Here is a 57,671-nt window from a genome sequence, read left to right as displayed (position 1 = left end):
TGGGGCGTCGAAGCACCAGGCGGCTTCCTCACCGTCGTCTTCGCCGCCCACGAATGGACCGGCGAACCTGAAAACCGCGAACCGCGCAAACACACTCAGGTCCGCTGGGTCGAGACCGACTCCATCCCGGAGGAATTCGTAGACACCACCTCTAGCGCTCTTCGGCGATACCTTGCGGGCGGACCGCAGGTGTCCCTGGCCGGTTGGCAGTAAGGGATCGTCTTCCCCGGTTCCTCGGCGGTGGTGGGGGCGGCGATCTCATGTGGGTGCGGATCCTCTGACGTGGTGGTCGGGATCACGCGATGAGGCTGTACTTCTGCTGGTCGGGGCCGAGGCAGAGGTGTTGATGCTCACGGGCACGCTGGTGGTCCGCTGCAGCCAGGCAGTGGACTGGTGGCTCGCAGGGGGGCGCTGGGCCGACGCGGTCGGGGCTTGTACCACTCGGACGGGCGGTTGCTGCGCCTGCGCGCTCCCATTATAGACTTCAGGAAGTCTATAATGGTGTCATGCCTCGACGGATCGAACCGTTCGCTGCGGGTTCGCTCGTACTGTTGAGAAGGAAGGCTGGCCTGACGCAAGCTCAGCTGGGCGCGGCGATCGGGGTGTCGGCCCGGCAGATCGCTTCGTACGAACAGGGTGCTCACGCCCCTTCACCGCGTCGGCTGCGGCTGATGGCCCGGGCGCTGAGGACGTCTGCGCACGAGCTGGCGGGGGTTCCTGCAGGTGAGGAGTCGCTGGCCGACCTGCGGCGGTTTGCGGGACTGGACCGGGTGGATGTGGTTGCCCTGCTGGACGCGGCGCTGTCCGACGAACTGGGCAGGGTGACGGAGTGGAAGCTGCAGGCGATGGAGAACGGCCGTGCGGTGACGGCCTGGTTGTCGCGGGAGGCGCTGCAGGAGATCATCCCGGCTCTGGCGAAGATCTACCGTGTGCCGGTGCGGACGGTACGCCGCAGTTGGTTCAGGTCGTTTCCGGAGCAGGGGTACCTGCTGCGGGCACCGCGGACGGCGGGCCGTGAGCAGGGACAGCGGCGTGCTGGCTCCCGCACGTGGGAAGAGCTCACGCGACGTCAGCGCGCCTATCTGGTCGCGTGCTTCCGGGAGGATCAGCAGGCTGAGAAGCGAGCCGCGGGGAGCCGGGCAGCTGGGCATGCCCCGGGACGGGCGGCGCAGTGGCGTCGGATCCCCTTCACGGTGAGGGCCGATCCGGCGTTCACCGGCTACACCCGCATCCAGGAGCGGCTGCGGGCGGAGGGCTGGCACGATGCCGGCGCCGGCGCGACGCTGCACGCGCTGGCGCGGCGAGATCTGCTGCGGGTGAGCGAGGACGAGGTGGAGGTGTTTCCGCTCGGGTTCGTGCCACGCGTCGTGGTCGAGATGACCCGTGCGGGGCGAGCCTGCGTGCGGGCAGGCCTGAAGGAACGCCCCGCCGGCCACGCCCCGGGGGATCTGCTGTCGCAGTGGCTGTGGACTGTTCTGGTCAAAGTGGCCGAGGCAGGCGAGGCGGGGCTGGCGGAGGACGCCCTGTGGGGGCGGGCCAAGTTCTATCTCGGTACCGGCTACCGTCCCGGCGGCGCACTGAGCCGCGGATTCATCGACTGCCTGCCCGACGAAGGCGACGGGCACCAGGAGCGGGTGTATCGGTGGGTGGTCACCGCAGCCGGCTGGGATCACATCCGTCACCATGCGGCCGGTTACCGGGAGTTGTACCCGGGGATTGCCGCCGATACGGCCGTGGAGCGTGTTTCGGAAAACTGAATTCGCACCATTGTGCGAATTTATGTGCGGGGGCGGCCGATTGTCAGTGCCGCCCTTTATGGTGCGTGCCGTGGATTTAGCGAACTCTCCGGCGGAGGCCGGACTTTCCGATGCGGCCGTGCGTCACATGGTGATGGCGGCGGCCGCGATGGCCGCCAAGGCGCTCACCGACACCGAACAGCCTGCCGAGGGACGGCTGGGCACGCTGCTGGACGCCTACGGGCGCGTCCAGGCGGCCCGGGGCCCGGCAGCACCCTTGCCCTTCAGCCGGTTCCGCAGACTGCTGCAGGGAGACCTGGCCCGGCTGCTGCCTGCTTCTGTGCCGGCGGAGGAGATGGACGGAGTCCGCCTGATCGACCCGGACGGCGACTTCGACGAGGACTTCTTCGACCTGGAGATCGAGCAGCGGGTGGTCCTGCGCGCGCTGGCGAAGACCACGCACGGCGGGCGGCCGGCCAGCACCCGGAACCTGGAGGCCGAGATGGACCAGGACCGGGTCTTCACCGCGCTGCGCAAGCGCATGGACCAGGACGCCTACGTGCACGGGCGCTCCAGCCTGATCCGCATGCCGGCGGGCTCCGATGCGCAGCTGCGGCGGCTGAATCTGCCCAGCAGCGTCGCGGAGTTCTATCGGCCCGTCTCCTTCGATGCAACGTGGGACCGGTGGTGGTTCGCCTGCCCGGTCTGCCACTGGCCGATGAAGGTCACTGTGCACGGCACCCGGGCCGGGACCAGGACGGGCAGTGTGCGCTGCTTCCATCGCCCGCATGCGGCCTGGGGAGCCGCGTACTCCTTCAGGCTCCCGGATGCGGGGCGGGCTCCCCTGCTGCATCCGCTGTCCCGGCCGGCTGCGCCGTCGGGTGCGCAGGCGGTGCTGTTCCCGGACCTGACCGGGCAGGTACCCGAGCCGGTGCCCGTGGAGGGGCACAAGGCGCTGGCTCGGGGGGTGTGGCGCTGGACGACCGTGCCCGGCCTCGTCGAGGTCGCCCTCTTCGACGCACTCAGCGAACGGGGCCTGTCGGTGGCGTTGTGGCCGGAGCTGGATGCCTACGACCTGCAGGTCGCCGCCGGGCAGGGTGCGGGGCGGACGGAGTTCCGCATCGACGTCAAGGACTACACCTCCGCCCTGTTGCTGGCGAAGAAGATCCAGGCGGACGGCGGGGACCGGGGCGGCGCCGAGTGGCTGGTGGTGCCCGACTACCGCGAATCCAGCCTGGACCTGGTGGGGACCGTGGCGGGCGAGTTCGGGCTGAAGACCGCGACGGCGAGCGGCATCGGTGAACTGATCTGCAAGAAGGCGGGGGCGGCATGGCAGTGACCAAGGCCAGGCGCCTGTCCAAGACGGCCGGGGCGGTCGGGGCCGCGCTGGCCCTGGCAGCCCACTACTTCCCGCGCCAAGAGGAGGCAGGCGGCACGGCCATCGCTTCGTTCCGGGACGCGGCGTTCCTGCTCAGCGGCCAGCTCGACAAGTGGGCGCGGTGGCGGGACTTGCCGCACGACGAGAAGCAGCGCATCGGCGCGGTGGTGGCGCTCGCTCCGCAGGAACTGGCCTCTGTCACCGTGTTCGCCGCCCGCGCGCGGGAGTTGCTGGACTTCGCGCACGGCGAGCCGGCCGCGTTGCCCTTCAGGTCCGCGGATCCCGCCGTGGGGCGGGCCGAGGCGGCTGTTCCGCTGGTGGGCGGGGGTTTGCTGGAGTATGTCGACCGGATTCTTCAGCGGCTGCGCCGCGATCACCCCCGCAGCCGCCCGGACGAGCCGGCCGGGCCGGGTATCTGGCTGCCGCGCACGCAGTACGCGGCCGGCTCCGGGCTCATCCAGGGGCGCACCGTCATCCCTGTCTTCGCCGACGGCGGCGAAGAGGAGGCGGCGGCCCGGGCGGAGCTGCCCGAGGTGCGCACGGTGCCCTACCAGGAGGAGATTGCCCTGCCGGCCGGGGAGCTGCTCGAGCTGGCCCGTCTGATCGACGGGCGCTACCCGGCCGCGGACCGGTACGTGCACGCGGTCCTGGAGAACCTTTTTGCGCAGTTGCAGACCACGGATGCGGTGCCTGCGCAGGAGCTGATCCGGCTGGGGGCGGGGCCGATGGGCATCCTCAACGCGCCCACCGGGACCGGCAAGAGTGTCCTGGTGCGCGTGGCCGCCTCCTGGTATGCAGTCAACGGGCTGACCGTCACCCTCGTGCTGCCGACGGTCGAGGCCACGCTGTCCGCGGCCTGGGACATCAGCCAGGATCTTGAGCAGCTGGGCCGTACGGAGACCTGCACGCCGCTGATGTCGCCCTCGCGGTTGCACGAGCGGGCGATGAAGGCCGCCGCCCGCATCGAGGGCAGTCTGCTGGAGCAGTCGGACAAGACCCTGTGGAAGCTGGACCAGCTGTCCTACGGCTGCGCGCTCAGCCATCACACCCAGTCCAGCCATCCGTACCCGCCCGGCCAGGAGCCGTGCCGCGGGCTGTTGCCGCTGCCGCCGGCGACCGACCGGGCCGCGTGCCCGTGGACGGCCACCTGCGGCAAGTACGCCCAGCACCGGCAGGCGTGCACCGCCTCGGTTGTGGTGACCAATCACCACAACTTCATGACCGGTCGCTTTCCGCTGGGCATCCGGCTGGACGGGCGAGCGGTCGCGGATGTGTCGGTGGCGGAGTTCGTGCTACGCCGTTCGCACACCGTCATGATCGATGAGGTCGACCAGTTCCAGTCGACCGCCCTGGACTTGTGCTCCAGCGAGCTCGTCCTGGATTCGCGGCGCCAGCCGACCGTGCCCTTGCGGGAGTTGGACGAGGACAAGGCGAAACTGCCGCCCGATGCGGTCAAGGCCTTGTGCCCGACCATCAGCCACGCCCGCTATCTGTCGGAATTCCTGCTGGCCAGCGTCTGCGAAGACCTGCTGCACCTGCGCCACTACGAAGGCCACGGACCCTCCCGTGAGCGGCCAGGCGTCAACAGCACCGGCTGGCACCTGGCCGGCAGCCGGGACCGGCGTCTGATCACGTTGCTCTTTCCCGACGAGGGCATCCCCAGCGAGCAGGAGATCCCCGACCACCTCTTCGACCAGCTCAAAGCCCTGCGCCCGGCTCCGCCCACATCCGACGACACCGACGAGCCGGCCGGGGATGCCGGTCTGCCGCCGCATCTGAAAGCGGTGCGGCGGCTGCTGGGCGACCTGCTGGCGCCGCGCGGGGAGGACCTGCTGGCCTCCATCCAGCTGGAACTGAACGAAGTACTGCTTGACGTCGTCAAGGATCCGCACGACCGCGGCGAGGCCGTCGAGCTGCTGATCGTGCGGATGTGGCTGGCCGAGCTCGACGACACCCTTGGCCTGCTGCGCAACAAGACCGGTCAGCTGCGCTCGCTGGGGATGCGCTCGGCCCGCATACTCGCCCAGCGTCTGGAGACCGGGGTGGCCGCCCACATCCTGCCCTACGGCATGCTCGGCAAGGCAATCACCGGCTACCGGGTCACCGGCCTGGACAATCCCCACAAGAACGCTGAGCTGACCGCGCAGAGCATCAGCGGCGACCCCCACACCTACACCGCCCAGCTGGGCAGCATCGTCTCCCTCGCCCTGGCCGGTGTGGAACGGCCGGTGCTGGGCCTGTCGGCCACCGCCTACTTCCCTCAAGCCGTGCGCGAGCACGTCCACGCGGACGTGAAGTGGTGGATGACCGATGCCGCGCCCGACAGCATCCGCGCCAAGCGCCGCATGATCACCGACTCGGTCACCCAGCGGGCCATCCAGATCTCTGGCATCCCCCAGCAGCACAAACGCGAAGCACTGATCAAACTCGGTGACCGTCTCTACGACACGGTGATTCACGACGAGCTCGCCCGCATCGCGCGCACCGACCCCGACCGCGCGCACGCGGCAGTGGTCGTCAACTCCTACGAGCACTGCCGCCACCTCGCGCTCGGCATCCACTCCGCGGGCCAGTACACCAGCGGCCTGTGTGTCGCCGTGCCAGCCGACCGGCACTGGCGGGCCAAGCTGCCGCCTCTGCCACCCGGCATCACCGAGCTGACCCCGGACGAATTTGAGGACTTCCCCCGCCGGGGAAAGATCCTCGTCGTGCCGATGGCGCGGATCGCCCGCGGCCTGAACATCGTCATCGGCACCAAGTCGGCCATCACGCCGGTCTACCTGTGCACCCGGCCGCTGGCCCTGCTGACCGATCCAGCGGAGATGTACGCCAGCGTCAACGCCGCCGGAATCAGCTCCCTGCCCTCCGCACCCACCGCCTTGCCCGTCAGGAACCTCAGGGAAGCCAGGGCCGCCGCCTGGGCCCGCATGGGCATGATCATGCGGTCCGCGCCCGGGTTCATCAGCACCGCTCACGCCCTGCAGGAAGAGATCGTCGCCGGCATGGTCGTCGACATGATCCAGCTCGCCGGGCGCGCCCGCCGCGGCGGCACCGACATGACGCTTCACCTCGTCGACTACGCCTTCCACGAGGACTCCTGGCAGTCCGACCTCGCCGGCATCCTGCGCCGCATGCACCACCGCTGGTCCCCCGATGTGCGCCGGCAGATGAACGCCATCTACCGCGAGGCCCTCGCCGCGTTCCTCGCCTACGCCGGTATCGACCCGGATGACACCTGACCCCTCCCGCCCGTCCGCAACCATCCCAGATTTGGAGGCCTTCCTCGCTCATGCCTGCACCCATCACCCGTGCCTGCCTGGACGTGCTCGCCTACCGCTGCACCCCCACGCTGCTGGACGGGGCCACCGTCCACCTGCGCCAGTTCCCCACCAGCGTCACCTCCCTGTGGACCCTGCTGGACCGCCAGTACAAGGACATCGTCAAACGGGAGGAGGCCCAGGCCCCGCACTCCGTGCTCACCGGCGCCCTGCGCTGCTTAACCGGCGGTTACGTCTTCTTCGACCCCAAACAGGGGCTGCTGGCAACCCGCCGCCCGCTCGACGACGACACCCTGCGCGACGCGTTCACCCTCCTGCACGGCCTCATCCTGGGCCACCACCCCGACGACATCGACCTCAACCGGCCCACCCCACTGGCCGAACGCGTCGCCGAGACCACGCAGCAGGAGCGGCTGCTGGCCGACTACCTCATCACCCCGGACGGCTCGCACACGCCGCTCTCCCCCACCCCTGGTCGGCAACCGGACGCGGCCAACTGGGTCTACAACACTGCGGCCTGGGACCTGGCCCACCGCCTCGCCCAGCACACCTGGAGGGTGGACGATCAGGACATCATTCTGAGGCCGGACAGCAGCGGCGGCCTGATCGCCTGGCAGCAGCCCTGGTCCAACAAGGCCGGCACCGCACACGCGCTGGCCCGGGTGCGGCTGGCCCTGAAAACCCTGCCCAATGTCGCCGACCCGATCCTCGTGGTCTCCTCCCAGGCCACCCGCATCAGCCGCACCATGGCCTACGCACGCACCGTGCTGGCCGAACAGGCCGAGACCGACCTGCCGATCGTCGAGGTCGAAATGGCCGGACGCGGCCGCGTCCGCCGCATCCACCGCATGTCCCTGCAGACCCTGGCCCGCCTCGGCATGGACCACTCCGTCCTGCACAACATCCAGCAGCGTGTCGAGGCCGAACACAGCGCCGATACCCGGGAAGAGGACCAGCCCGAGACCGAGGCCGAGACGGCGGGGCTCGGCCCCATCCGCCCTATCCAGGGCAAGACCTTCTCCTTTCCCGTGGGCCGCGGCGTCGGCATGCACCACCTGCGCGAGCTCGACCGCCACATCGGGCAGGTCCTCGCCCCCACCGGCCTGAACATCGTCCAGGACTCCCGCGCCCGCGGCTTCAAGCAGCTGCCCCAGGCCGAACTGTCCGTGCAGCCGGGCGACATCATCCGCTCTTTGGACGCCATGCATTACCAGCACCTGCGCCTGGTGTGCCTGTGGTACCGGGACGAGATGCGTCAGCGCATGATCCACGGCCTCGCCAGCATCTTCGACCTCGACCCGCAGACACTCGATCCCGCCGAGGGCATCCCCGTGCCCCTGGACGGCGGCCGCATCAGCGCGGTCTTCCACTGTGTCCCCGAGTTCCTCGTCCATGGCCCCGCGGCTGGGCAGGAGGCCGCCGTCGCGCACATTCCCTCGCTCAAGAAGGAGCCATCCACCCTCGTCGGTGTCTGGGCGGAGACCGAATTCGACGCCGCAGCGGAGGAAGCAGACGCCATGTCTCCGGCCGATGGTGCGGGCACGGCGGCCGGTCCCGGCCCGGACGAGGACGCCAAGCACCAGGCCCGGCGCACCCTGGCGCGGCTCGGATTCGTCTCCCAGTTCACCGCTGAGCGCAAGGAAGCCAAGCGCAAGAAGCTCAACGGGAAACAGACCGACCATCAGGTGGTCCTGTCACTGCTGGACCTGTGCCGGAGCCTGGGCATCATCGACCGCCGCATCGACCAGGTCATGGTCGATGCCATCGGCCCCCACGCGGCCGATCAGGTCGCGCACTGCGGCATCCACGTGCGCCGCCAGAGCCGCCAGGGCAAGGACCGCACCGCCAAGATCTGCGTGACCGCCAGCGTCCTGAAGCCTCCCGCCCACCCTGGCGGGGCCTGGACCCTGCACGGCTGGAGCTACACCCACCGCCGCTGGGAGCCCTACCACCAGGCGCAGGCCGCCTTCCACGCGGACGCCTACCCCACCGGCAAGATGACCGACTTCGATGACGACAACCGCGGCCTCAAGACAGTGGCCCGGCACATCGACCAGGCTCTGGCCGACCTCTACGACTATCTCGACGGCGCCCCCTACACCGTCACCGTCGACGGCGTGGCCACCCGCCGCCTGTGGCTGGGCCTGCACAATCGCCGCCAGGGCCAGCAACCCACACGCAACAGCACCTGGCTGCCCGCCAGCACCCTCCAAGCCCGCGAACGCCCGCTGGCCGTGGTACGCATCAACAAGGACATGGACGAGGTGCCGCGCCCCGTCCGGGTCAGCCACCGCAGTGTTGACGGCACCGTGGCCCGCACCAACAAGGTCACCAACCTGCTCTACCAGGTCACACCCGACTTCGGCTCCCCCACCTGGCTGCTGGCCACCGTCCCGCCCCAGTTCGACGGCGCCGGAGCCGGCCGCCTCGGCGAAGCCATCACCCGCTGGACCGCCAGCCACGGCTCCAGCGACCCCGACAACCGGCGCAAGAACGAAGTCCGCCCCAACTGGTACAGCATGACCGCCACCGAGATCTACCCCATCATCACCGCCAGCCCTGCGGGCACCGGCGAGAACCTGGATACGGCCCCGATCGAGCCCCAGTCCCTGGCGCTGACCGCGGCCCGTCTGTGCCACCAGCCCCTGGCTTGGGCCAACCGCACCCGCTACCCCGTCCCCTTGCACGCCGCCCAGCAGATGGACCTCGATCACCCCCAATACCGCCGCAGCGCATTGGCCGACGATCAGAACGCCGAGGCCATCGGCGACACCAGCCCGGCCGAGGACGGCACTCCAGCCGGCGACCAATCCTGACGCCGCCGTGCAGGCATGGTGGCCAGGCCAGCGGCTTGACGCCGCTGGCCCGGGCACCGCCGTGGGGCTCGTCACCTGCCGCGGCCAGCCCCACCGGCCTTGACAGGCAGGCAAGGCCGCACCCGCAGGGTCGCTGACGACGGCTTCTCGACCCCGCTCGCCAATGGACTGCACGTACGTGGCAGTCTGCTGGACGTTGGCTCATCAAGGCACCGGCAGCCAATTGCCCTATGAGCCCCGAGTTCCCGTCATGAGCAGGTTCGCCGCCCGGCCTCCGCACGACTGCGCCGAAGACTCCACCACCTGGAAGCACCACCTCCGCCCCTAGCAGAGCCGGTCCTACCCTGTTCGCCCACCCACACCGGAGAATCTCATGGGAGCCTTCCCCGCCAGCCGACGCCTCGTTGCCGAACGCCTGACCGAGATGGTCGGTTACCGGGCAGGACTGGCCATCATGGAATCCGACATCCTGGCCAGCCTCCAACGCCACGGCTACCCGCACTTGTATCCGCCGCGCGAGGCCGGGACAGTGCGGATGCGCAGTGAAGCCTACGAGATCATGAGCCGCTGTGTGGCGGACTCCTTCGTCCAGCCCGGTGCGGTACGCGCCATGAGATCCCTCGCCGACCGAGTACGCGACCGGCTGCAGGACGGAGAGCTGGCGTGGCAGGTGCTCGGTTTCATCGACACCGTGCTCACTTTGGGTACCGAGCAAGAGCGGGCGTCGCTCGAAGCCCTGGAGGAACGGGGTCGGCAGCTGCTGCGCTTCATGCAGATGGACACTCAGCCACCTGCTGTGCGCGACCGGTTACGGGAGACAGCCCGTCGCTGGCACGGAGATGCTCTTGCTGCAGCCATCGACGTCGTCTTCGAGGTGGAGGACTTCCGGGATGCTTCCGACCCGTGGAAGAGGTGGGTGCGTACCGTCGAATGGAGCGATGTCGTGAAGCTGGCCGACCTGTTCACTTCGGACTCCGTGACAGCCTCCTACGGCCGGTTCTTCGACCAGCGGTTCGTTCCTTTCCTGGTCGGCAACTACGAAGAACTCGCCGCCATCCACTGGAGGAAGTTCGAGGCCCTGGTGGCCGAGCACTTCCACCGGGCAGGCTTCCGCGTCGAGCTCGGCCCGGGACGCAACGACAACGGCGTCGACATCAGGCTATGGGAATCCGGCCGTGCCACCGATGGCGAAGCTCCACCCCTGGTGATCGTGCAGTGCAAGCGTGAGCGCCGCAAGATCAGCAAGGTGGTGGTCAAGGCTCTCGCCGCCGATGTCGCCTGGGAGAAAGCCCGTACCGGACTCTTGGTGGCCACCGTCGACTGGTCACCCGGCGCTCGTGAGGTGGTCCGCACGCGCAACTACCCCGTCGAAGAGGTCAATCGTGAAGCGGTACAGGCGTGGCTGACCGCCATGCACACGAACAACGCCGGCCTGTGGCTGGCCAGCTGATATACGCAGCCCTTGGCGACACGCCTCACCTCAGCGTGACAGGCGTAGTCGGTACCATCGCCAAGAGATCTGCTCTCCCCTTGCGGCAAGCTGATCAACGCCCTCGATGGGCTCTCCGGACGGAAGCCGAAGCAATCTGCGCCGACCGCCTACAACGCCCCAAACGCCGAACTCGCCGCACGGTGCGGCTGGACCCACCCCAAGACATCCCGCCTGGAAAACGCCCACACAGCACCCACCCCCGACGACATCCGCCGCTGGTGCCACGCATGCGGCGCCGACGACCAGGCCGACGGCATCATCGCCGAGTCCCGCGACGCCAAGACCGCCTACACCCAATGGCGGCGCCAAGTCCGCAGCGGATTGGGCCAGCTCCAGGACAGCTATCTCGAGCTGTACCGGAGCACGGCGCTGTTCCGCATCTACTCCTCGACCCTCGTGCCCGGCTTGCTGCAGACCGAGGGCTACGCCGGGGGCATCCTGCACACCAGCGCCAGCCTCCACGACGTCCCCGGGGACGACAGCGTGCAAGCGGCCCGGGCCCGCGTCGAGCGCAGCCGGATCATCCACGAACCCGGACACCGGCTCGTGGCGGTGATCGAGGAAGCAGCCCTGCGCCACCAGGTTTGCGATCCCGACGCAATGGCGGCCCAGCTCGGCTACCTCTTGACCGCCGGCGCCCTGCCCCAAGTCTCTGTCGGCATCGTTCCCTTGGCCTTGGCCTCGCGTCGGCAGTGGCCCCGCGAGACCTTCCACGTCTACGACGACCGACTTGTCAGCGTCGAACTCGTATCCGCCCGCGTACGGATCACGCAGCCAGACGAGATCGCCCTCTACTTGAAAGCGTTCGAACAGCTACGTGGCGCGGCCGTCTACGGAGCCGAAGCTCGGACCCTCATCGCACAGGCCATCGACGCTCTTCATTGACCGCATACCGAGCAGAACCCTTGTTCGGGGCGGAGATCGGGACAACGCCGTGGTTGCCTTCGTCTCACGGGCGCGAGTGCGGCGGAGGGCTGACCGCATGGTACCGGCATGGTCAGGAGCAGGGCTCAGGAGAGCTGCGACGGCCTGCGAGGCGGCGGCAGGGCAGGCAGCAGTTCCCACAGCGGTCTCGAGTCCGCGGCCCACGACGCCAGTACGTGGCGGTCGACGAGGTGCAGCCGCTGCTGCCGGGCGAAGACGCGGCCGGGCTGGGTGATCCTTCCGTTGGTCACCATCACCACGACATCGCCCTTGTGGACCGGGCGGCCTGTCCCGTTGAGCACCTGCAGTTCTGGGGTGCCCACCGGCGTGCCCTGGGCGCCGTTGCGGCGGTGTTTGCACTGGATCACCCAGCGCCGCCCGAGCGGGTCGGTGGCCTTCACATCCGCGCCGAGGTCGCCTCGTCCGCCGACCTGGATGGCATCGCTGCAGCCGTCCCGGTGCATCAGGTCACGGACTGCGTGCTCGAACTGGCGATGGGACAGTGCATCCAGCTGCGCCAGTTGATAGCGCAGGGCCTGCGCCCGGGTCCGTTCCTGCTCCGCGTGCTGAGTCCGCTGCTGCCACCACCAGGTGCCGCCCAGGACCGCCGGGACGGCCGCGATAAGCAGCAGCCACCAGTGTGCGAGGAGCCAGTTGACCACCAACACGGTGATCACGATTGCTGCCACGGCGGCCAGGATGGCGGCTTGCGTATCCTGCTGGCCGCGTCGGCGGCTGGTGGTCCGCCGCTTGGCCGGTGGTCGCCGGGTCATCGCTCAGCTCCCAGGGTGGAGAAGTCGATCGGGTACGAGACCGTCGGCTGAGGTGCCGGCTTCCTCGGCTCGGGCGTGCCGAACTTGATCGGGTACGACACGGTCGGGCGTGGCGCGACGTCCTTTGAGGTGCTGCCGGCGTGGTGGTCGAAGCGGATCGGGTAGGTCACCGACGGCCGGTGCGGCGCGCTGTCCGTTCCGTTTGCCGCCGAGGCGTGGCCGATGCCGAACACGGCCAGGCCGAAGAGAGCGAAGATGGTCATCTCCCGGCGCGCGCCCGGCGCCCATCGGGAGTGTCCGCGTACTGGCGTCCCGTCGGAGCGCACGTACGGCCGGACAAACGGCATGTGGTCCTCCCCCAGTGATCGTTTCTTCCCCGCAATCACTGACATGCTGACGGCTCACACTGACAACGGATCACGACCGATCGCTCAACTCGCCCTGAGCAGCGAATAGTTCAAGACATGACGGGACATGCGACCATGGTTGAGTGCTTGGTTCCAGGGCGCCTGGGATGGGGGTCGCGCCTGCTGGCGATCCTCCCCGCGTGAGGATGCCGAAAGTGCGCCCCACCTGCGCAGTCAGGTCATGCCTGGCTCGCGCGCACTCGCTCAGAGCACCGTTGCGGCACGGTCACTGATCCAGGCGTCTGGAGACGGATCCGGCCAATTCCATGAAGCAGCATCCAAAAGCGGCGCCTGCGGCGAACCGATCATGCCGCGAGGGCAGGCAGAAGACGGCTCAGGCGCTCTGGCTCACAGGCCGAGCTCGTGCAGTGCTGCTCGCCGCTGCGGGCTCAGGCCGGAGCGGCGGCGGCGCAGGTTGCTCAGCCACTGCCCCAGCCGTACCTGTTCGCCGTCGATCTGCTCGATGTGCCGCTGGGGGACGTTGAGATGGCCCTCTCGTTCGCGGAAGGCACGTGCGGCGGCCAGTGCATGCTGAAAGGCGCGCTCTCGTGCCGACAGCGGAGGTTTCTTGGCGTGGGAGGCGGGTGTGTCCGGCAGGTTGAGTCCCAGGTTTCTCAGGAGGCGGCGCTGCTCGGGGTGGAGGTCGTCGGCACGCCGGTGCTGGGCCGCGAGCCACTCCCCCGCCGGTGAGGCAGTTGCGTTCTGTTCTGTCTGCCGGCGGGCCGTGTGGTAGGCACGCTGCCAGGTGAGCGGCCAGGGCGGATTCCACCACGGGTCCAGGGCGGTGAGGGCGGCGGCGCGCTGGGCGGTGAGGTCGTGGGCGCGGGTGCGCTGGGTGGCCAGCCAGCGGCCGAGGGGGAAGTCGTCGTGGAGGCAGTCGACCGGAACGGCGAGGTGGCCGTTGTGGGAGGCGTAGGCGGTGGCGTGAGCCAGTCCCCGCTCGAAGGCCTGCTGGCGGGGGTCCCAGATGATGCCGAGGCGTTCGAGGGCCTGGGCGCGAGCCGGATCGAGGACGCCGGTGGTGTGCAGGTGGCGCTGCCAGGTGAGCCAGCGGCCCAGGGGGTAGCCGGTGGTGTCCTCGTAGGTCTGGGGGACGTCGAGGTGGTGGTGGGTGCGGTGGTAGCAGCGGGCGGCTGTCAGGCCGCGGCGCCATTCAGCGCTCTTGGGAGCCAGGACCCGAAGCGAGAGGGCGAGGGCGACTTCTTCGGCCTGGGTGGGACGGTCGAAGTGCAGCCAGGCATCGGGGTCCTCGCCGGGCATGGTGGGACGGTGGGTGCGGGGGTCGGCGAGGCGCGCCTCGAGGCGGTCGTCGTGGGCCCGCAGGGCCTGAATGGTGCGCCACAGGGGGGTGTAGGCGTCAGCGCCGAGGAGATCGTCGGGGTCTTCACCGGGGGTTAGGTAGACGGGGACGACGAGGGTGGCCTTCTTGCCGGCGCCGGGCTTTTGGCGCAGGGCGCGGCCGACGGCCTGGACGGTGTCGACGGGGCTGTTCTTGGGGTCGGCGAAGACGACGGCGTCGATGGCGGGCACGTCGATGCCCTCTCCCAGGACACGGGCGTTGGACAGGACGGCCGGGGTGTGGGGGTCGGTATGGGAGGCGAACTCGAGCAGGAGGCGGCGGCGGACCTGGGGGGTGTGGTGGCCGCTGATCCAGTCCGCCCACAATCCCTCGGGGCGCAAGGAGGCGGGGAGGGTGGCTGCTGTCTCGTGCAGGGTGGTGGCGAAGGCGCGGGCGTCGGCGACGCGGTGGTGGAAGGTGAGGATGCGGCGCAGCCGGTGGTCGTGAATGGCGCGCAGGGCTGCGACCTGGCGGCCGGCCAAGCGCAGGCCGTCGACGCCGGCTCCGGGGCCGGTGGCAAGCCAGTCACGCAGGTCTTCGTCAGTGACGACGGGGACGAGGATCTGGTAGTCGGCCAGCAGGCCGAGGTCGATGGCGTCGGAGAGGGTCAGCCGGTAGGCGACCGGGCCGAACAGGCTCTCGTCGTCCATGGAGGCCACCGCCTCGACGTCGCCGTCCTGGGCGTCGTCGGGATCCCAAAGGCGGGGGGTGGCGGTCAGGTAGAGGCGGCGGGCGGCGGGGAGCTGGTCGTCGTGGTGGACGGCTGCCCAGGCCTTGCCGAGACGGCCGGCGGTTCGGTGGGCTTCGTCGACGACTACGAGGTCCCAGGGGGGCAGATGGTGGTCGTGGTGGGCGGCGAGGACTGCGGACAGGGAGGCGTAGGTCGCGTACGCGGTGACCGGGCCGGTGCGCGGAGGGGTGGCCTGGGTGGTGAGCTCGCCGGGGTCGGTGGTGAGGGGGGTGTCGGCGCCGAGCGGTTCGTGGTCGAGGGCCTGGCGCGCGGAGCACACGGCGACGGTGGTGCCTTTGCGCCCGGCTGCGCGCCAGGAGCGGATCGTCTGGGACAGCAGGTCCAGTGTGGGCAGGAGTACCAGGACTCGGCCGCGAGGGGTGATACGGGCGGTAGTGCGAGCGGCGATCAGGGTTTTGCCCGTGCCGCAGGCGGCGATCACGCTCGCGCGGGTGTGGTTGCGGAGCGTGGCGGCAGCGGCGGCAACGGCTTCCTTTTGGTGGGGCCGTAGCTCAATGTCGGGAGCCATGGAGGTGCAGCGCTCCGTGAGGTCGGCTGGGTGCTCAGGAGGGCGGGGCGAAAGCTCCGCTCTCCTGGCCAGGTTATTCGGCTGCTTCGGTCAGGTGGGCGAGGGTGGAGCCGGTGGGGCCTTTTCGGACGTGGAGGCGCTGGGTGATGCGGCGGCGTAGTTCGGGGATGTGGCTGATGACGCCGACGGTGCGGTCGTGGGCGCGTAGGGAGTCCAGGACGTCGAGGACGTTGTGGAGGGTGTCGTCGTCGAGGGTGCCGAAGCCTTCGTCGATGAAGAGGGTGTCCAGGGGGTTGCCGCCGGCTTCGTGGGTGACGACGTCGGCCAGGCCGAGGGCGAGGGAGAGGGAGGCGAAGAAGGATTCGCCGCCGGAGAGGGTGTCGGTCTTGCGGGGGTGGCCGGTCCAGGCGTCGGTGATTTCCAGGCCGAGGCCGGAGCGGGCGCCGTGGGCGGCTTGGTGGTCGGAGTGGCGCAGGGTGTAGCGGCCTTCGGACATCAGGTGCAGGCGGGTGTTGGCCGCGGTGACGACCTGTTCGAGGCGGGCGGCCAGGACGTAGGCCTCCAGTTGCATGCGGACCCGGGTGCCGGATGCGGTGCCGGTGGCGAGGTCGGCGAGGTGGCGGGCGGTGCTGTGGGCCTGCTCGAGTGCCTTGAGGCGCTCGACGACTTCGGCCAAAGCGGTGGTGAGGTCGGTGAGGTCAGTGGTGCGGGTCTGTGCGGTGCTGGAGGCAGTGACCGCTTGGGCGTGCTGCTCGTCTGCTGCGGCGCGCCGGGCTGCCGCCGTTTCGACGTCGGCAGCCGGTTGGGCGGCTGCTTCCTGCAGGACGGGATCGTCGAGGACGGCTTGGTGGGAGGCACGGGCCGCGCGCCACTTGTTGATCTCTTCCTCGAGGTCGGTCAGGGCCTGCTCGCTGAGCTGGGCCTGTTCGGCTTCGGTGAGCGTGCCGAACCCCTGTGATGTCGCAGCGTCGGTGGCTTCGCTGGTGCGCGTGTGCAGGGTCTGGGTGGCGTTGGCTGCGGTGCGGGACGCCTCGGCTGCCTGCTCGAGGTGATCGGCGGAGCGGGTGAGGTCGTCGATGCGGGCCGCGAGGGTAGGCGCGGTGCCGCGGGCGGCGTCGAGTTTCGCGGTGAGTTCTGCGTGCCGCTGGGACAGGTTGTCGTAGTTGGCGTTGCGGTCGGACAGGCCTGCGGTTGCGGTGCTGTCCTGCTCGGTCATAGCCGTGTGTTCGCGGTCGAGCGCGAGGAGTTCCTCCTCGGCACTCCTGCGGTCGGCGGCTCGCTTGAGGGAGTCGGCCAGCTGCTTGGTGAGTGTCTCGTGGTCGGCTTTGAGGCTGTCCAGCGGGGTGTCGCCGGCTTCGCCCGTGGCAGCGGCGGCGTCCTCGCGCAGCTTGTGCAGCTCGGCCGCGATCTTGTCGCACTGCTGCTTCAGGCGCTGGTGGGTCTTCTCGGCGGCTTGTTCGTCCTCGCGCGTGGGATGCCCGTCAGGTGCCTGCGCGGGATTGGGGTGGGAGCAGGAGCCGCATACCGGGCACGGTGCACCGTCGGTGAGGCCAGTGGCGAGTTCGGCGGCCATTCCTTCGGTGCGTCGGCGGCGGATGCCGATGTGGGCCTGGGCGGCTTTCTCGGTCTCCTCCTCAGCGGCGGTCAGGCGCTGCTCGGTGGTGGTGATCTGTACGCGGTGGGCGTCGCGGCGTTCGGCGGCCGCCACGCGGCCGCTCAGGCTCTCCAGCTGGGTCTGCTGGCGCCGGCTTTCTTCCTCGGCCTCGCGGGCCGCTTCCCGGCGGATCTCGAGGGCGGCTCGCTGGGCGGTCTCCTCTTCGAGCCAGTCGCGTGCGGTGCGCTGCTGGAGGGCGAAGTCCTGCCGCTCGGCGTCGATCCGCTTCAGTTCGGCGGTGAGCTGGTGAAGTCCGGTTTCCTCAGGAAGGAGGGTGTTCAGCACGGCGATGTCGGCGCGGATGCGCTGTCCGGCTGTGGCGAGGTCGGCGGCCTGCAGTGCGGCATGCTCGGGGAGGAGCTGGGTGCGGGCGTCGCTTTCACGGCTCTGGGCGCGGGTGTGATCGGCGCGGGCGGTGCTGAGAGCGTGCAGCAGTGGTGCCAGCTGCTGGGCCCGGCGAGCTTGTTCCCGGCGCCGGCCGAGGGCTTCTTGGTGCGGGGTCTGCTTGTCCAGCCGGTCCAGTTGTTCACGGGCGGTGGCGTAGGTGGTCTGCTGCCTGTGCAGGTCGCGGGCGGCGGCTTCCAGCTTCTGCTGGGCGAGCTGGTTCTTCTTTGCGCTCTCGGCGTTGGCCTGGGCGGTGAGGGCGTCGGCCTGGCTGGCCTGGATGAGGTCGTTGGCCCAGGTCAGGGCAGGGTCGGTCAAATCGTGTGCGGCGTCGGGGGTGGGAGCGTCGTACTGGGATTTCAGGTCAGGGCCGGCGGCCTGGTGGATGCGGGCGGCCAGGTGCAGCACCTCGTCGCGGGCGGCGTCGCGGTTCTTCTGGGTGGTGCGGCTGTGGTCGCTCAGCCAGCGTTCGATAAAGGCGTACCGGTCGGTGTGGAAGAGCTTGCCGAGGAGTTCGCGGCGCTTGCCTGCGTCGGCGTAGAGGAACTTGGTGAACTCGTTCTGTGGCAGGAGAACGACTTGGCAGAACTGGGTCCGGCTCATGCCGAGCAGGTCCTTGATCTCCTTGCCTGTCTCCTGGTGGGACTTGCTGGAGGCCTCCCAGTGGCCCTTCCCCGAAGAGTCGGTGGTCCACCGGCTGAGCCGGGTCTCGGCCTTCTGCAGGGTTTCGCCCGTGCTGTTCTTCTTGGGGCGCATCTGCTGGGGGATGCGGTCGATGAGCAGCCGGTGGCCGGAGATGGTGACGTCGAGGGTGACCTGGGTGAGCAGGTCGGCTGGGGCGTGGTGGCTGCGCAGCATCAGGTCGCGGTCGACCGGGGGTTCGCCGTACAGGGCGAAGCAGATGGCGGTGAACAGGGTGCTTTTCCCGGCGCCGGTGTCGCCGTGCAGGAGGAACAGGCCGTCGGCGGACAGGGCGTCGAAGTCGACGGTGTGGGTGCCGGCGAAGGGCCCGAAGGCCTGCAGGGTGAGGTGGTGCAGGCGCATCAGACGGTTTCCTTCTGCAGTTCGTTCACGCGGGCGGCGTCGACGGCCTGCTGGAGCAGGGCATGTTCGTCGGGCGTGGGTGCACTGCCGCGCAGATCGGCGATGAAGTCGCAGGCGATGTCGAGTTCGCTGCGGCCTTGGAGGCGTTGAGTGTAGGTGGGGGTGTCGGTGGCCTGGGCGGGGATGAAGGCGCGCCGGGGGGGCTTAAGGCTAAGGGTGTGGGGGAAGCGGCGGCGCAGCCGGGCCATGGCTTCGAAGGGCAGGGCCGGGTCGGTGAGGGTGACCTCGAGCCAGGCGTCCTTGAGGGGTTCGTGGGCGGGGTCGTTCAGGAGGTCTTCGAGGTGGCCTTGGATGCGTTCCAGGCGGTGGGGGGTCGGGCAGGGCAGGCGGGTGACGGCGGGGGCCGTGCCGGGGGTGAGGTCGACCAGGGTGAAGGACTTGGTGTGGCCGGCCTCGGAGAAGGAGTAGGGCAGGGGGGAGCCGCTGTAGTGGGCACGGTCGGTGATCTTCTGGGGGCCGTGGAGGTGGCCGAGGGCGATGTAGTCGATGCCGTCGAAGACGTCCGCGCCGACGTGGGCGACACCGCCGACGCTGATGTCGCGTTCGCTGGTCGACTCCTCCACCCGGGATTCCTCGCTCTGGCCGGTGCCGGGGGTGACGAAGGCGTGCGCGAGGACCACCGAGCGGGTCCCTGCCGGCTGGCGGTCGGTGAGATCGGCGTGGATCTTGTCCAGGGCTGCGGTCAGCACCGCACGGTGGGAGGCGGCGTCTGCCTCGAGCTGGGTGCGGACCATCGACGGTTCGAGGTAGGGGATGCCGTACACGGCGACCGGGCCGTCGGCGTCGTTGAGGACGACGGGGACGTCGCAGGTGTCCGGGTCGGTGCGCAGGTGGATCCCGGCGCGGGCGAAGAGGCCGGATCCGACGCCGAGGCGGTGGGCGGAGTCGTGGTTTCCGCTGATCATGATGATCGGCACGCCGAGGTCGGCGAGCTGGTGCAGGGCGCGGCTGAACAGGCGCACGGCATCCAGGCTGGGGATGGCACGGTCGTAGATATCACCGGCTACGAGGACGGCGTCGACATTCTCGGCGCGGGCAGTGTCGACCAAGTGATCGAGGAAGGCGCGCTGGGCGGGGATCAGGTCTTCTCCGTGGAACCGGCGGCCCAGGTGCCAGTCCGAAGTGTGCAGAAACCGCATGAGCACAGACCGTAACCACTGGTGGAGCAGCTGCGGGCGGTTTTCCTGATAAACAGTGCCTCGGGTGGGAGTGCGGCGGCAGGTGATGAATGGTTCCTGCGCGGTGTACGGGCGGGGGCTCGCGCTGTTCGACGCCGTCGTGGACAAGTGGGGGCTATCACCGGGCGCCGGCGGCGGGATGACGGCGTGGTTCGAGTGCGCGGCGGGCGGGGGACGGCGATCGCCTCCTTCTTCTCGGTGCTGTCGGACGCCGGTCGTGGCGACGGTCGTCTCCTCGGCGATGTCCTTCTCCTCGACCTTCTTCTCGACCGGCGATGTCCACCTTCTCGACCTTCTCCTTGGTGAAGGGCGTGTGCTTGGCCGTCTTCTTCAAGGTCTTGATGACGATGTGCTTGCTCTTCGCGGCTTCGCCAGCGGGCACATCGTCGCGGCGGCCCCCTCCAGCTCGGAGGCGTAGCCGCGGTCCGGGCCAACGAGCGTGGGGCCTGTCTGCTTGCGCGGCGCGGCGTTGTTGGTGCTGGTCGTGGTACGCGTCTGCTCGCCCGGGTGGTCACCGGGGTCCGCCGGTGACCGGCGATGGCGGCGCCGAGGCCGTCGGCCCCCGCAATGGACATCTCGTCTTCCGGGGCATGTTGGTGCGGTTCACAGGCCCTGTGATTGCCATTGTGGTCGTCGCCGCCCTGGTCATGTCGGACTAGATGGCCGGGGTGCCGGGCTTGTTCCCAGCACGCAGGAGACCGGCGCGGGGGAAGGAAGGACGGGAACTCGGCGCAGGGGCCTGTTCGTTGAGGTGCCGTTGGGCTGCTTCGGGGACAGGGAGGACTGTCTTGAACCGGTTTCCTGGTTCTCGATGCGACGGCAGTGCATCGCTGTTGACCAGCAACGACTGCGGTCTGCACAGGGGAAATGCCCAACTACACGGATATGAAGGGCCGCTGAGTGATCTTCAGAAGTGGCTCGTGACCCCTGGAAGTGGTAGCGCGTAGGACATGATTGGTACCGAGGACCTCTCGCACCTCGGCGTGTCAGCTGCAACTGACGCGACGCGGTCACGGTGCTCGAGCAAGACCCAAATCCCTGTCTGGACCAACGGATGAAAGGAGTCCACGCGACATGGCGCCGCTGCGGCGGCGCCACCGTTCGCTCCCGTCGGGACGCTCATTAATGACGAAGAGTTCTGGAGAAAAAGTGTTTCAGCAGTTCAACGAGCCTTCGAGCTCGTCTCCCATCGGGACCGGGCCGTTCATGCTTGTCGACGGCCGGATCCTCCCCTACACCCACACCCCCGTGCAGGACACGGGCGGTGTCCCGGCCGGCTCGACGTTCTCGGCCTCCTCGGCCGCGCCCGCCGCGCCGACGGGCCCGTTCATCATCGTCGATGGTGCGGTCCGTCCCTACGAGCCGGCCCTGCCGGCTCGTCCGGCGCCCGTTCCGGTGTCCGGCTCCGGACCGCTGATCGTCCACGGCGTCGCCCTGCCCCAGCCCGTGGCGGGCACGGCGAGCGGCGGGGCCAACGGCACGGCGCACACCGTGCCCTGGCCGTCCGTGGCGATCACGGCGATCGTCGCCGCGGTCGTCATCGCCTGCATGTTCATGGGCAAGTCGACCGAGGCGATCGTCGCGGGAGTCGTGCTGATCGTCCTGCTGGCTAACCACGTTCGGATCGCACTGGCCTGACGTCCTGGATCCCTTCGGCCGGGACCCCTTGCGGGTCCCGGCCCCCGGGCCGGACGGAAAGGAGACCGGTGATGGCCCGTACCCCTGACCCGCTCCCCCAGCGGGACGATCCAGTGATCAATCTCGCGCGGTTCCTGCGTACCACGCAGGCCGACGCCAGCACGATCACCGAGCCCATGACCTTGAAGAAGATCTCGCAGCTGTCCGGGGTCTCGGAGGGCTCGCTGTCCAAGGCGCACAACGGCGACCCCCGCATCTCGTGGCGGACCGTGGAGGGCTGGGTCCGCGCTTGCCGCGGTGACCTCATGGCCGCGCGCCGCCTGTGGAACAAGGTCCACGAGATGCAGCAGGCGACAGCCCCCGCCGACGCGGCCGCACTGCAGGCCCGGGCGTTCGGCTACTGGGAGCACACCCGCGGCCGGGCGATCGTGCCGGGCCTGGAGACCGAGGCGCAGTTCCTCCTCTGTCTGAGCGCGCTGCGCAAGTACGTGGGCATGTCGCTGCGCGAGTTGTCGCAGGCCACCGAGCGCAGCGGTGTCCCCTACAGTCACGCCACCCTGGGTGCCGTCCTGACGGGAAAGCGCGCCATGACCTTCGAGCACCTGGCCGCGATCCTGGCCGGCTGCGGCGTGCCGGTACGCCAGCAGCAGGGGTGGGCGCGCGCCTTCGCCAAGTTCGACCCTGCGCGTGACGTGCGCACCGGCTGGAACCCGCGCTCCTTGCGCAGGTCCCGCCTGGTGGAGCCGGCCGGCGAACAGGTCGAGGAGGTCGTCTCCTCCCCCGCGCGCATGCGCTTCGCGTCCGTGCTGGAGCGTGCGCTGACGGAGGAGGGCGTGACCATCAAGGTGTTCGCCGCGCGCGCCAAGCTGGACATGCCGCTCGTCGACCGCCTGTTCGCGGGCAAGTTCCTGCCCGCCCACATGCTCGCCCGGGCGAGCGAGGCGGCTGCCGGGGCGAGCCCCCGGACCCGGAGGGAGCTCACCGTCCTGGTGCAGGCGCTCGTGCGCTCCCTCACCCCCGGGGAACGGCGGGAGTGGGGCAGGTTCTGCCGCGAGAGCGGCATCGCCGAGTCCTGGGCCGGGTAACCGGCCTGCTTCTCGAAGGGGCGGGTGCGAGGTGTTCGTTGACCTCGCACCCGCCCCTTCTGCGATGTGCAGCTGGGCAGGGGGCCGGCGACAAAAGTCCGCTGCTGCGCCACGGCGTGGGCCTGTTCAGGAGGAGCGGGATGCCCGCCGTGCGGGCCGGCGCCCGTCGGCCGCTCGCCACCGACGGCACCTCGTACGAGGGGCTGGGGCTCGACGCTGTGTTCTGCGTGCCCGGCTGCGACCTCCTCCGCCGCCGCTCCTCGGGGGCCCGGGGCCACCGGTCGTGGCCTGGCCTGCAGCAGTATGGACGACAGTCAAGGGTGCGCCGGTGCTGCGACACCGTACACGTGCAGCGTGGTCGGTTCCCCCCGGGGGCGGGCGGGTCGGTCGCGCGCCGCGCCAGCCTCGCCCGTGCCCCCGTCCTCGTCTGCTGGCCAGATGCCCTGGTTGAGCCGGTGGCCACGACGGCCGGCAGCACCGCCTGACCCGCTGCCGTAGCTCCTCGAACTCGCCTCTCCGTCTGCCCGGCACCTCCACCGGCGCCGGGGTCTTCTCGTCGAGGGCGTCGACGCCGACCGCCATGCCGGAGAAGGTCGCCGCGTCAAGGGCGGTGGACCGTACGGCTGCGTGGTCATCGCCCAGCTCACCGAAGCGGCACGCAGCGGCACGCAGCGGCACGGACAGCGTCTGCATGGGGGCTGCTCACCTCGCGACGACGGCGGGCACGGCACTGGTCGAACGGCCACGGCCAGCCCACGCCCCCCTTCGTGGGAGGCGCCACGCCGTCCACCGCCGCGGTGACGGTGGTGCGCAGGAGGAGGACCGCTCCAGCCATGTGACGTGGGGCATGCCCTATGCCGACGCTGCCGAAGGCAAGGCGGAGCGGGGGCGTCGCGGACACCGAGCAAGGTGCCCGCGACGCCCGCGTCGACCTGCTGCCGGTTCCCTCCTCCAACTGCCTTCTCTCCTTTTTCGAATGCGACCCGCCTGCCGGAGCACCACGGTGGGCGAAGGTCCGTACAAGATGGCGGATCTCCTGGCAACGATTCGACGAAGCGCAGGCCCGGGACGCCTCACGGCGTCGCAATCGACGCCTCTTCCTGTTCGCCGATGCTGGAGTCCGTCCGGTAACCGTGCACCGCTGGGTCCGTCCCACGCTGCCAGGAAAATAGAGCCGTGTGAGATGTTTTCTTCGCGGTTTATACGCCATGACAGAGGGATACCTTTGGCGACCGCTTGCTGGGTGCGCGCCGAGCCTCGGGAGGGGTGGCTCCCGATTGCCTCAGTCTCAAAAATGAATCGCGCCAAAGATGAATTTCTGTCCATTTTAACCTTGCATGATAAGTGCACTCTAATCACGGTTGCAAATTTGCTATCCTGCATCGCGCTCGTGCATGGCACGGCGCCAGGAGGACAAGGAGCCCGTCTGTGCTGAGAATCTCGCCAGATGCCGCTGACCGCGCGCAGGAATCACCGCGCGCCGACGCTCCGGCAATCGCTCCGTTCCCCCGTTGCACCGGCGGCGGCCTGGGCACTGCACGGGCCTACTGGCGAGACCGGCGTGCAGGTGCCGCGAATTGCGGAGTGGCAGCTCGTGCGAGCGGCATGGGGGTGAAGCCTGCCCGGAGGAACTGATCAGACGGCTCGAAGAGCCGCGCGCGCAGGACGATGCCGGCGCGCCTTGGAATCCTGCCTCAGATCCCAGCAGGGCCCGCTCAGCCCGATTTCCCATCCCCAGCCCGCGGAGACCGTGGTGCCTACGTGTCGTGGAGGGCACTCTTCGCCGCGTCGACGAAGCGGCTGAGTGCCGCCCAGTAAGGGCTGTAGCAGGCGTCGAAGCGGGCCTCTGCGCCTGCGTCTCCGGCAATGACGGAGTTGAGGGCCTGATACGGATCAGTTGTCGCCTGCTTCACCGCGTACGCTGCAGCAGCCGCCTCGTCCGGCCCCTCCAGTTCGATGACTCGCACAGCCCGCCTCAAGTCGCCGTAGGTGTCCCGGATACGGTCGCGGAAATCCTTGAGCGTCACCGACCGGCTTTCAGGGTCGCTGAAGCGGTGGACTTCGGACACCTTCCAGTACAGCTCAGCCATCCGCTGGCCCTGTTGGATGAGGGCCAGGTAGGCGGACCGACGAGCCTCGTGCAGCCGCTGCATGCGCTGCGACGATGCCGCCGCGTCGGCCTGGATGCGGGCTGCTCTGGTGTTGCCTCGGCTGGTCACCCAGCTGGCCAGAACAGCAGTTCCGCCGGTGAGCGCGGCAATCCAAAACGTATTGTCAGCCACACTCGGCAGTGTCAGGGACCAGTGCTACAGCCGCCAGAGTGCGCTCGAGCATTTGCATGTAGCCCCGCCAGAAGCCCTGTCGGGTGAGGACCTGCGTTGGGCGAAGAGCGGGACTGGTGAGTTCTCAAGGATTCTCATCAACGACTCGCGTGGTCAGGCAACTCCGCGTACCCATGGGCTACTGCAAGCATTCCCCATGTCAGCTGCACAGCACTTCCCTCGCAAGTGGCGGCTGATGCAAGGCTGCCCGCGCAACAGCCGGGCCAGGCGGCAAAGACACCCAGAGTGCGTCCCTGACGGGACCGTTGAGAGTTCATGCTCACGTCCTGAGACAGATCTGGGGCTGGACTGTTCGCGTTGCTCCTGAGATGCCGGACCCGACACTGCAGGCGCCCGCGCCATCCCGACGAGCCGGCCAGTCTCCGCTTTCGGCGCATGGGCGGGGCCCAGCAGCTGGGCCCCGCCACACACACAGAGGCGCAGGTGAGGCTGCAACCAGCACCCACGCGATGCTTCCGTCACCCCGTCTGGACCAACAGATGAAGAATGACGAAGAGCCAGGCACAGGAAGGCCCCAATTCGGTTGCCGCTAACCGTGCCTGAAGCGAACCATACGCGACTCGCTTCGGTTCCTCAGCATGGGCGAGGAGCCCGAAGAACCGGAAGCCAGCGAGACAGTGCGAGACAGATCTGAAGAACGGATAGCTCTGACCTGCTCAAACGCTGTGGTCATCTCCGGTTGTTCAGCTGGATCACTGAGTCCAACACTACGGGTTTGAGGCACAGTTGGCCGCAACTGATGGGGCTGGTCCCAGGTTGCCTTTCCCGCGCGATTGGCGCCAGTACTGCGCGGGAAGACGAGACAGCGCAAAAGAATCATGCCCTCAGACGCCGCAACGCACGCCTGATTCACGGCTGAGCGGCTGGTACTCAAAGCATGCCTACAGGTCCTTCTCAGTCAGACGCCACGGCTGCGGCCAACAGCAGGCCACGCCTGGTGGGAGCCTGCCGGAGGGACTCCCGCCGGGCATCGGGCTCTGGCCGGCTCCTGGCGCCCCTCGCAGCAAGAGGATGCCGGACACGGACCAGGAACAACGGCCGCGGGCAGCCCTCGCCAGGGCAGCAGGTACGGCCAGGGCGGACCAGCGACCGGCAGTTGGCGCCGACTCTTCATCCTCTGGCGCTCCGCGCGCTGCCAGACACGTAGGCCCTCACCGATCGGATCTCAAAGAAACGGCACTCTTCTGCCTACTCACCAGCCGACTGAGGAATCCGAGCAGCCGGGTGGCCGGCCATTGGGCGCAAGCAACGCGCCCCCGCTCGACACACACAGGTCATCCTGGCGGGGACATTCCTTCGGTCCCGTGCTTCATCAGCACCCCGGACCGCTACTGGACAGCGTCCAACCCCTGAATTCACAATTGCAATTTAATATTGAATTCCTGCTGGTGGTCGGTCCTCGGGTCGCAGCAGGTCATCCTGAATTACGCCCTCACTCGAATGAGACGGCATGCCGATGGCGGCCGCGGGCAACAGGACAACGTTCTCCGGCTGCGCACACTCCCGGCCAAGCCGTTCAGCGAGTCGGCATGGACGTCGCTCGTCCGACGCGAGACAGTTCGTCGGCTGCTGCGCTGTCGTATGTGCAGGCACCACAGCGCGCTCTTCACAGCAGGCCTGCAGCAGAGAGAGAACGGCAAGGGCAAGCGTGGTCGTGTCGGCAAAGGTCTCCCCGGCCCGCAGAGCGGAGCCACAGCTTGCGCCGGTATGCCGAGCCAGAAGGCCTGCCAGTCCGGCGGCGAGCAGACCGAACACCGTGGTGACGGCCAGAGCCAGTACCAGCAGTGGGTCTGTAAACGAACGGTGTGATCAGGGTGGTTGGGTTACTGGCGGGCTGCTGAAAGTCGGCCGTCGAAGGTGATGTCGAAGGCGTTCAGCGCGCTCTTCCAGCGCATGGTCCAGCGGGCCTGGCCCTTGCCGGTGGGATCGAGCGACATGATGGCCATGTAGACGCACTTCAGGGGGCCTGCTCGTTCGCTGAGTGCTCCCGAACTCACGCCGGAGGGCTGGTTCCCACGTGCGGGAACCAGCCGTAACGCATGTCTGTGAGCTACCGGGCTCAACAGGGCACTGAGCGTCGTGGGCCGCTTGATCGTGGCGAGAACGCCACCGCCCTACTACGTCAGGACAGCTCCGTCGATGCGATCTCCTTAGCGGTTCCTCCAGAACTCCCGCTCTTCCAGGAGGCCGAATCTTGCCTGTCCGGTACTCATGTCCACCAGAATCGGCCAGCAGTCCAGAAGCTGGATACTAGAGTCACGAGTCTCCAGAAATTGGACTGAATTATAAGGGGCAATGAGATAGCCCTCCTTCACTCGAACTCGCCCCCAGTCGATCGCCAGCTCCGGCTCGGCGACGTCCCGACTAGCCTGCAGGAAGGAGTTCGCAATCTCGCGAGCCTCTTTTTCCGAAATCATCAGTTTGTCCTCATGAACTTGTAGGAGTCCCAGCCTGCAGCATGGCCGGCACTGCCGCTCTGACCATCAAGGAAGGTGACGCGCCCACGGATATTAATCACATTGAAAACGTGACCCCCATCCGGGTCCAGGCCATGAACGATCCCTCTGGCGCCATTTCCAGCTTTCTGCATATCGGCTACGATATTCGAGAAGCTCCTATTTCGAAACTTGCGACCGTACAGGTTTTCGATCACATCCACGTCGCCACGCGGGAGCCTGGGCAGGGCATTAGAGCGAGTACCGTCGGCGAGCATAAGATCCAAAGAGACCACGCATGCTCGACAATTAGTTTCCCCGCCTTTCGGGTTAATTAGACCTTTGAGGCCTGTTTCAGGAGTGTAGTACGTGCCGCCAAGGATGGTACTGCGCCCCGGACTCCAAGCGCCTGCACCCTCAGCCACCAAGCCTTCGCTCGCCGCACCGCCTCTGGCACCTATGGCAGCGAGAAGGTTGTTGTAGATGTCAGACGTACCCTGCTGGTAAGTAGAGCTAGCCGGATCGGCTCCCTGCGATGCGGCCCATTCATCGTAGGAATCGGCTACTTCGCAATCCTCCGCTCCGAACCAGCAGAGCGGGTATCCGGCTTTCATGCCCCACTCGCCAACCTGGGCAATTGCATGGCCCCAACCAAGGGCCACTTGGGCGACGCTTTCGTCGCCAGGGCCTTTAACTGCACGGCTTGCGGTATTGCCTGAACTGCCGGTATGCGAGGTGCCCGTCGCATTGTAGTGAATCTTGCCGCAACTTCCGTTGTGGCAGCTTCCTGCGCTGGGATTGCCCGGGTCGATCGGACCGTCCGTGATGGTTTCACCGGGCTTGTCATCATCGAAAATCACGCGGCCCTTGGGTACCCCCACTCCGCATGCGTCAGCGAAGCACATACCGGTCGGGTCCGACTGGGTGATTGGCGAGTTTCCGGCGTAGCTGTACCCGTTCAGGGACTGGTGCTGGTCTGTCGCGAGGATTGGGTCGACGCTGATGAACTGGGCCGTGATGGGGTCGTATTCGCGAGCGTCGACGTGGGTCAGGCCGGTTGAGTCGTCGGTGGGTTTACCGAGGAAGGCCTTGTCGTCGGGCCATGACGTGGGCTTGGTTCCGCGGGGGGCGCCGAAGGGGGTGGTGTAGCGCTTGGTGATGGCGTAGGTGGTGGAGTCGAGGGTGATGCTGGAGGTGCCATGGTGGTCGGCGGCCAGGAAGCTGAGCTTGGTGCCAGAGACGCCCGAGGCGGCCGTGCGGACGGCGATGGTCTGGCCGTTCGCTGTGTAGTAGCGGGTGCCGGAGACGGTCTTCGTGGTGCCCTTGACGGTGAGGTGGAGTTCTGTGCCGGCGCCCAGGTAGAGGACTGTTTCGCCGTCTCCCTTAGCGCGGCGGATCAGTAGCTCGCCGTTGGCGTCGTAGAGGTAGTTGGTCTCCTTCGTGTTTTCGGTGAGCTTGGTCAGGTCGCCTTCGGTGTTCCAGATCAGCGTTTGCTGGGCCGTGGGGCCGGGGCGGGAGATGGTGTTGCCGCTGCTGTCGTAGGTATAGGTGCCGGTGCGGGTGCCTGCGATGTTGTCGAGAGTATGTGGCTTGTTGTCCTTGGTGGTGTCGTTGTAGGTGTAGGTCGTGGACTTGTCACCTGTGATGGTGTGCTGGGTCTCGGTCCTGCGCTGACCGGCCGTGGTGTAGGTGTACGACGTCCAGTAAGGGGCTGCGCCGTCCAGATTGGCGGTCGTGCGGCTGGATGCGGCGCAGTCCGCGGTCTTAGGGGTCCAGGCTTCGGTCATGCGGCGGTTGCCGTCGTAGGCGAAGCACTGGTAGTCGGCCTTGGTTGTGCCGCCCTGGGTGGTGGCGTCGAAGATGGAGGTGACGTTCCCGGCGTCGTCCTGGGTGAACTTCAGTTCCTGGGCCATGTAGCCGTGGACGTCGTCGGTGACGTAGGAGCGGGTGAGGCGGCGGGTGCCTTCTTCGTATTCGAGGTTGAGGTAGGCCTTCTTCGCTGAGGAGGTGCCGTCCTTGCCCAAGGTGAGCTGCTGCAGGTCTCCCTGCGGGGAGAAGGCGGCGGCCTGCTGGTAGCCGGAGGTGCCGCCTGCGTAGACCTGCTGGCCCAAAGCGTTGAATTTGTAGGAGACCGCTTCGGAGGGCAGGCCGCCGATAGCCGGGGAGGAGTACTGGCTGACTGAGCCGTTCAGGTTGTAGCCCGTGGTGAAGGACAGTTTGTTGGCCACGTAGCCGTCCTTGACCAGGGGCTCGGTGGCGGGCAGGAGTAGGTCGCTGCCGGTGACGTGGTACATGGCGTCGTAGGCGGTGACCTTTTCCGTGTAGGCCTTGCCGGCCGTCGTCGCGCCGCCGTCGTAGCGGGTGGCAGTGTCCATCTGGCCCTTGGCGAGCTGGTCGAACTCCCAAGCGGCGAGCCTGTTGGCGTCGGACTTGTCGGCCTGCCACATGCCCGTCTTACGGCCGAGCACGTCGTACTCGTACAGCAGCTTCTTCGACGCGTCGGTATTAGGGGTGGTGCTGACGATCTGGTCGAGGTCGTTGTACGCCGTTGCGGTTGTGCCCTTGTCGGGGTCGGTGGCCATGATCTGTCGGCCGAAGAGGTCGTAGGTGTAGGACCACATGCTCTGGTCGGGGCCGGTGACCGTCTTCTGCTGACCGGCGGAGGTGTAGGTGTAGTCGGTGGTGGTGAAGTTGGTGCCGGTCGGTGTGGGGCCGGCGTATTCGCGGCGCTGGGTCATCTGGCCGAGTGCGTTAGTGACCACGGCGGTTGCCTGGCCGCCGGCCGGTGCGGTGGTGGTGACGGTGTCGCCGGTGTAGGTGGTTTCGGTGGTCCAGCGAGTGACGCCGTGGACCTTGGTCACCGCCTTCGTCGGCCTCCCGGCTCCGTCGTAGGTGCTGTCCATCTGGATCGGAGCCTGGCCACCGGAGGCTTCCACAGCCTGGGAGCTGGGCAGTGAGGTGCTGTCCCAGATGTCGGAGTGCTGGCTGACCGCGAGACCGCGCGCGTCGTACTCCGAAAGAGCGATGAGACGGCCGCCCTGGGGGGTAGGGCTCTGGACCTGGCGGGAGCGCAGCAGGGAGTCGTAGAACTCGTAGGTAGTGTTGTAGCCGGAGCCGTCGTGCCTGAGGGTGGCGGTGGAGACCCAGGGCATGTCCGCGCTGGTGACGTGATAGGCGTAGACGTAGTTGGGGGTTTTGCTCAGGACTTTGAGTCGGTTGGGCAGCCAGAGCTTGGTTATGCGGCCGAGGCTGTCGTACTCGCTCTCGGTGACCTTGCTGTTCGGGTCGGTGACCTTGAGGGCCGCTCCCGTCGCGAAGTCCAGTTGTGTCTCGGTCGCGTATGTCTTGGCGTCGGCGGCCATTGTCGTGGTCAATGGGCCGGTGTCCGCAGGCGTGTAAGTGGTCGAGGCGACCGTCTGGTCGTTGGTATCGGTGACGGTCTTGGGGCGGCCGAGGGTGTCGTACGTTGTCTTGGATACCTTCTGCCAGGCGGGGGTTTCGTCGCTGCCGTAACCCTTGGCGCGTCCCGTCCAGGTGGCGTCGCCCCTGGTGGGCTTCTGGGAGGCCGACCATGTGGTGGCCGTGGTGTCGTCGTAAACGGTGGCGGTATCGGAGATGACGTCTCCGGGACGTGCGGAGTCACCGGGCAGATCGAGTGCCGAGTCGGCGGTGGCGCAGGTGGCGGCGACCATTCGGGTGCGGGAGACAAGGGAGTTGATGCCCTTGTCGTCGTTGCGGGCGTACCAGGTGCGGGTGCACTTTTCGTCGTCGTCGACCGCGTCGTCGCCTTGGTTCTCGACAGTTGAGGCCATGCCGTAGTCGTCGTAGGTCGTCTTGACCGTGTTGACCCGGTCGTAGGGGGTGAGCTTGCTGGTGATGTTGGTGCGAGTGTGGGTGGCGGCGGTGCGGACGTAGTACGCCTCGGTGTCCGCATACGACTTGTGCTGGGTCGCGGTCCGCTTGGACCAGGGGTCGTTGATCGTGCCGCCGACTTCCGCGTCACCGTTGTAGGTGACCGACTCGCGGGTGAAGCCCGCGTACTGCTCGGCGTCCGTGATCTGGCCGGCCTTGATGCCCGAGACGGTGACGGTCTTGCGTTTGTCGGCGGCGGAGGTCTTGCCGTCCGAGCCCAGTACGCGGTCACCGTTCATGCCACGCAGGTAGACCGTGGTCTCCTTGCTTTGGGTGCGCCCGGAGATGCCGGTGAGGTGGGTGACCTGCTGGTAGCCGCGCCAGATGGACCAGGTGCGCTCCTTGGCGGGAGTCATGGGGTCCTCGTCGTAGTGCCACGCACCGCCGCCGGTGTACTGGTAGCTGTGCTGTACGGCTTCGGATCCGCCGTGGGGGTCGGTGGTGGACACCGAGCTGACCGGGTACTTCTGGAACCAGTCGAGCTTGGGGTCCTTCTCACCGTTGGGTGACCAGTACACCGGGTAGCAGCGTTTGGTGTTCTCGTCCAGCTTGGGCTTGGTGCCGGCGGCGGAGCAGTCGGCTTCCCGGTAGGTGACGATGGTCTGGGCGCCGGTCTCGGAGGTGACGGTCTTCAGGCGCGGCTTGTTCAGCGGCAGGATGTTGTCGGCCTGGCCGTCGACGCGGTTGGGCAGCATCACGTGGTCGAACTTGACCGGGTCGAGGGAGAGGTCGGTGCCGCGCTTGCCGGTGTGCTTGATCTCGTCGAGCCAGAGGGACTGGTCGGTGGAGTCCCCGGTGTCACCGGGGTCGAGGTAGAGGTGCTTGAGGGACCAGACGTCGACCGGCTCGAAAGCGGGGGTAGTGGCCTTGGCGTTCCAGGCGTAGGTGGTGATCGTCGTCAGGCGCTTGCGGGTGAAGAACGAGGGGCCGAGGTTGCCGGTGCACTTGTCGCCGTCTTTGCAGACCGAGTCGAAGGGGACGTCGGGCCAGTTGTCGCGGGTGTCCTTGGTCAGTGAGTCGCAGCCGGTGCCCGAGGCGAGGCATCGCTCGTCGTAGGTGAAGACGACCTTGTCGGAGGCGGCCGGGGAGGCGGAGAAGAGCTTGTCAGCGCGCTGGCCGTAGCGGATTTCCTTCAGGTAGCCGCCGCGGACGTAGTCGGTGCCGGTGTTGTCGTCGCCGAGCTTGTCGTAGTTGTTGTGCTCGGCGGTGTACCAGTAGGAGGAGGCGTTGCCGTGGGTGTCCTCGACGTAGTCGAGGTTCCAGCGCCAGGCCTGCTTCTTGGCGCGCTCGGCGAAGGTGTCGCCGGCGGTGAAGCCGGGCTCGACGGGGTCGTCGCCGAAGACGGGAACGGTCCAGACCGAGTTGGTGCGGTCGTCGGTACCCGCGCCGTCGAGCTTGTTCAGGCCGAAGACGTACTTCGTGCCGTCACCGGTGACGACCGTCCAGTGCTCGCCCTGGCCGTCGATGCCGGTGGAGCCCTCGTCGCCGTTGTCCGCACCGGTGGAGTGCGTGACGGTGGAGGCGTCGTCGTCCTTCAGCCGCCACCTGCCCGTCTCGTCGTCCTTGACCAGCTCGGTGGCTTTGCCGTTGAGGACGAGCGAGGCGTTGTCGTACTTCCAGCACAGGTCGTACTTACCGTCCTGGCCGTCGTCGTCGCAGGAGCCGTATCTGCGCTCGATGTAGGAGGAGGTCAGGTCGAAACCGGTGCCGATCTGACTGCCCTGGTTGTTGGAGTTCGCCGTCTGCCCGTCGACCGCGCCGGAGTCGTAGGAGATGGACAGATCCGGCTGGGGGCCGGCCGCGGCCGGGGGAACGCGCAGGGGGTAGGACCAGGTGAACGAGCCGGAGGAGCCGCCAGCCTCCCAGGTCGAGGAGGCGGACAGCGGCGTCGCCTTGTAGCTGCCGGTTCCGGACGTCGTGCCCGCCGCGAGGGCCAGCAGCATCGGCCGCCCGCCCGAGGCCAGGGCCACCGGGGCGGTGATGCTGTCGTTCTCACGGTCGTTGACCGCATCGAGGACGTCGCGCTGGTGGCACTTCGCGGCGGCCAGGTTCTTCAGCGCGCAGTCGGTCAGACGGACGATCTGAAGGCGGCTGGCCCAGTCGCCGCCGTAGGCGGAGGCGAAAGCGGAATAGTCGATGCCGAGGCGGGCCGTGCCGCCAGTCTGAGAGCCGGTGAGCTTGAGAACGACGCCCTTGATGCCGAGCTTGGCCACCGCCTTCTGGTCGAGGACCTCCACGGTGATGGAGGAAGCCCGCTTGCCCTTGCCGGGACGCGTCGCGGTGATGGGCAGAGAGCCGGGGGCGGCCTTGGCCGTGCCCTTGGCCGGGACAGTCAGCGACGCCTTGCCGGCGTTCGGCCAGGTGACCTTGCGCTGTTGGTCGTGTCGGGCCCGAGCCGCGGCCGTCTCGTCGGCCGCGGCTGCCTTCTTCACCTCGGCCGCCGCCTTCTTGTTCACCTTGGCGGTGAACGGACTGACCTTGGTGGCATGCGGAGGTTTCAGGTGCGGGCGGCCCAGGGGGTCGACGTCCGCGGCGAAGGCCACGGGGGTCAGCAGGCCGGGCAGGAGGACCAGGCCGGTCGTTGCGGCGATGCGCCGCAACCAGGGGTGTCTTGGCCCGGATCCACGGCCCGCAACGGGCCGGGGTATGCCAAAGGGATTCATGGTGGGTTCTTCCTACGCGGTGCCCGGCCGGCTCGGGCCGGGCGCATGCCGTTGAGGAGCAAGAGGCGGAGCAGAGAACGAGGGCGGCACACGTGCCGTGCGCGCCGGGTGGCACGGGGCTCCCCGCGGGTGGCGGTGGGCCCCGTGCTACGCGGTGCTTCGTCAGACGCTGTCCGGGGCGTCCAGAACCTGTGACTGGATTTGTTCGGAGTTCATCGCTCCGGTCCAGATCCGCAGGGATTCCAGTGCGCCGGGCAGGTAGTGCCCCGTGGAGCCGGCGGCTGTTCCCCTGCCTGCGGACAGCGTTCCACTGCCCTGCTGGACCGCGGAGAAGCCGGAGGCATCATCACCGGGCTGCTCCATACCACCGACGTACAGGTGAAGTCGGCCCATGCGATCCTCGGTCTTGGAGGAGTCAGTGGGGTCGGTCCACTGCCATGCTTCCTGCGCGTCATAGACGCCGGTGACGTCCACGCCCGTGTTGAGCTCGGCAAGGTCGCCGGCTGCCACCTGCGCGCTCGGGCTGACCTTGCCGTCCGTTCCCACGGCGGTGCGGGTGAACTTCCACTGGTAGGTGTCCGCTGCGGGCTTGACCACCCACAGCGCCCATGACGACTCTCCGCCGATCGCCTGGCCGGCCACCTGGGCCTGGTAACCGACGGGCTTGGCCGCCAGTTTGTCGGCGTCCAGCCGAACGTGAGCGGAGACGGTGAACGAGCCTGTCTCGTCGGTCACCGGGCCGGTCGCCGAGGCGTAGCCGGACGTTCCGTCCAAGAGCAGCGCGTTGTTGTCCTCGTCCAACACCGCGCCGGTGGACGACAGCGCCAGGGCTGGCGCCGGGTAGGGACTCAGCTCCTTGATCTGGGAGCCGGTCGAGGACGCGGCATCCCAGTATGCGACGAGTTCGCTGGCTGCCGTATCGTCCTCGGTGAGCTTGGCCTCCTGGGCGATTTGCTCGGGGCTGAGCGCGTACTGCCACACTGAGATCTCGTCGAGACGGCCGCGGAAGTTTTCACCATAGGCACCGTCGGCCAGTGAGCGGCCGAACTGCATACCGGCCGTGGATGCCCAGGGCTGGTAGGCGGAAGACACCGCGTTCAGCACGACGGGCTGGCCCTGCGGCCGGCCGTTGACGAACAGCTGGATGGTGTCGTTCGTCTTGTCCGTGTCAGCCTTGGTGTCGAAGACGGCTGCCAGATGGGTCCAGGCGTTCAGCGGCGGCGGCCCTGCATCGGCGATCGAGCGCAGGAAGACCGGGTTGTCCTTGACGTCGGTAGCGGTGCGGTTGAATACCCATTTCTTGTAGCCGGCGGAGTAGTACAGCGTGAAGGCCGAGGCATTCGTGCCTGGGGCCGACAACACCACGTGCGTCTGGGAGGCGTCGGTCAGGTAGACCCAGGACGAGATAGTGAAGGAGTCCTTGGTGTTCACGGCCGGCGCGGCGGTGGCGGCGTAGCCGGAGCGCTGGGTGTCGTCCGAGCCGTCGTTCAGCCACAACGAGTAGTCGGCATCGCCACGGCGGCCGAGGCTGGACCAGCCCGCACCCGCCGTCTGCAGTGTGGCGTCGTGCCGGGTGCCCTCCGTCGCCGTGTCCTTGGCCAGCGTCGCTCCCGATCCGGGGGCTGCGTCGTTGAAGTGCCAGCGTCCTACAGCGCCTGGGGGTGGGGACACCTTGAAGGTGAACTCTGCGGGCGTGCCCCATCGGTCGTGAACGTCCTTGGCCCGAACCGACAGCACCTGTGTGCCCGACAGGAGTGGAGCTACGTCCTTCACCGCGACCTTCGTCGTCCCGGCGACCGACTTGGTGCGCGTGGTCAGCAGCTTGTACTCATAGGCGGTGACATCGGTGTGCCCGGACGCATCGAGGTCCGCGGTGTTCGGCTGGAAGGTGAAGGTCCCGGGGATACCGGGGCCTCCCTTGCCTTCGCACAGGTTCGCTGTGCACTCGGTGTACGGAGAGCCGGCACTGATACGGGGCGCTTTGGGTGCGGTTGAGTCGATCTTGAAGTAGCACCAGGAGCTGTAGGGCGACCAGAGGTCGCCGCTCTTGCCGTCATACGACCAGTGCGACTGTGTTCGGGCCTTGTACCGGTACAGGCCCTTGTCGGCGCGATCGCTGGTCCGCAGCTTTTCCAGCGTCTCGTCCGGGTGCCAGCCGGTGTCGGGCATGTGCCCGGTCCACACCTGGTGCCAGGCGGCGTCGTCCCCGCGCTCGACCACGTACTCGGCCTGCAGGGAGCCTTCCTCGTCGCCCTTGTGCGCTTCGACCAGCGTCTGGACGCGGGCCTGGACCATCGGATCCTTACGCGTCACCACCAGAGGGTCGGAAGAGGATTTGTTGCAGTAGCCCGTTGTCCCGGTACCCGGGATCACGCCGACATTGGTGGGCACGCCCGGCTTGTAGGCGAACACGACCTGCAGTTCGGCGCTGTCATCGAACCGCTTCCACGCCCGCGGGTCACCCTCATCCTTCGCACGCAACATCAGGGTGAGCCGGCTGATCTTACCGTCCGCGAAAGAGCGGACGGTTCCGGTGAGGTTCTCGTCCGATTCTTTGGAGCTGTCGTTGAACTCTATCCACTTGTCCGGCTGGTCCGGGCTGCACAGGTCTCCGCGCCCCGCCGCGACGTTCTGGTCACCCATCAGGTCCAGCTGCTTAGGGCCGGGCCAGCGGGTGCCCTCGGAGATGTTGTCGGTGCGCACCAGGTCCAGCCAGTGCGGGTCGCAGTTGAACGACCAAGTCTCACGGGCCCGGAAGGTGGCATCCAAAACACGCTTGCCGGCCAGCTTGGTGGGGGCGAACTCGAAGTACATGCGGTCGACGTAGCCGCCGCCACAGTAGTAGCCGTCTGCGGTACCGCACTTGCCGACGCCCTTGTCGCCGTCGAACATCCAGAACTTGTCACCGTCGGAGGACAGCTTCGTACGCTCTGAGACACCCAGGCCGATCGCGGGGTCGATGTAGACGGGGTAGACCGTTTCCTTGCCGCGCAAGAGGTTCAGGTCCGGGTGCACGGCGATCGCATCGTCGTCGACCTTCACCGGCAGCACGGCGGTGGTATCACCCTGCCCCGGCTGGGAGGGATCATCGTTGTCCGGTCCCTGTGCGGGGGTTGCCGCGTTGGTGCGTGTCAGCTGGGTTTGGGGGCCTGTTTGGCTGTCACCGGCTGAGTCCCACATCTGCCCCGCCGGCCCGCGGAAGAGGGCGTTGCCGTCCTCGTCGATAGCGCGCAGGCCGCCACCCGCTCCCGGCACCACGGACAGGCCGTCCCCGGAGGCAGCGAGCTTGACCTGTTCCAGAGCGGGATTCTGCGCGGCCTGGGGGCTCTTGACGACGAGGATCTCCCGGTAGCCCTCGGCGGTCGCCGTCAGCTGCAGGTCCACACCGTCGAAGACGTTCGCGTAGGTGGCGGTCGGGCCGTTCAGCGTCGGCTCCGGCAGCGGCCCGCTCCAGTCCAGCGTGACCGACCGTCCGTCCTTGCCCAGACGGATCAGGCCCGATCCAGTGCCGGCGCCGGAGAACGACAGGTCCACCACCGCGCCCTTGGGAGCAATCCGCCCGTCCGGACGCCGCTCCAGCACCGGGTCCACCGTTCCCCAGCCGCCGCCCTTCTCCTTCACCCGCTGGGGAGTCGTGGACTGCGTGAGCGTGAACGAACCGTCCGGGTTCGCCTGGGTCGTGGAGTACTCGGTACGGTCCTCCATCACCTCCACCTGCTCCCCCGACGCCTGAGCCCGGGCCGAAGCCGTCACCTCATCCAGCACCGTCGTGCCCGTATCAGCGCTCAGCGTGGACGGCACAGATGCCCAGGCCGGTACCGCAGGCAGCACCGAGAGGAGCAGAGAGATCCCCACGCCCCCCAGCAACACACCACGAGATCTTCGAACTCTCCGCAACTGCCCCACATGCCCCCGCCAGTTGCCCATGCAACCCACCCCCGACACACAATCCACAAAGGTCCCGCAAAGTAAATGCACCGTCACAATGAGCGGTCAATCGAGTGTGTCTGGGGTCACAGAAGTATGGCCGAAAGTATCTGACCTGCGCAGACAGCAACGCGCTTCGATCCCCGTCTTGAATCGAGCCTCACCTCCACAGCCTGGATCAAACCAACCATCACGCCCGTGTAGACCCATAAACATCCAAATAAGAGACTAGGCTGTACGAGCTGCGGATACTGAGGCCAATCGCCAAGACAGGCACGCGCATCCGAACGAAGGCGGTGCGGATGGCCGCTGGTGCTAATAGGTGACCGGGGCGCTGCGGGAGTTCCGCCGGTTCGGGCTGACGCTCGAGCCAGCGGGGCCGTGCCGTGATCCGGGCGACGCGTCACGGTGATCATCGCGAGGCCACAACACCACCCGGAGCCTTGACCGACGCAGTGACAGCGAGTGGCTGCGTTTCAAGTCGTTCCAGGGGTGCTGGGGGCCTATGTCCTCGGTGGCTTGTGTCGATGCTCAGCCCCCAACGCATCTTGTCGGCCACCCAGTCGGTGACGTACTGGCAGCGGTAGCCGACAGCCGGCAGCAGCCACGTGGACGGGCCCTGGTCGGCCTTGGACCGATTCGAGGCGGCCGAGACCGCGATTAGGCGCGCTTGTAGCCGAGGTCGTTGGCGTAGACCTCACCTTCCTTCGCGCTCCAAGCGGAGGCGCCGGAGTCCCGGGCCTCGGCGAGCGGGACCAGCTGGTCGATGCCCAGACCCAAGCTCGTGTCGGCGACGACGCACAGTGCGTGCTCGCTCCACACCCGGCCGGGGTGGTGCACGTCGCGCCGTACGACCATCTGCCCCGGTCTCGAAGCTGTGCACCCGCATCACTCCAGCCGCAGGCCGGTGATCCGCTGCGCTCCCCCGCCTGACGGTCCTTCCGGCTGCGCCTCCAAAACCGTTGGGCCCGCCACGCGGTCCGGGCTGGCAACGAGAGCCTGAGGCTCGGGCAGGCCTGGTGGCTGGCTGTCATCAGGCCTGCCTCATGTGGTCAGCGTCTGCGGGCCCAGCCGGAGCCGATCCCTGCCACGTGCAGCGCCAGAGCAGTCAGTCCCAGCAGCATCACGTTCGTCGAAGAGAACACATCATTGGTGCTGAGGTCCGCTGCGTTGATCAAGAAGGACACGAAGAACAGCACCGCCGCGACTATGCCGAGCATGAAACGAGCTCCTCTCAAAGGGGGTGAAGCCCGTATGCCCGGCCACCGCCACCGCAGACGTAGGAACGCTCTGGAGCCGGTGCCGCTCGGTGCGAGCTGGTCGGCTCACCCTGGGGGCGGAGCATCAGGCGTGAGCGTGACGAGGACTTGCTGCCTTGTTCGAGGCTGCGTGATGCGCGGGCCGGCCCGTCTCGGGGACTTCCAGACGCCGCAGGGACAAGGCGGCGGTGACGAGGAGCCCGGTGAAGACAGCTAGGAGCAGGACGGACACCCACATCTGCCGACTCCCCGGCGCCTGCCAGCCGGTCCAGGTGACGCACACCGCCCACAGCAGGGCGCCCCCGGCGTAGAAAGAGCGGACCCGGTGCAGCTGCCGCACGGCCCGTAGGAACATGATGCGTTCGGTCTTCGGTGCCATGCGCAGTCGTGTACCCCAGGGCACGCTGTTGAACGGCTCGGGCGTTCTTACTGCCGTGCCTTTCACGTTTGCTCTTGTTGCTGAGTGCGCCCTTCGAAGTCGCGCCGCACCGCTGCACCTTCGTCTTCGGCCAGTCCTGCACCACCCTAAAAGTCCAGAACGGCACTGCAATGGTGGCACGGTTTCTCATCTTCGGCCGGCATGCCGCAGGTCTTGCAGAACTGGTTACCTTCGCTGCCGATCAGGCATTTCCACAGGGGAGTTCGCTGGGGCAATCCCAGCGCTCGCTGTGGTCAGTGAGGAGCGTTTCGGTGATGGGCGGAGCTGGCTGGATTTCACTTCCAGGGACGCTCGTAAGTCGATGCACGCACTCGCCCAGCCGTGGTAGACGCAGCCGTACGGGAAGAGCCGCCCGCAAGGGCTGACGGCCACCGCGAACGCTCGCCGGTGGCGTCTTCCCGTCAGGTCTGGACGGTTGGGCCGTTCCTGGATCAGCGGGCTGGTGTGACCGTGACGGGGACATTCGGACAGTTGCCGAGTACCTCGGTGAGCGCGGCCTGCTCGTCGGTGTCGATGCTCAGGCCCCAGCGCGTTTTGTCGGCCACCCAGTCGGTGACGTACTGGCAGCGGTAGCCGGCGGCCGGCGGCAGCCACGTGGACGGGTCCTGGTCGGCCTTGGACCGGTTCGAGGCGGCCGACACCGCAATCAGGGCGCGGTCATCGCCGAGGTCGTTGGCGTAGGCCTCGCGTTCCTTCGCCGTCCAGGCGGAGGCGCCGGAGTCCCAGGCCTCGGCGAGCGGGACCAGGTGGTCGATGTCCAGGCCGCTGGGCCCGTTGATGTAGCGGTCGTCGTACGGCGAATACCAGCGGCCGCCGCTCAGCTTGCAGCCCGGGCCCTGCACGGGCGCGACGACGGCCTCCGCCTTGAGCACCTCCGCCCGGGTGTTGCAGCCGTCCCGGTCGGCATCGACCCAGTGTTTGAACGCGGTGCGCTCGTAGCCGGTGCGGTCCTCGTCGGACACCGGAAGCTGGGCAAGGGCGTCGCGCACGGGCAGCGTGACGCTTTCGCCGGGCGCGGCAACGGGGGCGGCGTGGGCGGTCGCGGGGATGAGGAGAGCTGCGAGTGCTGAGGCCGTGGCGGCGGTACGGGGGATGCGCACGGGCGGGGGTCCTCTCGGGAGATCACGAGCAGTGCGTGATCTTCGTAGTGGCCCGCGCGCGCGACCCGCCCGGGAACCGGCACCGGCTCAACCCGATCGGGGGGAAAGTGGGATGACCAGCACCCCGCCCTGGCCGACGCGGTGTTGTCCTGCAGTCGGGTGAACTCCCGGCCGCCGGCGAACCCGCGGTCGCTGTGCAGGCGTGGTGGCGTTTATGGACATTCTCGAGGTGCACGTCTCGGAGCCGGGTCTGGTCGTCGTGGACATCGCGGCGGCCGACGATCAGACCGCCTTCGCCTTTCACTCGGCGCTGGCCTCGATGTGGGCGACGACCGCGGTGGAGCGCACGAGGCGGGATCCCGGTCAGCCCGGGGTCCGGCTGCGCTGCTACCTCGACATGCGTCAACAGCCCTGACCCGGCTCGCAGGCGCCTGGACGGCTGCGTTGGCGCGTCGCCGGGGGCCCGCACCGGCCGAGGCGAGGAAGAGGCTGCCTGCTGCGCGGCGGTGCGGCCGCGCCGCCGCGCTTCGCGCCGGCCGGCACGCCTGGTGCGGTGAGGCGTGCCGGCTTCGGTGCTGGGTCAGTTGGTGCAGGTGTCGAGCATGGAGGACAGTGCCGTCTTCTCCGCGTCGGTGGTGGTCAGCTTCCAGACGGACTTGATGTGGGTGTAGTCCTTGGCGTAGGTGCACCAGAAGCCGTGGTTGGCCGGCTTCCAGTCGGCCGGGCCGCTGTCGGACTTGGAGGTGTTGGAGGCCTCCGAGGCGATCAGCAGCTGCGGGTCTTTGAGGTCGTTTCCGAACGCTTTGCGCTGGTCGGCGCTCCAGTTGTCAGCGCCGGAGCGCCAGGCTTCGGCGAGGGGGACCATGTGGTCGATGGTGGCCTTGGTTACGTCGGTAACGGTGGTTTCGTCGTAGATGGAGTACCAGGAGCCGGATGCCGGCTGGCAGCTTCCGGGCTTGTCCTGGACGTCCTTGCCGTCGCGGGCCAGGACCGTCTGGCGGGTGGTGCAGCCGCCGGGCTGGCTGGACCAGATGTCGAACTTGTCGCGGGCGTAGCCGTCCATCGAGTGTGGGGCGGCGACGGTGAGGGCGGCCAGTTCCTGTCGGGCGGTCGCGGTGGACGGTGGTGCGGGCGGTTCGGCCAGGGCCGGGGCGGCACTGACACCGATCAGTACCAGGGTGGTGGCGGGCAGGCTGAAGGCGGCGCGGCGCATGAAGTCTCCGAAAGGTGTGGGGGGTTGGAGATGCGCACACGAGAAAACCGCAGCCGTGGCCGGCTTCGCTACGCGCGTGGACCACCTACGACAACTCCCCCACCCCGCCTTCACCACCACCCCACGCCCGCCCGTCGGGCATGGACGGCCGTGCCGAGCAGCCCCGGTCCCGGCAACGGGCCACCGCCAGGGCCCGGCACACGACGGGTGGACTGCCCCCCGGCTCGGGGGCAGCCCACCCTTCAAACGCCGCTGTCGCCGGTCGGCATCACCTACGGCCGGCCGGAGTGGGGGTCAGCCGCGGCGGTCTGCTTCGTGACGCCAGCCGTCACCGCCGTGGCGGTGACGGCCCCAGGAGGCGTCGTCGACGAAGCGGCCGCGGTCGTTGCGCAGGGTTGCGGTGTCGGCGTCGTTGTCCCATACGTAGTTGCGGCGGTCCTGGTACAGGTCCGTGCGGGTGTCGCGTCCGACGCCGGTGTGGACGCGGACGGTCGCGCGGCCGTTCAGCCGGTAGTGGTCGAAGGTGTAGGTGTAGCCGTCCTCGTCGACCAGGGTCCAGCCATCCAGGTTCACCGCCTGCCGGGAGTCGTTGGTGATCTCCACCCACTCCGCGTTCAGCGAGCGGTTGGAGCCGTCATCGCGGCCCGGGGAGTCGTACTGCACGTCGCTGATGAACACCACCGGGTGCTGCTGGCGGCCGTGGTGATAGTCGGCGGCCGACGCCGGCAGCGCCACCGCACCCACCACTGCAACGGCCACACCGGCAACGGCGGTCAGACGACGGACGGAAGAAGAAACGGACACAGAGGTCCCCCTTCAAGTGCGGACACCCAGCCGAACCGCAGCGTGAAACCGCGGGCCGGCCTGGTGCGTTGTGCTGTTGCGCAGCCGGTCGGCCGCGCACCCACACCCTCCAGCCAGCACCCCACCGTGGGGAGGATTTGCGGGGCCTGTTACGGATTGAACAGATTTCTGTAACGCTCAGCTGTAATGCCCATCGATTGCGCAGGGGAGCTGAGTTCACGCGGCATCGCCTACCTGGCCCTTTGAGCTACTGGCCTCGAGCGACGCATCGCCGGTCTGAGCCACCCCACCGTGACGAGCGCACTCACCCGGAAGTGAGTAACAGCCCGGCCCACCGATTCGGCCGAGACCGGACCGGCCGTGGGATGCGTCGGCGACTCTTCACTGCTAAAGGAGCGACGTGGACCGTGGCGGGCTGCCATCACCCGAACGCTCCACACCGCGGCCTTTGCACCCGCACCCCGGCCTCTCCTCTAGCGACGACGCACCCCTCGGCAGACCTTGAGGAGCTGGCCACCGGGTCAGGGGCTGTCGCCGGATCAGTGGAAACGGCCGTGGTCGTCCGGGCGGGGCCAGTACAGCGCCTCGTCTCCCGGACCGAACTGCCCGAGGTCCGCCAGCAGGCAGACACCGGTCCCGATCTCATTGGATGCACGGGGTCATGGGGAGGGCGGCGGTGCGGTTGGAGGTGCAGGTCGAGTCGGCAACGCCTGGCGGGGCGGGTGGGCTGGGCAGCCAGGGCAGGGCGGCGGCGCCGTTCGCCTGATCTACACCCAGGTGTAATTCTCGTCGGTGACTGCGTCCAAGGCGGCGTTGGTGATGGGGGCTCGGGGGTCGGGGAGGGCGGCGAGCGCGGGTCCGATGGGCGGGAAGAGGGGCAGGTCGGCGGCCTTACGGCGGTCGACCCACTCGATCAAGCCGACTTCGTAGCTGCCGTCGGGGAGTTCGTCGAGCTCTTGCTCGGCGAGTGTGGCGCGGATGTCCTCGGTGATTTGCAGGCGGTAGATCAGGTGGAGTTTGCGGGGCGGCGGGGTGGGGCCGGGGCGGGTGACACGTTGGTCGATGACCCACAGCAGGTCGCCGCCTTCGGCCTGTCCGACGTCGAGCCCGAGTTCTTCCTGCAGCTCGCGGGCGAGGGCGCCTTCGAGGTCTTCACCGTGTTCGACGTTGCCGCCGGGCGGGGTGTAGTGGGTGGAGTCGGCCCGGTCACGGCGGATGAGAGCGACCTCGTCGCCGCAGAAGACGACGGCCCCGGTACGGATCTTGATCCGGGAGAACGGGGCAGCTGTCGGCTGCTCGGGAGTACTCGTCATGGCGGCCAGTATCACGGCCGTGCCCGGGCTCAGGCCGGGTTCCGCTGGACTCTACGGCGGGCAGACCGAGCAGGTCGTGCGTTGCCTGGCCGCTCACCATGGGGGTGTGGGTGAGACGCGGCCGTCTCAAGCCCGTTCCCTGAGAGAGCCGCGGAGGATTCGGGCAGGCGGCGGGTCTTCTCCCAAGCGTGCCGCCGACGAAGCGCAGAGTCGGGGTGATCGCCCTGGCGGCCTGGCCGCGGCACTCCAGCTGGAGGTCGAGCTACTCAAAAGCTGTGTTCGCCAGCTCGTCACGCTGTCTCAAAATCCAGGTGGGTGAGTCCTTCAATGGAGTCCAGGCGGTCCTGCAGGGCGGGGTCCGGAGACGGTGTGGTGACGAGCAACAGCACCTGGGCCGAAGGGTGTTCCGGGGCGTAGAGGTCGTCCTCATGGTCGCCGGGGATCGAGTTGGGCTGGATCTCGATCCGCTCGTTGGAGGTGCCTGCGAGATGGTAGACGCCCCGGTAGTCGCTGTCGCGCTCGCTGAAGACCAGCCCAAGGCGGTTGCTGACGAGCCGGACCAGCTCGCTCGCGGTGTGGGTGCTGGTGCCATAGGTGTGGTGGTCGGTCATGGTGCACCAGACCCTATGCCGCAGAGGTGGCGGGGCGCTCGATGAGTTGTCCGCGTTCGAAGCACATTCAGCACACAAGGGCGGACGAGGTGGGATGCACTCACGGCACGGGACCTGAGCGCACCCGAGAAGCCCGAGATCGTCACCAGGGCGGCGGCGCGGGAGTCAGACAGCCGACTCGCTCGTCCGAATGAACATCGGCGGGAAGCGGAATGGCGAACCGTTCCGCCAGGACAGGCGGATGCCATGAGACTTCTGCCCACACGCCGGCTCCGCCCTGGCAGGACGGCGCTGCTCGCCGCCGCCGTCCCGACCCTACTGGCCACATCACTGACCGGCCTCGCACCCGCCCACGCCACAACCACTGCAGGCTCCCCCGCCATGCCCCGGGACCAGATCGCGTGCCCGCGCGGGTTCGTCTGCATCTACCCCGACATCAACTTCAACGGCCAGCCCTACGTCAAACGCGCCGTCGACGGGTCGGTACGGCACCTGCCGGACTACATCCGCGGCAAGGGCAGCTCCATCATCAACAACAGCAGCCGCACTGCACGCGTCTACCAGAAGGACAACTACTTCGGCCGGCACGTCTGCGTCGGACGAGAAGGCGGCACCATCAGCGACCTGCGTTCCTACCAGCTCAACGACACCACACACAGCCTGCGCAACAACAACACCCCATGCGGCGCCGCGTAATCACCCGGAGCGGGTCCATCCGCCTGTCGGCCGCCCGTCGGCAGGCCCTCGGGTTCAACCCTCAGCCGCAGCCCGGCGGTACGGGGCAGCGGGATCCAGGCCCGCGTTCAACGGGGCAGCAGGGAACGTGGAGCCGCCGATGTGGCGGACATCAGTTGGCTTCATCGCCGTAGGGGTAGGGGTATGTGGCGGTGTAGTCCTCCACGGGCTTGGCCATATCCGCGGCGTAGTCGGCTCGTGCCTGCCGGTCCGCTTCACTGATGTCGGGGTGTACGGGAGGCATCTGAGGGGCCGGCCAGAGCTGGACCAGGTGCCTTTCCCCGTGGTCACCGATGCCCGGCTCGGGGTCGTCGACGTGGCAGTACAGGCGCATGCGGACCCAGCCACCGCTGTCAACAGTTGGTGGCGGCGCCTCAAGGGGCGGTTGCTCTTCGGGCCATGCGTCCCAGAAGTCGCCCTGCCCGATCGTGGCGAGGTAGAGGGTGGGAACGTCGGCGAGCAGGCTCATCTCCTCCGCCGGCTCCCATCCGTCACCGGGCTCGGGGCCGGGCGGGCCGTCGTGCACCTGAACGGTCATCTGCAAGGGGCCGGTGTCGGTGGTGGGCAGGACGACAGCGATGGCCTGCGTGGCCGGGCCGCAGCGCCAGCCGAACGGCATCTCGGGCGGGAAGTCATAGTCGTCGTCGAAGCCGATGAGGTAGCCGTGTTCGCCGAGGTCGACGGTGAACGTCGCTTCACGGATCAGCATGGGGACCCTCCTTCAACGGAGAGAGTGCCCCGCTCCCGAACACGCCGGCATGCGGGGCACCTGTCTGGCGGTGAGTCTAGCCGCGCTCAGGCGATCACATAGAAGGGGTCGTGGTCCATGACGTGCATCTGGCCGCGCCACGCCGTGATACGTCCGCCCTGGGACTTGTTCTCCTGAACCTTCACCCAGGTGATCTCCCGCTGGTTGGCGTGGAGATGCGTGCCGCCCTCATACGAGGAGGCGAACGGGTACTCGTCGCAGGAGGTGCGGCCGGCGCGCTTCATGTCCGGCGGTGCGCTACGCGGGCACACCGCCTTCCGGTTCGCGTCCTCCTGCCGCTTGTTGATCATCCAGTGCAGCGGCTTGCCGCCGTTGGGGTCACCGTAGTGGCCGCCACGTGCGCGGAGCTTGCGGATGCCTTCGTCGATGCGGGCCAGGCCGACCATGCTCACGGCGGTGGGGACTTCCGGGATGGCGCAGCCGGCCCGGCTGGTTCGGCTGCTGCCGTAGTAGTTGTCGCAGCGGTAGGCGGCCGAGTTGTAGGAGACGGTGCCCGGGGTGTAGCCGGGCTTGGTGAAGGTGTAGGTGTACTTGGTCTTCGCCTTCGGGTTGATCTTCTTCGGAGGGATGCTGGTCTTGTAGCCGACGCTGCCATCCGCCGCGCCGCTGCTGAGGATGTGGCCCTGCGAGAAGTGGACGCTGGCCTTGGTGCCGCCTCCCGAAGCAGCGGCGATGTTGGCGGCAACGCCCTTGCCCGCGCGCGTGGTGCGCGCCTTGGAGACGTGGAACTTTTCCGACCAGTTGGCGGAGTTCGTCTTCAGGGTCATCTGGTGCTTGACGTCGAAGTCGACGGTGCCTTCGATGACGGGTCGCCCGTTGATGACCTTGATGACGTCGACGTGGATGGTCACCCACTCGCACTCGCTGAACCGGTTGACCGTGATCTTGTTGATGGTGCAGGTGGCATTGGATGCCGGCCCGGCTGCAAGTCCGGTCACCTGGGACCGGGCCGGACCAACGGTGACACGCAACTGTCCGGGGCTGGGCTGATCGGCCACAGCTGACGGAGCCGCAGCCGTTCCCAGCAGGCCCAGCGCCACAGCCCCCGTTGTGAGCAGCGCTCTCAGTTTCAAGCTGTACCCCCTGTGTTGATCACGTCCGACAGAGGGCATAGCGGTCAACTCACGTACACCCCCGTCGCGTTGGCGGCATACAAGCACGCCCGACGCACCGATTGCATCCTGTTTTGACAGCTTTCAGCCACATAGGGGAAGGGGGGCGCAGGCACAGTGACCGTAGTGACCAGCGAGCAGCCGTCACGACAGAACATCCCGGACACACCCGCCCCGCTGCAATCAGCCGGGAAACGCCGGTCAGCCGCTCCGGGAGGCAGCGTCCCCCGGATCAAAGGCGGGTGGCGAACCGGCCGTCGGGCAGTTTGCGCAGCCAGCCGCGATCGACGAGTCTGACCAGCTTCCCGCGCAGTGGTTCCAGCTTGGCCCGCGCGCTGAGGTCGACTCCCAGCGCGTCGCCGACCTGCCGGGCGATGACCGGTCCGGCGGCCTGCCGCGCGGCGGTGAGAATGCGCCGATACTGCGGCGCGAGCGCGGTCTCCTCCATGCCCGGCGCGCGGTGTGGCACCAGCATGGTGGAGGTTCGGGCCGAGCGTGGCGGACTGGCCGTTACCGAGCGGGTTCTTGAGCGGATGAGTGAACAACTCGCCGTCGAACGTTAGGAGGAGGCCTGCCCAGGAGTGCCTTCGCCCGGAGCAAGGACACGTGGGCGCGCACCTCGAGGCAGCTGGAGCGCTGGGGGGTCCGCCTGCGGACCGTTCATCGTGGCTGCTGCCCTCTGACGAGCGCAGTGGGCAGTGACGCGCCGAGGATCAGATCACGCGGCAGCGCGAGTTGGAAGCGCTGCTCCAGCACGGCGAGAGAGGCGCGGTGTGCCGTGTCCCTCTTGCCTTCCTCCGGGATTCCGGCCGCGATGATGTCAGCGCGGATGAGGTCGGCGCCGGGGCCGGTGATCTCCTGCGACCAGGTGTACATGTACATGTCGAAACCGCACACGTAGTGGTCGTCGTGGAAGTAGGCGAATGCGGGTGGCGGGATCTTCGGGTTCTGCTTCTCGTAGTAGAGCTCGAAGACGTGGGCCCCGTCTCGGGATGTCCCGTCGTGGTACGCGGGCCCGAGGACGGACGGCCAGTGGCCGTAGGCGATGGCGAAACCCAGGCCAGCGTGGTCGCCGTAGCGGACGGCGATGCTGTCGGTGTCGCCGCGCTCGGCGTCGAGCCTGTCGATGAGCTCTTCGGCCTGCGGCCCGGTGGTGGCCTGGACCGGTGCGGGACCGCCGGGGGCGGCGAGGCGGGCGGCGAGCTGTTCACCGGTCAGGCCCCGGGCCAGCTTGATGTAGTAGCCGAGCCAGGAGATGTCCTCGTCGGCTATCCATGTGATCCCGCCGGAACTCACAGCGTGTCTCCGTTCTCCCGTGTGGCGCGGCCCGGGGCCGGTCCGGTGACCGGTCCCGGGCCGCACGTGTGGTGTGCGTCAGTATCGTGTTACCGGATGTCGCACTTGGTCGTGGGCTTCGAGGCGTCGCACTTGTCGAAGCCCGGCGTCCTGACGAAATACGCGTCCTGATCGATCAGCCGGAGCTCCTTGGCGAACGTGGGGAAGCGGCTCATCGAGGTGGAATTGACCCAGCCGGACATCGCAGACCGGCCGCACACTTCGGACCAGGTCGGCGCGGCCGTGCGCTCGTCATCGTAGAGCCGCCACGTGCCGTCCGACTGCTTGGTGGCGTAGGTCTGCGCGCACTTGTCGCCGGAGGTGACCGGGTTGGTGCCGCTCATGTCGGAGGGCATCCCGCCGCTGTTGTAACTCGCTGCGAAGGTGAACTCGTCACAGGAGGGCTTGTCGCTGGCGGAGATGTCGGTCACCGGTGTGGTGTCTGGGTGGCCGGATTTGGCGGCCCAGCCGTCCGGGCAGATGACCCTGCGGTTGGCGTCGGGGTCGCGGCCGTACTTGTTGCGCTCACCGTGCTCGCCGGTATCGCCCCTGCGGTCGGGGAGGTAGCTCAGCGGCGCTCCTCTGCGGATTTTCGACTGGATCAGCCAGGCGTGCGCGGCAGCCGCCGGGGTCTTGGCGGTGTTGAACACATAGCCGGGCATGTAGTCCCGGAACACGCAGCCCGCCGGGGAGTACACCATGTCGCAGCGCGCGTATACCGGGTTGCCGATGAAGCCCTGACTGTTGTCCGTGGGGAACGTCTCCGGCACCGACGTGGAGAACGTCGCGTACGGTGCGAACGCCAGCGCCTGGGAGAGGTCGGAGTCCTTCTTTCCGGACTCATCCGGAACCCCGCCGGACCACTGCACGGTGGCCGTCGCGGTCTCCTCGTGGGGGTCGATGTCGTAGGAGCCGCCCCACATCAGCTTGCCGTCCCAGGCGTAGGAGGGCTTGTCCGTGCAGTCGGCGGAGCACTGCGGGGAGATCGTCAGCTTGATCGCGCCGGGCTGGGCGGGGAACGGCAGGTGTCCGGCGGGCATCGGCAGCGGTGTGACACGGGCCCAGAGTTTCAGCCCCGTGCCGGTCAGCGCCGTGCTCATGTGAGAGGAGTACAAGAATTCCTGGTAGCCCTTCTCCTCCTGGCCTGTCTCATCGGTGACCTGGACGGAGAACTTCCCGTACATGCAGGCCTTGTCGCGGGTGAAGATCGACAGGTAGGTGCCCTCAGTGGCGCCCACTTCGCAGGAGTCGTGCAGCGGCGGGTTCGCGGTCCGCGTGGACTTCAGCCTCGCCCTTGTTTCGCGGGCGGCTTCAAAGTCTGCTTTCGTGGCCGGCTTCCAGGCGATGCACAGCCGGTCGCCATGCGCGGTCGCCTCGCAGTGCTGTTCACCTACGGCGTCCTTGGTCTTCACCGAACCCCAGCCGGGGACCGGCTGCCAGGAGGTGTCGAAGGCCGGGTCCGTCGCGTCCTTCTTGGGCGCCGGGAGAGTGATGTCGACCTGCCGGCCCCGGGTCTTGAACGTCGCGTAGGGCGACCAGTCCGTCTCGTACAGGGAGCCGTCGTAGGCGGAGGTACGGAACGCGTAGGTGGTGGCCGGCTTGAGGTTGCCGTGCGGGACGGTGACCGTGGCCTTCGACCCCGAGGCCACCATCTTGGACACGATGACCCCGTACTCGGCGGACACCTCGCCCTGGTTGGCCGGGTCGGCGTTCTGACCCGTGAGCTTCAGCTTCGCCTTCGGCTTGCCGGCCGTGTCGACGGTCCACACCTCGAAGGTGAGGTTCGCCTTGTCCCCGTCCGGGTCCGTGACCGAGTTGCGCAGCAGCGCAACCGTGCGGTCGACCTGCCACACAGAGCCGTTCTGCTTCCATGTGGGTCCAGCTTCCGGCTTGCTCCCCGACGCGGGGCGGCCACCGGCTCGGATGCTCTTTTCCGGGCCTGCGGCCGGCCGCGACGACGGAGCATAGTTCCCGTCCTCGCTCGGAGCCGGGCTGTCGGCGGCAGACGCCACGCCTGTGCCGACTAACAGAGCCGCGGCGGTAACGACGGTGGCTAATCGGGACAGACAGCGACTTCTTCTCTTCGTTCCAGACACGCTGGATGGTCCTTTCAGGCCCCGCCCCGCGAGCTCACGGCCATGCATGCCCGCCGGGACACAGGCTGGTTGGTGGGTTGAGTCGCGCTGGCAACCTTCCTACAGGCCACCGCGTGACCGCTCCAAGGTCAGCAACTGGGGCGTTCGGCCTGAAACGCAGGTAGTGGACGTGATGAGGCCGACGTTTAGCGAGGGTTGCAGCACGGACCCTCCAAACCTGAGCAGCGGTCGCTATGGATGTCCACCAACCCGCCCATAGAAATGAGGTATCAGAGCTGAGGGTGCTGTGTCCGGCGCGGCGGCTACCGCGAGCCACACAAATGACTCCGCGCACGCCCGACAAGTCGGAGCCATGGCGTCAACCGCGCGTCGACGAGGATCACGAATGCCTTGGTGGCGGCTAGCTCCTTTACAAACGACCCGGCCAGCCCCTGCTGGCGGGCGAGGACGAGGGTGCGTTCTGGGCTGACGAACCGTCTGTTCGGCGGCGTGAAGCCCCCTGACCGGTGCGGGCGGCGAGGTGGCGTCAGGGCCGCCACGTGCCGCGGAGTGCGGGCGGCTCGGTGGTGGTGCACTCTCAGACGCTGCGGGCTTCCGCCTCGGACCGCCTCTTCCGCTCCGTCGCCGACATCCTCACCCTGCGTTCGGCGCTGATCCGCCGGGGCCTGCACCTGCGGGTGGAATCCGGGCTGCTGTCCGGCATCGACTCGCCTCTGACGACCCCGGCACCAAGATGATGGTCTCCGTCCTCGCCGCCCTGCTGGAGTTCCAGCGCGACATGATCTCGGAACCAGGTCGACCCGAAGACCATCCGCCGCGCCCTAGACTCCGCCGGAGCCCGCAAACTGCCCGAGCAGCTCGACGTCACCCCGGTCGACCCCGACGACCATCAGCCCACGCCCGACCTGGACGTGATGCTCGACCTGCCCGGTCTGCTCGCCGACACCTGCGCACCGCCGGCGACGAAGCCGTCCGTCGAGGACTCGACTCCGGCGGAACGACCCGCCGCAGCCAGGGGCACTCGCTCTGGATCACCGCACTGCTCGAACTCCACCGCCCCGCACAGGGGAGACCGCGGCATGGCGGAGTTGAGACATTACGGGTACCAGGCGGAGCGCACCGCGGACGCCCCGCGCCGCCCGCCATGTCCGGTCGAACACGGTTGTTCGCCATTCCACGACTGGGGCGACGAGCCGACCACGGTCTCTCGGCGAAGCGCTGACGCTCCCATCGGCTGACCTTGCACGGCCTTGTTTGGGCGCGCCAACTTCCAACTCGTCCGGAAGGAATCCTGTTGTCGTGACGGACGGCGGTGAGCCCGCGACTGCGCGGTGTGAGCATCACTCGGAGACCCATATGATCGCTGATGTTGATCGATTGTTGTAGAGGGGGAACGTGTTGCGGGCTGGGAGGACGGTCCACACCCTGTGTGTGATCGGTGCGTTTTCGTCCCTTGTTGGGTGCGGGACCGGAGTCAGCACTGAGAAGCACAGCTCCGGCCAGGGCAACACGCCTTCGCCTCAAGTCGTCAGAGTTCTGGGCAAGGAGCAAGTACGAGCGGTGTTACCGGACTCGGACGACGTGCCTCCCGGCTGGAAGAAAGCCGGCACGCTCAGTCTTGATGGCGCCCACCCCGAAGACGGCGGCAGCCTGGCTTACGGCCACTTGGGCTACGCTGCGACCGACCTCGAAGGCGCCGTTGGATTCGGTCTCCAATCCTTCCGGAAGCCGGCTCAGGCCATCAGCAGGTACACGGAGAGCAAGTCCAAGATGGCAAGCGCCCATCCTGGGCCCGCGCGGATCCCGGACGTCGACGCAGCATTTACGGCCTCCTACTGCATCGGCACTACTGCCGGGCGGACTTGCAGTACTTCGATCACCCTCCGCCTGGGCTCTGTTTTTGCCTACGTGAACATCAACACAGTCGGCCCAACTACCGCAGCGGATCCCAAGGTTCTGAACTCTGTCACCCGCATGTTCGCCCAGCGCATCCGGCAGGCACAACATGGGCAGTCTCCATCGGCAAAAGCAACATGAAACGGCCGGCATCCAACTCTTTCCTTGAGCCGCGGTCGGCAATGACCACGGTCCGGCCGACGTCGAGGCAGACCCTGCGGGGCCGCGGTGGGCCTCGCTGAGACAGTGGGTGACATGCCGGGCCGAGGCCAGCCAGGGATTGTCCGGCCGCGCACGCTCCCGGCTGCCGAACCGGGTAAGTCCTGGCGGGCTAAAACAGCGGCAGCCGACGCTGGCCGGATACCGGTGGCTACAGCGCGGCCTGCTCCGTCCAGGCAGGGGCGGCACCCCGCCGCGCGGCCCGCGTCGGCACCATCGGCCGCCCGAGGCCAGGACGCCGCCCTGTTTACGCAGTGCCGCGTCCTGGTCGGCGGCGCCGCCATATGATCGCAGGCGATGGCCAGTCGTCTACAACCCTAGGGGGCGCCTCGTGCCACAGCTTGTCCGTGAGCAGCATGTTGATGTCTTCGTGGGTTACCACGCGTTCGCACTGCAGGAATCCGACGACGCCTTCCTCGATCTGGAGTTCCCGGACGAATTCAACTTCGGCACCTTCCTGAGCACCCATCCCGGACGCCTGGACATCACGAGCGCCGGCCATACCCACACCGCCTCTCTCACGGTTGAGGTATGGGACGGGCCTGCGCCTGTGCAGGACTCCGCAGCCTGGGAAGAGCAGGCGGAGGCGGACTTCGAGTCGGTCAGCGGCCAGGTCGCGGTGTGGTCGATGAGCCTGGGCCGACTTGATGACCTGATCACACTGGCGGACTCGGGCGGGTTGTGGCGCGTGCGGGTCAGTTCCGCGGGCCGAGCTGATGTCAAGGCTCTGGCCGAGAGCGAGGAGAGCATCAAAGGAGTCGAGCGCTACCTCGTACAGTTCTGGCCTGCCGATTCGTAGTCCCCGTACCGCGTCGGGAGCGGCCGGCCGCTTCCGACGCGAGGCACATCAGCCGATGATCCTGACGGTGAAGCCGTCGTTCATGCCGTCGAGGATTCGGTTCTTGCTGTAGAAGCTCTTCAGGATGAGCCCACCAGCCTGGTTGTCTTCCTTGGCTATGGGTTTCACCGAGAAGTTGAACTTCCGTACCTCAGGGTCGTAGTCGTGTTCCGCGGCACCTTCATAGGTACTGGCGAACGGGTATTCGTCGCAGTCCCGCGTCCCGCCATGGGAGTACCCGTCCCCCCAGTAGCGCCTGCACTGCTTCTTCGCCGCCTTGCGGTTGTCCTCGTTCCGTTGCGCGCTCACTGTCCGGTGCAGCGGAGCCTTGACGGTCTGGCCGGGCACCTTCTTGGCCGACATGTACGGCTTGGTGTCCTCCGGATGCGTGAACGCCGTCTTGATGTGCTGGGCTTCGGCGCGTTCTTCCGCGCCCGCCTTCGCACTCAGAGTCAGCGACGCGTAGTAGGCGAAGCTTGCCGCACCCTTCTTCGCCGGGTTTCCGCCACCGGTGGAGTTGGGCAGATAGGACGCCGCGTCCCATAGTGGTGCGAGCATGAACAGCTTGCCGCCTGTGTCGCCGCTCAGCTGCCAGGGAGCCGGCGGTTGGAAACTGACCACGGGCTCGTAGACCGCGGCCAGCACATCCGAGCGTCCGCTTCCCTGGCCGGGCTTGGCGTTCATCGTGTGGTGGAACGTGCGCAGCGCCTTCAACTGCGTCCACGTCTTGGTGCCGGGCATGTTCCCGCCGTGCGTGAAGTGGGCGCCGGACGGCCAGGTCTTCGGGGTGGTTCCCTTGGTGCTGATGGGCATGGTCAGTGCCCCTGTCCTGCCGGTCACCTTGAAATCGGTGTAGTAGTACTGGTAGTCGATGGTGCGACTGTTCTTCGCGATGGTTCCGACGACGCGCAGGTTGAACATGCTGGCACCGGTGGGACGGCCGTTGACAAGCCACTCCTGCACGAACGACGCGCCATCACATACAGCGAACCGTGACTTCACGAAGAACGGGTTGTCGGAGCCCAAGCCCTTTTTGCACTCGTCGAACGTCATCTTCCTCGACGGTTCCGGTGCCGTCGCACCCGGCCCGGCCCCCGGCGCCCCCCTTGACTCGTCGCTCGACAACGCGTAACCGGAGGCCCGACGCGACTCGGGCGCATAGCCAGCCGCCGGCCCCCTCGTCTCCTGCGCCAGCCGCGCGCCAGACTCGGCCTGCCCCGCCAACTGCTGCAACTTGTTCCGCCCCTGGGGAGTCGCCAGTTCCTGCAGCGACGACCTCACCTCACCGAGCGGCAGGACGTACGACTCCACTCGCAGATCGCTTCGCTGGTCCGCGCTCGCCAACGCCGGGGCGGCTGCGGACACGACAACAAGTGCCGTAAGCGCCGTCAGCAGCTTTCTGCCAGACGGCCACCATCCTGTACGGCCCATCTACGAACCCCCGAACTCATGCGCCGCCGGATCTCACCTCTGGCGACTGGTCAGCACTCAGGCTTACGAACACATGAGCGAAATTCTGCCCAGCGAGTCGGACTTGTCCTGATCACCACGGCACTTTGACCGAGATCACCCGCCCGTCAGCACCTCGTGCAGGCCAGAACGGCGAAACATGACAGGTTCCGCTCACACGCACCGCCAGCAGCCATCCAGCCAGCAAGTACCGCCCGCTCTCCACACACGTGTCCACCAAGGGACAGTTACTCAACCGGCAGATCCACGCATTCACCGAAGCAGACTGCATCGAGAGCTTCGCCGACACGCTTGTCGCCAACCGCCGCTCCAGGCCGTATGCCGCAGTTTCCCACCTGTCCGTTCCGTGTCACCGCGCCGGTCAACAGACAAAGACCCCCAGCCGGGGCGCGCAGGGCTTCTCACCGATCATGGCGAGCAGCCACGCACACCCCGTCGAGCGGCCCAGGACGGAACGACCTGCCAAGCGTCCCGGTTCGGCGGCCGTGCTGAAGCTGGCGGCGGCCGGGTCCTATTCGGGTGATGCCGGCATCAATGATCAGGCTGCGCGGTAGCTAGAGAGACATGACGTCTTCGCCTGATCCCACGCCTGATGCCGACGCCTTGACTCGCGAATCCCTCACGAACCGCACGGGCTACGACGAGCGGTTCCTGGGACCAGCTGTCCCGCTGCCCCGCCCGGTGGATCCAGGCATCGAGACTGTGATCCTGCCGTATACACATTTCAGCGTGGTGTTCCGCCCTGACCGACGACTGGCCGCATCAACCGGTGTGGTGATCAACGGCCAACAGCTGATCGAAGCGGACCGCACCAACGACTGGCGATTTGACCCGCGCCTTCCCGACGGAAAGCAAGCGGGTGACCCCGTCTACAAGAACAACCCACTCGACAAGGGCCATCTGGTCCGCAGGCTTGATCCGGTCTGGGGTACGGCAAGTGAGACGTCAGCCGCGAACAGCGACACGTTCCACTACACGAACGCAGCGCCGCAGATGGATCTCTTCAACCAGGGAAAGAAACTCTGGCAGGGGCTGGAAGACTTCCTGCTCAACCATGCCAAGACCTTCCACCGCAAGCTGGCAGTGTTCACCGGTCCGGTCCTTGAAGACTCCGACCCGCCCTACCGCGGTATCCAGGTGCCGCTGCGCTTTTGGAAGGTCGCAGCCTTCATGCAGGACGGTGAGCTCGCGGCTACCGCGTACGTCCTCGACCAAAGCCCCGACCTGTCCCGCGATGCCGCTGCACGAGCTATGGCTGACGCAGCGCGGGCTGGCGACCCCCCGCCACTGGGAGCCTTCCGCACCTTCCAGGTACCGGTGGCTGACGTCGCGGAGATCACCGGCTTGGACCTGGGCCCGCTTCCCGCCGCAGACCGACTGCCTCCGCATGTGCGGGCCGCGAAGGGTTGGACGCAATTGGAGCGGTTCGAGGACATCGTAGTGTGAGCATCCCGATCGCCCTGGAGCTCCATTAGGCAGGTGTTTCTGCTCTCTTCGTCTGGGTGGAGCGGGCGTCAGGGAGCTCTGAGCTGCGGGTCGAGGCAAGGCATTCGCTACGCAACTTCACGCTCCACGCACCGGCTGTGATCGCTTGGAGCTGGGTCCTCGGACTCCGCGGACGGGCAGTCGGCGCCGGTGGGCGGGTGGGCCCGAAATGAGGATGCCGGGCACCCGGGCCCCCTTCGGTCTGGCCGCCACGATCCTGGCGATTCCCGCTGCGGTCAGCATGCTGGACCCCGGCCTCGCGGGCATCTTGTATAGCGCCGAACTGGCCGTCCTGCTCCTCGCTTTCGCCACAGCGGTGTGGGGCCCGACTCCCCGCGTACGTTCCGCCTCCTGCGCTGGATAACGGGCCGACCCGAGCCGGTCGGTCCCGAACCGACTCACCTCACCGCGGAGAGTTCCGAATGGGGCGAGAGTTCGGCTCGCCTCCCAGGGGCGTGACGAGGACGTCGAGACGGCGGGGTGGGCCGGCCCACTCGTTCAGGCGGCCGATTCTGAGGCCTGCCCGCTCGCAAGACATCTGCGCCGGGGCGGGTGCGCCGCGGGCACGGGGAGGGTTAGGTCCTCTCCACGTCCAGTCGCATGGTTGGGCGGACCGTTCTCGCCGTGGGTGCGCAGGCACGCGTCTCACTCCGCTCTCCGAGCTTCCCATAGCCGAGTTGCTCGCGAAGCCCCCGACGTCGTCTTCGTCAGTCCTCCCAGGAAGCGGAAGAACTGTGCGTCGAAATGATCACCCAAGTCCCGCCTCGCCAGCCGCGACTGCGGCGACGGTGGAAACCTGCTCACCGACCATCTGAACCGGAAGTCCGGCTTCGGCATCGGCCACGTCGCCTCGCTGCCGGCGTGCTTCCTCAGTGCGGTACCCCTCAGTGCGGTACCTCGGCAGTCGAACCGGTCCCGGCGGGGCACCGCTCCGGTGTCAGCCCTTCCCAGGAGCGAGGGGCAGCATCTGAGAGACCCTGTGCCAGCCTCCGACGATAATCCCGGCCACGACTGCGCCGGCCAGGGGAAGCCATTTCTCGATCCAAGGGTGCCCGAATGCGCCAGCCGCCTTATGTGCTACAACCGCTCCGACCAAGGCAGCCAGAATGATCAACACCGCGCGTGCCGACTCCTGCAACGCCTTCCGGGGAAGGGAGAGCGGCTCGAGCCCTTGCAGCACTTCTTCAGGAAGAAGGCCGCCGACACGGCCCTCGGCATACCGCTCGCCCACTGTCAGCAACTTGCCTGCGAGA

39 protein-coding genes and 3 pseudogenes (2 of these 42 only partly in view) are annotated in these 57,671 nt (G+C 67.8%); 17 read left to right on the top strand and 25 right to left on the bottom strand.

The window, feature by feature from the left end; all coding sequences use genetic code 11:
• From S1361_RS38690 to S1361_RS38660, 7 genes and pseudogenes are all read left to right on the top strand, one after another.
• On the top strand, positions 1-213 hold the final stretch of the coding sequence (locus S1361_RS38690; RefSeq protein ID WP_208036362.1) for an NUDIX domain-containing protein. The gene continues 288 nt to the left of window position 1, outside the view; only the last 213 of its 501 coding nucleotides appear in the window; its start codon lies beyond the left edge, outside the window; the stop codon is at positions 211-213.
• Positions 214-506: 293 nt separating this feature from the next.
• Positions 507-1,757, top strand: a complete 1,251-nt coding sequence (locus S1361_RS38685; RefSeq protein ID WP_208029823.1) for a helix-turn-helix domain-containing protein — start codon at positions 507-509, stop codon at positions 1,755-1,757.
• 127 nt (positions 1,758-1,884) lie between these two features.
• Complete coding sequence (locus S1361_RS38680; protein WP_050487144.1) at positions 1,885-3,075, top strand: restriction endonuclease-related protein; 1,191 nt, start codon at positions 1,885-1,887, stop codon at positions 3,073-3,075.
• Entirely contained in the window at positions 3,066-6,353 is a 3,288-nt protein-coding gene (locus S1361_RS38675) for a hypothetical protein (protein ID WP_208029824.1), read from the top strand. The genes S1361_RS38680 and S1361_RS38675 overlap by 10 nt, the downstream gene beginning before the upstream one ends.
• A 50-nt stretch (positions 6,354-6,403) precedes the next feature.
• Positions 6,404-9,208 carry an RNaseH domain-containing protein gene (locus S1361_RS38670; RefSeq protein ID WP_243768964.1) on the top strand — a complete coding sequence of 935 codons (2,805 nt, stop codon included), beginning with the start codon at positions 6,404-6,406 and terminating at the stop codon, positions 9,206-9,208.
• Between the two features lie 373 nt (positions 9,209-9,581).
• Positions 9,582-10,658 carry a restriction endonuclease gene (locus S1361_RS38665; RefSeq protein ID WP_208029825.1) on the top strand — a complete coding sequence of 359 codons (1,077 nt, stop codon included), beginning with the start codon at positions 9,582-9,584 and terminating at the stop codon, positions 10,656-10,658.
• Between the two features lie 168 nt (positions 10,659-10,826).
• Positions 10,827-11,585: pseudogene (locus tag S1361_RS38660) on the top strand (DUF5753 domain-containing protein); the annotation flags it as partial.
• A gap of 125 nt (positions 11,586-11,710) precedes the next feature.
• Here the strand turns inward: S1361_RS38660 and S1361_RS38655 are convergent.
• The 5 genes from S1361_RS38655 to S1361_RS38635 all read right to left on the bottom strand — a co-directional run bounded on the left by S1361_RS38655 (position 11,711) and on the right by S1361_RS38635 (position 19,683).
• On the bottom strand, positions 11,711-12,397 hold the full coding sequence (locus S1361_RS38655; RefSeq protein ID WP_208029826.1) for a restriction endonuclease: 687 nt from the start codon (positions 12,395-12,397) through the stop codon (positions 11,711-11,713).
• Entirely contained in the window at positions 12,394-12,660 is a 267-nt protein-coding gene (locus S1361_RS38650) for a hypothetical protein (RefSeq protein ID WP_243768966.1), read from the bottom strand. Before S1361_RS38650 ends, S1361_RS38655 begins: the two co-directional genes overlap by 4 nt.
• A gap of 492 nt (positions 12,661-13,152) precedes the next feature.
• On the bottom strand, positions 13,153-15,402 hold the full coding sequence (locus tag S1361_RS38645; protein ID WP_208029828.1) for a DEAD/DEAH box helicase: 2,250 nt from the start codon (positions 15,400-15,402) through the stop codon (positions 13,153-13,155).
• Positions 15,403-15,475: 73 nt separating this feature from the next.
• Positions 15,476-18,484, bottom strand: coding sequence for an AAA family ATPase (locus S1361_RS38640; protein WP_208029829.1), 3,009 nt, complete (start codon positions 18,482-18,484; stop codon positions 15,476-15,478).
• Positions 18,484-19,683: an exonuclease SbcCD subunit D gene (locus S1361_RS38635; protein ID WP_208029830.1), complete on the bottom strand. Its 1,200-nt coding sequence runs from the start codon at positions 19,681-19,683 to the stop codon at positions 18,484-18,486. The genes S1361_RS38640 and S1361_RS38635 overlap by 1 nt, the downstream gene beginning before the upstream one ends.
• Positions 19,684-19,939: 256 nt before the next feature.
• Between S1361_RS38635 and S1361_RS38630 the strand changes: the two genes are divergently transcribed.
• The 3 genes from S1361_RS38630 (at position 19,940) to S1361_RS38620 (ending at position 22,445) form a co-directional block, all read left to right on the top strand.
• A complete protein-coding gene (locus S1361_RS38630) occupies positions 19,940-20,140 on the top strand; it encodes a hypothetical protein (RefSeq protein ID WP_208029831.1) in 201 nt (66 codons plus the stop codon).
• 788 nt (positions 20,141-20,928) lie between these two features.
• Positions 20,929-21,360: a hypothetical protein gene (locus tag S1361_RS38625; protein ID WP_208029832.1), complete on the top strand. Its 432-nt coding sequence runs from the start codon at positions 20,929-20,931 to the stop codon at positions 21,358-21,360.
• Positions 21,361-21,431: 71 nt separating this feature from the next.
• Positions 21,432-22,445 carry a helix-turn-helix domain-containing protein gene (locus S1361_RS38620; RefSeq protein WP_208029833.1) on the top strand — a complete coding sequence of 338 codons (1,014 nt, stop codon included), beginning with the start codon at positions 21,432-21,434 and terminating at the stop codon, positions 22,443-22,445.
• 1,757 nt (positions 22,446-24,202) lie between these two features.
• Here the strand turns inward: S1361_RS38620 and S1361_RS38615 are convergent.
• From S1361_RS38615 to S1361_RS38570, 9 genes and pseudogenes are all read right to left on the bottom strand, one after another.
• Positions 24,203-24,727, bottom strand: coding sequence for a hypothetical protein (locus S1361_RS38615; protein ID WP_208029834.1), 525 nt, complete (start codon positions 24,725-24,727; stop codon positions 24,203-24,205).
• A 1,883-nt stretch (positions 24,728-26,610) separates the two neighbouring features.
• A pseudogene (locus S1361_RS38610) lies at positions 26,611-26,820 on the bottom strand (hypothetical protein); the annotation flags it as partial.
• A gap of 117 nt (positions 26,821-26,937) precedes the next feature.
• Positions 26,938-27,204, bottom strand: a complete 267-nt coding sequence (locus tag S1361_RS38605; RefSeq protein WP_208029835.1) for a YrhB domain-containing protein — start codon at positions 27,202-27,204, stop codon at positions 26,938-26,940.
• On the bottom strand, positions 27,204-33,650 hold the full coding sequence (locus S1361_RS38600; protein ID WP_425087954.1) for an RHS repeat-associated core domain-containing protein: 6,447 nt from the start codon (positions 33,648-33,650) through the stop codon (positions 27,204-27,206). Before S1361_RS38600 ends, S1361_RS38605 begins: the two co-directional genes overlap by 1 nt.
• Positions 33,651-33,959: 309 nt before the next feature.
• Positions 33,960-37,502 (bottom strand): LamG-like jellyroll fold domain-containing protein, encoded by a 3,543-nt coding sequence (locus S1361_RS38595; RefSeq protein ID WP_243769473.1) that lies wholly within the window; start codon positions 37,500-37,502, stop codon positions 33,960-33,962.
• Between the two features lie 634 nt (positions 37,503-38,136).
• Positions 38,137-38,501, bottom strand: a pseudogene (locus S1361_RS38590) (hypothetical protein); the annotation flags it as partial.
• Positions 38,502-38,776: 275 nt separating this feature from the next.
• A complete protein-coding gene (locus tag S1361_RS38580; RefSeq protein WP_199808327.1) occupies positions 38,777-38,944 on the bottom strand; it encodes a hypothetical protein in 168 nt (55 codons plus the stop codon).
• Positions 38,945-39,068: 124 nt separating this feature from the next.
• The gene (locus tag S1361_RS38575; protein ID WP_208029837.1) at positions 39,069-39,362 is read right to left on the bottom strand and encodes a hypothetical protein; all 294 of its coding nucleotides are present in this window, start codon (positions 39,360-39,362) and stop codon (positions 39,069-39,071) included.
• Positions 39,363-39,853: 491 nt separating this feature from the next.
• The gene (locus S1361_RS38570; protein WP_208029838.1) at positions 39,854-40,522 is read right to left on the bottom strand and encodes an HNH endonuclease family protein; all 669 of its coding nucleotides are present in this window, start codon (positions 40,520-40,522) and stop codon (positions 39,854-39,856) included.
• A gap of 214 nt (positions 40,523-40,736) precedes the next feature.
• Between S1361_RS38570 and S1361_RS38565 the strand changes: the two genes are divergently transcribed.
• On the top strand, positions 40,737-40,937 hold the full coding sequence (locus S1361_RS38565; RefSeq protein ID WP_208029839.1) for a DUF6207 family protein: 201 nt from the start codon (positions 40,737-40,739) through the stop codon (positions 40,935-40,937).
• A 165-nt stretch (positions 40,938-41,102) separates the two neighbouring features.
• Here S1361_RS38565 and S1361_RS38560 read toward each other — a convergent pair whose 3' ends face one another.
• The 4 genes from S1361_RS38560 to S1361_RS38545 all read right to left on the bottom strand — a co-directional run bounded on the left by S1361_RS38560 (position 41,103) and on the right by S1361_RS38545 (position 44,463).
• The gene (locus S1361_RS38560; protein WP_208029840.1) at positions 41,103-41,735 is read right to left on the bottom strand and encodes an HNH endonuclease family protein; all 633 of its coding nucleotides are present in this window, start codon (positions 41,733-41,735) and stop codon (positions 41,103-41,105) included.
• Positions 41,736-42,029: 294 nt separating this feature from the next.
• Complete coding sequence (locus S1361_RS38555) at positions 42,030-42,494, bottom strand: lamin tail domain-containing protein (protein WP_208029841.1); 465 nt, start codon at positions 42,492-42,494, stop codon at positions 42,030-42,032.
• Between the two features lie 812 nt (positions 42,495-43,306).
• Positions 43,307-43,852: an NUDIX domain-containing protein gene (locus S1361_RS38550; RefSeq protein ID WP_208029842.1), complete on the bottom strand. Its 546-nt coding sequence runs from the start codon at positions 43,850-43,852 to the stop codon at positions 43,307-43,309.
• A 290-nt stretch (positions 43,853-44,142) separates the two neighbouring features.
• On the bottom strand, positions 44,143-44,463 hold the full coding sequence (locus S1361_RS38545; protein ID WP_208029843.1) for a hypothetical protein: 321 nt from the start codon (positions 44,461-44,463) through the stop codon (positions 44,143-44,145).
• A 381-nt stretch (positions 44,464-44,844) separates the two neighbouring features.
• Here S1361_RS38545 and S1361_RS38540 point away from each other — a divergent pair, with 381 nt between their 5' ends.
• Complete coding sequence (locus tag S1361_RS38540; protein ID WP_243768968.1) at positions 44,845-45,159, top strand: peptidase inhibitor family I36 protein; 315 nt, start codon at positions 44,845-44,847, stop codon at positions 45,157-45,159.
• A gap of 151 nt (positions 45,160-45,310) precedes the next feature.
• On the opposite strand, the gene S1361_RS38535 is transcribed toward S1361_RS38540, so the two are convergent.
• The 5 genes from S1361_RS38535 to S1361_RS38515 all read right to left on the bottom strand — a co-directional run bounded on the left by S1361_RS38535 (position 45,311) and on the right by S1361_RS38515 (position 50,267).
• The gene (locus S1361_RS38535) at positions 45,311-45,907 is read right to left on the bottom strand and encodes a hypothetical protein (protein ID WP_208029845.1); all 597 of its coding nucleotides are present in this window, start codon (positions 45,905-45,907) and stop codon (positions 45,311-45,313) included.
• Positions 45,908-45,993: 86 nt separating this feature from the next.
• On the bottom strand, positions 45,994-46,905 hold the full coding sequence (locus tag S1361_RS38530) for a NucA/NucB deoxyribonuclease domain-containing protein (protein ID WP_243768969.1): 912 nt from the start codon (positions 46,903-46,905) through the stop codon (positions 45,994-45,996).
• 406 nt (positions 46,906-47,311) lie between these two features.
• Positions 47,312-47,554 carry a hypothetical protein gene (locus tag S1361_RS38525; protein ID WP_208029847.1) on the bottom strand — a complete coding sequence of 81 codons (243 nt, stop codon included), beginning with the start codon at positions 47,552-47,554 and terminating at the stop codon, positions 47,312-47,314.
• A gap of 185 nt (positions 47,555-47,739) precedes the next feature.
• A complete protein-coding gene (locus S1361_RS38520) occupies positions 47,740-48,375 on the bottom strand; it encodes a hypothetical protein (RefSeq protein WP_208029848.1) in 636 nt (211 codons plus the stop codon).
• An 89-nt stretch (positions 48,376-48,464) separates the two neighbouring features.
• Positions 48,465-50,267 carry a hypothetical protein gene (locus S1361_RS38515; RefSeq protein WP_208029849.1) on the bottom strand — a complete coding sequence of 601 codons (1,803 nt, stop codon included), beginning with the start codon at positions 50,265-50,267 and terminating at the stop codon, positions 48,465-48,467.
• A 782-nt stretch (positions 50,268-51,049) separates the two neighbouring features.
• Here S1361_RS38515 and S1361_RS38510 point away from each other — a divergent pair.
• From S1361_RS38510 to S1361_RS38500, 3 genes are all read left to right on the top strand, one after another.
• The gene (locus S1361_RS38510; protein WP_208029850.1) at positions 51,050-51,247 is read left to right on the top strand and encodes a hypothetical protein; all 198 of its coding nucleotides are present in this window, start codon (positions 51,050-51,052) and stop codon (positions 51,245-51,247) included.
• Between the two features lie 823 nt (positions 51,248-52,070).
• Positions 52,071-52,547, top strand: a complete 477-nt coding sequence (locus S1361_RS38505; protein ID WP_208029851.1) for a hypothetical protein — start codon at positions 52,071-52,073, stop codon at positions 52,545-52,547.
• A gap of 409 nt (positions 52,548-52,956) precedes the next feature.
• Positions 52,957-53,424: a hypothetical protein gene (locus S1361_RS38500; RefSeq protein ID WP_208029852.1), complete on the top strand. Its 468-nt coding sequence runs from the start codon at positions 52,957-52,959 to the stop codon at positions 53,422-53,424.
• 48 nt (positions 53,425-53,472) lie between these two features.
• On the opposite strand, the gene S1361_RS39770 is transcribed toward S1361_RS38500, so the two are convergent.
• Positions 53,473-54,828 carry a NucA/NucB deoxyribonuclease domain-containing protein gene (locus S1361_RS39770; protein WP_243768970.1) on the bottom strand — a complete coding sequence of 452 codons (1,356 nt, stop codon included), beginning with the start codon at positions 54,826-54,828 and terminating at the stop codon, positions 53,473-53,475.
• A 314-nt stretch (positions 54,829-55,142) separates the two neighbouring features.
• Here S1361_RS39770 and S1361_RS38490 point away from each other — a divergent pair, with 314 nt between their 5' ends.
• Together S1361_RS38490 and S1361_RS38485 are read left to right on the top strand one after the other, a co-directional pair.
• A complete protein-coding gene (locus tag S1361_RS38490; RefSeq protein WP_208029853.1) occupies positions 55,143-55,487 on the top strand; it encodes a hypothetical protein in 345 nt (114 codons plus the stop codon).
• A gap of 10 nt (positions 55,488-55,497) precedes the next feature.
• On the top strand, positions 55,498-56,379 hold the full coding sequence (locus S1361_RS38485; RefSeq protein WP_208029854.1) for a DNA/RNA non-specific endonuclease: 882 nt from the start codon (positions 55,498-55,500) through the stop codon (positions 56,377-56,379).
• 976 nt (positions 56,380-57,355) lie between these two features.
• Here S1361_RS38485 and S1361_RS38480 read toward each other — a convergent pair.
• Positions 57,356-57,671, bottom strand: the 3' portion of a protein-coding gene (locus tag S1361_RS38480; protein WP_208029855.1) for a hypothetical protein. It continues 737 nt past the right edge of the window; only the last 316 of its 1,053 coding nucleotides appear in the window; the start codon falls outside the window, past its right edge; it ends in the stop codon at positions 57,356-57,358.

It is taken from the genome of Streptomyces cyanogenus (genome assembly GCF_017526105.1).
Taxonomy (GTDB): domain Bacteria; phylum Actinomycetota; class Actinomycetes; order Streptomycetales; family Streptomycetaceae; genus Streptomyces; species Streptomyces cyanogenus.
Note: the sequence above shows the minus strand (reverse complement) of the source record. Positions and strands in the feature narration are given on the sequence as shown.

What these genes read in the sequence shown, in the direction of transcription:
- S1361_RS38685 (WP_208029823.1), top strand. Translation starts at nt 507, where the DNA reads ATGCCTCGACGGATCGAACCGTTCGCTGCGGGTTCGCTCGTACTGTTG.
- S1361_RS38680 (WP_050487144.1), top strand. Translation starts at nt 1,885, where the DNA reads ATGGTGATGGCGGCGGCCGCGATGGCCGCCAAGGCGCTCACCGACACC.
- S1361_RS38675 (WP_208029824.1), top strand. Translation starts at nt 3,066, where the DNA reads ATGGCAGTGACCAAGGCCAGGCGCCTGTCCAAGACGGCCGGGGCGGTC.
- S1361_RS38670 (WP_243768964.1), top strand. Translation starts at nt 6,404, where the DNA reads ATGCCTGCACCCATCACCCGTGCCTGCCTGGACGTGCTCGCCTACCGC.
- S1361_RS38665 (WP_208029825.1), top strand. Translation starts at nt 9,582, where the DNA reads ATGGGAGCCTTCCCCGCCAGCCGACGCCTCGTTGCCGAACGCCTGACC.
- S1361_RS38655 (WP_208029826.1), bottom strand. Translation starts at nt 12,397, where the DNA reads ATGACCCGGCGACCACCGGCCAAGCGGCGGACCACCAGCCGCCGACGC.
- S1361_RS38650 (WP_243768966.1), bottom strand. Translation starts at nt 12,660, where the DNA reads ATGACCATCTTCGCTCTCTTCGGCCTGGCCGTGTTCGGCATCGGCCAC.
- S1361_RS38645 (WP_208029828.1), bottom strand. Translation starts at nt 15,402, where the DNA reads ATGGCTCCCGACATTGAGCTACGGCCCCACCAAAAGGAAGCCGTTGCC.
- S1361_RS38640 (WP_208029829.1), bottom strand. Translation starts at nt 18,484, where the DNA reads ATGCGCCTGCACCACCTCACCCTGCAGGCCTTCGGGCCCTTCGCCGGC.
- S1361_RS38635 (WP_208029830.1), bottom strand. Translation starts at nt 19,683, where the DNA reads ATGCGGTTTCTGCACACTTCGGACTGGCACCTGGGCCGCCGGTTCCAC.
- S1361_RS38625 (WP_208029832.1), top strand. Translation starts at nt 20,929, where the DNA reads ATGCTTGTCGACGGCCGGATCCTCCCCTACACCCACACCCCCGTGCAG.
- S1361_RS38620 (WP_208029833.1), top strand. Translation starts at nt 21,432, where the DNA reads ATGGCCCGTACCCCTGACCCGCTCCCCCAGCGGGACGATCCAGTGATC.
- S1361_RS38605 (WP_208029835.1), bottom strand. Translation starts at nt 27,204, where the DNA reads ATGATTTCGGAAAAAGAGGCTCGCGAGATTGCGAACTCCTTCCTGCAG.
- S1361_RS38595 (WP_243769473.1), bottom strand. Translation starts at nt 37,502, where the DNA reads ATGGAGGACCGTACCGAGTACTCCACGACCCAGGCGAACCCGGACGGT.
- S1361_RS38580 (WP_199808327.1), bottom strand. Translation starts at nt 38,944, where the DNA reads ATGCTCGGCATAGTCGCGGCGGTGCTGTTCTTCGTGTCCTTCTTGATC.
- S1361_RS38575 (WP_208029837.1), bottom strand. Translation starts at nt 39,362, where the DNA reads ATGGCACCGAAGACCGAACGCATCATGTTCCTACGGGCCGTGCGGCAG.
- S1361_RS38565 (WP_208029839.1), top strand. Translation starts at nt 40,737, where the DNA reads ATGGACATTCTCGAGGTGCACGTCTCGGAGCCGGGTCTGGTCGTCGTG.
- S1361_RS38560 (WP_208029840.1), bottom strand. Translation starts at nt 41,735, where the DNA reads ATGCGCCGCGCCGCCTTCAGCCTGCCCGCCACCACCCTGGTACTGATC.
- S1361_RS38550 (WP_208029842.1), bottom strand. Translation starts at nt 43,852, where the DNA reads ATGACGAGTACTCCCGAGCAGCCGACAGCTGCCCCGTTCTCCCGGATC.
- S1361_RS38545 (WP_208029843.1), bottom strand. Translation starts at nt 44,463, where the DNA reads ATGACCGACCACCACACCTATGGCACCAGCACCCACACCGCGAGCGAG.
- S1361_RS38540 (WP_243768968.1), top strand. Translation starts at nt 44,845, where the DNA reads ATGCCCCGGGACCAGATCGCGTGCCCGCGCGGGTTCGTCTGCATCTAC.
- S1361_RS38535 (WP_208029845.1), bottom strand. Translation starts at nt 45,907, where the DNA reads ATGCTGATCCGTGAAGCGACGTTCACCGTCGACCTCGGCGAACACGGC.
- S1361_RS38525 (WP_208029847.1), bottom strand. Translation starts at nt 47,554, where the DNA reads ATGCTGGTGCCACACCGCGCGCCGGGCATGGAGGAGACCGCGCTCGCG.
- S1361_RS38485 (WP_208029854.1), top strand. Translation starts at nt 55,498, where the DNA reads ATGACGTCTTCGCCTGATCCCACGCCTGATGCCGACGCCTTGACTCGC.